The 47,954-nt window shown below is 74.4% G+C and carries 43 protein-coding genes and 1 pseudogene; 31 read left to right on the top strand and 13 right to left on the bottom strand.

The features are described 5' to 3' along the window. From SPI96_RS02165 to SPI96_RS02150, 4 genes and pseudogenes are all read right to left on the bottom strand, one after another. Positions 1–224, bottom strand: a pseudogene (locus SPI96_RS02165) (gamma-aminobutyrate permease); the annotation flags it as partial. Between the two features lie 86 nt (positions 225–310). Continuing rightward, entirely contained in the window at positions 311–1,480 is a 1,170-nt protein-coding gene (locus SPI96_RS02160) for a hypothetical protein (RefSeq protein WP_321080727.1), read from the bottom strand. Then, positions 1,477–2,025 carry an NYN domain-containing protein gene (locus SPI96_RS02155; protein ID WP_321080726.1) on the bottom strand — a complete coding sequence of 183 codons (549 nt, stop codon included), beginning with the start codon at positions 2,023–2,025 and terminating at the stop codon, positions 1,477–1,479. The genes SPI96_RS02160 and SPI96_RS02155 overlap by 4 nt, the downstream gene beginning before the upstream one ends. A gap of 402 nt (positions 2,026–2,427) precedes the next feature. Continuing rightward, positions 2,428–3,840 (bottom strand): aldehyde dehydrogenase family protein, encoded by a 1,413-nt coding sequence (locus SPI96_RS02150; RefSeq protein WP_414601893.1) that lies wholly within the window; start codon positions 3,838–3,840, stop codon positions 2,428–2,430. 441 nt (positions 3,841–4,281) lie between these two features. On the opposite strand from SPI96_RS02150, the gene SPI96_RS02145 reads away from it, so the two are divergent. Then, positions 4,282–5,082, top strand: a complete 801-nt coding sequence (locus SPI96_RS02145; RefSeq protein WP_321080724.1) for a hypothetical protein — start codon at positions 4,282–4,284, stop codon at positions 5,080–5,082. Then, the gene (locus tag SPI96_RS02140; RefSeq protein WP_321080723.1) at positions 5,082–6,896 is read left to right on the top strand and encodes a hypothetical protein; all 1,815 of its coding nucleotides are present in this window, start codon (positions 5,082–5,084) and stop codon (positions 6,894–6,896) included. Before SPI96_RS02145 ends, SPI96_RS02140 begins: the two co-directional genes overlap by 1 nt. 93 nt (positions 6,897–6,989) lie before the next feature. Here the strand turns inward: SPI96_RS02140 and pgm are convergent, their stop codons facing one another. The 3 genes from pgm to SPI96_RS02125 all read right to left on the bottom strand — a co-directional run bounded on the left by pgm (position 6,990) and on the right by SPI96_RS02125 (position 11,546). Further along, entirely contained in the window at positions 6,990–8,696 is a 1,707-nt protein-coding gene (pgm, locus tag SPI96_RS02135; RefSeq protein ID WP_321080722.1) for a phosphoglucomutase (alpha-D-glucose-1,6-bisphosphate-dependent), read from the bottom strand. 104 nt (positions 8,697–8,800) lie between these two features. Then, positions 8,801–11,047, bottom strand: coding sequence for a catalase/peroxidase HPI (katG, locus tag SPI96_RS02130; protein ID WP_414601891.1), 2,247 nt, complete (start codon positions 11,045–11,047; stop codon positions 8,801–8,803). 58 nt (positions 11,048–11,105) lie between these two features. After that, the gene (locus SPI96_RS02125) at positions 11,106–11,546 is read right to left on the bottom strand and encodes a Fur family transcriptional regulator (protein WP_321080721.1); all 441 of its coding nucleotides are present in this window, start codon (positions 11,544–11,546) and stop codon (positions 11,106–11,108) included. 231 nt (positions 11,547–11,777) lie between these two features. On the opposite strand from SPI96_RS02125, the gene SPI96_RS02120 reads away from it, so the two are divergent. From SPI96_RS02120 to SPI96_RS02110, 3 genes are all read left to right on the top strand, one after another. Further along, complete coding sequence (locus tag SPI96_RS02120; protein ID WP_321080720.1) at positions 11,778–12,884, top strand: acyl-CoA hydrolase; 1,107 nt, start codon at positions 11,778–11,780, stop codon at positions 12,882–12,884. Then, positions 12,878–15,058 (top strand): class I SAM-dependent methyltransferase, encoded by a 2,181-nt coding sequence (locus tag SPI96_RS02115; RefSeq protein WP_321080719.1) that lies wholly within the window; start codon positions 12,878–12,880, stop codon positions 15,056–15,058. Before SPI96_RS02120 ends, SPI96_RS02115 begins: the two co-directional genes overlap by 7 nt. An 81-nt stretch (positions 15,059–15,139) precedes the next feature. After that, on the top strand, positions 15,140–15,688 hold the full coding sequence (locus SPI96_RS02110; protein ID WP_321080718.1) for a DUF4190 domain-containing protein: 549 nt from the start codon (positions 15,140–15,142) through the stop codon (positions 15,686–15,688). 66 nt (positions 15,689–15,754) lie between these two features. Here SPI96_RS02110 and SPI96_RS02105 read toward each other — a convergent pair whose 3' ends face one another. Next, on the bottom strand, positions 15,755–17,206 hold the full coding sequence (locus SPI96_RS02105) for an amidase (RefSeq protein WP_321080717.1): 1,452 nt from the start codon (positions 17,204–17,206) through the stop codon (positions 15,755–15,757). A 110-nt stretch (positions 17,207–17,316) separates the two neighbouring features. Further along, on the bottom strand, positions 17,317–17,670 hold the full coding sequence (locus tag SPI96_RS02100; RefSeq protein WP_321080716.1) for a hypothetical protein: 354 nt from the start codon (positions 17,668–17,670) through the stop codon (positions 17,317–17,319). 144 nt (positions 17,671–17,814) lie between these two features. On the opposite strand from SPI96_RS02100, the gene SPI96_RS02095 reads away from it, so the two are divergent. After that, on the top strand, positions 17,815–18,144 hold the full coding sequence (locus SPI96_RS02095; protein WP_321080715.1) for a rhodanese-like domain-containing protein: 330 nt from the start codon (positions 17,815–17,817) through the stop codon (positions 18,142–18,144). After that, complete coding sequence (gene pheA / locus SPI96_RS02090; protein ID WP_321080714.1) at positions 18,141–19,205, top strand: prephenate dehydratase; 1,065 nt, start codon at positions 18,141–18,143, stop codon at positions 19,203–19,205. The genes SPI96_RS02095 and pheA overlap by 4 nt, the downstream gene beginning before the upstream one ends. 129 nt (positions 19,206–19,334) lie before the next feature. On the opposite strand, the gene SPI96_RS02085 is transcribed toward pheA, so the two are convergent. Continuing rightward, positions 19,335–20,567 (bottom strand): diacylglycerol kinase family protein, encoded by a 1,233-nt coding sequence (locus SPI96_RS02085; RefSeq protein ID WP_321080713.1) that lies wholly within the window; start codon positions 20,565–20,567, stop codon positions 19,335–19,337. Between the two features lie 103 nt (positions 20,568–20,670). Here SPI96_RS02085 and serS point away from each other — a divergent pair, with 103 nt between their 5' ends. Next, entirely contained in the window at positions 20,671–21,969 is a 1,299-nt protein-coding gene (gene serS, locus SPI96_RS02080) for a serine--tRNA ligase (protein WP_321080712.1), read from the top strand. Positions 21,970–22,058: 89 nt separating this feature from the next. On the opposite strand, the gene SPI96_RS02075 is transcribed toward serS, so the two are convergent. Beyond that, on the bottom strand, positions 22,059–22,871 hold the full coding sequence (locus SPI96_RS02075; RefSeq protein WP_321080711.1) for an alpha/beta hydrolase: 813 nt from the start codon (positions 22,869–22,871) through the stop codon (positions 22,059–22,061). A gap of 132 nt (positions 22,872–23,003) precedes the next feature. Here SPI96_RS02075 and SPI96_RS02070 point away from each other — a divergent pair, with 132 nt between their 5' ends. From SPI96_RS02070 to SPI96_RS02060, 3 genes are all read left to right on the top strand, one after another. Next, positions 23,004–25,517 carry a DUF2156 domain-containing protein gene (locus SPI96_RS02070; protein ID WP_321080710.1) on the top strand — a complete coding sequence of 838 codons (2,514 nt, stop codon included), beginning with the start codon at positions 23,004–23,006 and terminating at the stop codon, positions 25,515–25,517. Position 25,518: 1 nt separating this feature from the next. Beyond that, the gene (locus SPI96_RS02065; RefSeq protein WP_321080709.1) at positions 25,519–26,850 is read left to right on the top strand and encodes an alpha/beta hydrolase-fold protein; all 1,332 of its coding nucleotides are present in this window, start codon (positions 25,519–25,521) and stop codon (positions 26,848–26,850) included. Between the two features lie 151 nt (positions 26,851–27,001). Next, positions 27,002–27,793 (top strand): HAD family hydrolase, encoded by a 792-nt coding sequence (locus tag SPI96_RS02060; RefSeq protein ID WP_321080708.1) that lies wholly within the window; start codon positions 27,002–27,004, stop codon positions 27,791–27,793. Positions 27,794–27,978: 185 nt separating this feature from the next. On the opposite strand, the gene SPI96_RS02055 is transcribed toward SPI96_RS02060, so the two are convergent. Both SPI96_RS02055 and SPI96_RS02050 read right to left on the bottom strand, forming a co-directional pair. Further along, complete coding sequence (locus SPI96_RS02055; protein WP_321080707.1) at positions 27,979–28,617, bottom strand: hypothetical protein; 639 nt, start codon at positions 28,615–28,617, stop codon at positions 27,979–27,981. Positions 28,618–28,819: 202 nt separating this feature from the next. Beyond that, positions 28,820–29,407, bottom strand: a complete 588-nt coding sequence (locus tag SPI96_RS02050) for an inorganic diphosphatase (protein WP_321080706.1) — start codon at positions 29,405–29,407, stop codon at positions 28,820–28,822. A gap of 114 nt (positions 29,408–29,521) precedes the next feature. Between SPI96_RS02050 and dacB the strand changes: the two genes are divergently transcribed. The 20 genes from dacB (at position 29,522) to SPI96_RS01950 (ending at position 47,843) form a co-directional block, all read left to right on the top strand. After that, positions 29,522–31,018 (top strand): D-alanyl-D-alanine carboxypeptidase/D-alanyl-D-alanine-endopeptidase, encoded by a 1,497-nt coding sequence (dacB, locus tag SPI96_RS02045; protein ID WP_321080705.1) that lies wholly within the window; start codon positions 29,522–29,524, stop codon positions 31,016–31,018. A gap of 94 nt (positions 31,019–31,112) precedes the next feature. Beyond that, positions 31,113–32,228, top strand: coding sequence for a zinc-dependent metalloprotease (locus SPI96_RS02040; protein WP_321080704.1), 1,116 nt, complete (start codon positions 31,113–31,115; stop codon positions 32,226–32,228). Positions 32,229–32,334: 106 nt separating this feature from the next. Next, positions 32,335–33,465 carry a tRNA lysidine(34) synthetase TilS gene (gene tilS / locus SPI96_RS02035; RefSeq protein ID WP_321080703.1) on the top strand — a complete coding sequence of 377 codons (1,131 nt, stop codon included), beginning with the start codon at positions 32,335–32,337 and terminating at the stop codon, positions 33,463–33,465. A 55-nt stretch (positions 33,466–33,520) separates the two neighbouring features. Further along, on the top strand, positions 33,521–34,072 hold the full coding sequence (gene hpt, locus SPI96_RS02030; protein ID WP_321080702.1) for a hypoxanthine phosphoribosyltransferase: 552 nt from the start codon (positions 33,521–33,523) through the stop codon (positions 34,070–34,072). 41 nt (positions 34,073–34,113) lie between these two features. Next, the gene (gene ftsH / locus SPI96_RS02025) at positions 34,114–36,267 is read left to right on the top strand and encodes an ATP-dependent zinc metalloprotease FtsH (protein WP_321080701.1); all 2,154 of its coding nucleotides are present in this window, start codon (positions 34,114–34,116) and stop codon (positions 36,265–36,267) included. Further along, positions 36,260–36,901 (top strand): GTP cyclohydrolase I FolE, encoded by a 642-nt coding sequence (gene folE, locus SPI96_RS02020; RefSeq protein WP_414601890.1) that lies wholly within the window; start codon positions 36,260–36,262, stop codon positions 36,899–36,901. Before ftsH ends, folE begins: the two co-directional genes overlap by 8 nt. 50 nt (positions 36,902–36,951) lie before the next feature. Continuing rightward, the gene (gene folP / locus SPI96_RS02015) at positions 36,952–37,851 is read left to right on the top strand and encodes a dihydropteroate synthase (protein ID WP_414601889.1); all 900 of its coding nucleotides are present in this window, start codon (positions 36,952–36,954) and stop codon (positions 37,849–37,851) included. Next, a complete protein-coding gene (gene folB / locus SPI96_RS02010) occupies positions 37,848–38,237 on the top strand; it encodes a dihydroneopterin aldolase (RefSeq protein ID WP_321080700.1) in 390 nt (129 codons plus the stop codon). Before folP ends, folB begins: the two co-directional genes overlap by 4 nt. Beyond that, positions 38,234–38,842: a 2-amino-4-hydroxy-6-hydroxymethyldihydropteridine diphosphokinase gene (gene folK / locus SPI96_RS02005; protein WP_321080699.1), complete on the top strand. Its 609-nt coding sequence runs from the start codon at positions 38,234–38,236 to the stop codon at positions 38,840–38,842. The genes folB and folK overlap by 4 nt, the downstream gene beginning before the upstream one ends. Next, positions 38,839–39,375 carry a DUF3180 domain-containing protein gene (locus tag SPI96_RS02000; protein WP_321080698.1) on the top strand — a complete coding sequence of 179 codons (537 nt, stop codon included), beginning with the start codon at positions 38,839–38,841 and terminating at the stop codon, positions 39,373–39,375. The genes folK and SPI96_RS02000 overlap by 4 nt, the downstream gene beginning before the upstream one ends. Then, positions 39,362–39,865 (top strand): PH domain-containing protein, encoded by a 504-nt coding sequence (locus tag SPI96_RS01995; protein ID WP_321080697.1) that lies wholly within the window; start codon positions 39,362–39,364, stop codon positions 39,863–39,865. The genes SPI96_RS02000 and SPI96_RS01995 overlap by 14 nt, the downstream gene beginning before the upstream one ends. Further along, positions 39,862–41,595 (top strand): PH domain-containing protein, encoded by a 1,734-nt coding sequence (locus SPI96_RS01990; RefSeq protein ID WP_321080696.1) that lies wholly within the window; start codon positions 39,862–39,864, stop codon positions 41,593–41,595. Before SPI96_RS01995 ends, SPI96_RS01990 begins: the two co-directional genes overlap by 4 nt. Further along, positions 41,592–42,542, top strand: coding sequence for a Rossmann-like and DUF2520 domain-containing protein (locus SPI96_RS01985; RefSeq protein ID WP_321080695.1), 951 nt, complete (start codon positions 41,592–41,594; stop codon positions 42,540–42,542). The genes SPI96_RS01990 and SPI96_RS01985 overlap by 4 nt, the downstream gene beginning before the upstream one ends. Positions 42,543–42,660: 118 nt before the next feature. After that, a complete protein-coding gene (locus tag SPI96_RS01980; RefSeq protein ID WP_321080694.1) occupies positions 42,661–43,098 on the top strand; it encodes a DUF3806 domain-containing protein in 438 nt (145 codons plus the stop codon). A gap of 181 nt (positions 43,099–43,279) precedes the next feature. Continuing rightward, complete coding sequence (locus SPI96_RS01975; RefSeq protein ID WP_321080693.1) at positions 43,280–44,086, top strand: ATP synthase F0 subunit B; 807 nt, start codon at positions 43,280–43,282, stop codon at positions 44,084–44,086. After that, complete coding sequence (locus SPI96_RS01970; protein WP_321080692.1) at positions 44,083–44,544, top strand: phage holin family protein; 462 nt, start codon at positions 44,083–44,085, stop codon at positions 44,542–44,544. The genes SPI96_RS01975 and SPI96_RS01970 overlap by 4 nt, the downstream gene beginning before the upstream one ends. Continuing rightward, positions 44,541–45,251, top strand: coding sequence for a DUF3618 domain-containing protein (locus tag SPI96_RS01965; protein ID WP_321080691.1), 711 nt, complete (start codon positions 44,541–44,543; stop codon positions 45,249–45,251). The genes SPI96_RS01970 and SPI96_RS01965 overlap by 4 nt, the downstream gene beginning before the upstream one ends. A gap of 375 nt (positions 45,252–45,626) precedes the next feature. Next, positions 45,627–46,523 (top strand): pantoate--beta-alanine ligase, encoded by an 897-nt coding sequence (gene panC / locus SPI96_RS01960; RefSeq protein WP_414601892.1) that lies wholly within the window; start codon positions 45,627–45,629, stop codon positions 46,521–46,523. After that, entirely contained in the window at positions 46,520–47,236 is a 717-nt protein-coding gene (locus tag SPI96_RS01955) for a DNA-3-methyladenine glycosylase (RefSeq protein ID WP_321080689.1), read from the top strand. Before panC ends, SPI96_RS01955 begins: the two co-directional genes overlap by 4 nt. A 124-nt stretch (positions 47,237–47,360) precedes the next feature. After that, entirely contained in the window at positions 47,361–47,843 is a 483-nt protein-coding gene (locus tag SPI96_RS01950; RefSeq protein ID WP_321080688.1) for an SRPBCC family protein, read from the top strand. Positions 47,844–47,954: the final 111 nt, after the last annotated feature.

The following is a 47,954-nucleotide window of genomic DNA, read 5'->3' as shown; positions in this document are numbered from 1 at the left end:
AGCAGGGCGCCTCCGGGGCCGGCGGTGGCGATCGTGTTGCCGGAGGCCACGAACAGGCCGGTGCCGATGGCCCCGCCCATGGCGATCATCGTCAGGTGCCGCGGGGCGAGGGTGCGGCGCAGGCCGGAGTGCGTGGAGCCGACGTCGTCGGGGCCCGCACTGGGCCCGGTGGAGGACGACGGCGGCGGGGCCGCCGAGGAGGCGGACGGAGCGGTGGTGCCCACGGAGGACCTTTCACGGGGAGGGAGGGGACGCGAGGCGGCTCCCGGAACCCGTCCGGCACCGCCGGGGGGACAGTCTAGGCCCCAGGTCAGCGGGCGATGCGGCCAGTCACCAGGCCCACGACGCCCTCCAGCGGGCCCCTCTGCCAGGGGCGGGCCCGGACCAGCCGACGCCACAGCAGCGGCAGCAGCACGGCGGCCACGATCAGCACCACCAGGTTGAACCAGGTGTCATCCGTGCCGGCGGCGTTCACCCACGGGCCCGGGCCGGGCTGCAGGGCCCCGCCGAACACGGTCCACCCACCCACAGCCCACCCCAGATACGCCTGATGCGCCACATACACGGACAACGTCATGGACCCGGCCACAGCCAGCGGGTCCGTGAGCCACGGCAGGTGGGCCGGCACGACGGCGGCGCACAGCCCGAGCGCCAGCACCACCAGGCCCCCGGTGACGGCGACGTCCGCCAGGGAGGCGGTGTACGGCGTCGGGAACTCCCCGATGTGCCAGCGCGACCATGCCAGTCCCGCCCCGGCGACCAGCAGGCCGGCCCCCGCCCAGGCCACCGCCGTGACTCGGGCGACGCCCTCGAAGCGCACCACGGAGGCCACAAGCACCGAGCCCAGCAGCGCCCACGCCAGCAGCAGGGGCAGCCGGTATGGGCCGGCCGTGAGGTAGGAGGCCGTCCACATCAGCACCTCCGGATCGGTGATCTCCAGGGCCGCCCCCACATTGCCCAGCTGGGCGCGGATCGGGGCCGTGGCCTCCTGCAGCGGGGCCAGCCCGGCGCTCAGGTGCGCGGCCACCGTCACCGTGCCCAGCGCCGTCAGCCACACCCCCAGCGCCACCCCCACGAGGGCGAGCACGGCACGGCCCACCCGCGGCAGCGCCCCGAACACGCCCATCGCGAGCGTGACCAGCGCCAGATGCCGCAGGATGTCCACCACCTGCGCACCGAACAGGTCCGCCAGGAACGCCGCCGCCCACAGCGCCAGAGCCCGCACGGCCGCGAGCACCAGGGTGCGCCCGGCCCCGTAGCGGCGACGTTCCAGCGCCGAACCGACACCCACGAGGGCCGCGAACAGGGCCGCCGTCAGGAACTCCGAGAGGTTCAGCACCCCGGCCGGGCCGCCCGAGGGCGCCGTGTGGGCGATCATCATGGAGACCAGGGCCAGGCCCCGGGCCACGTCCACCCACACGAGACGGTGACGCGCGGGCAGCCCGCCCCGCGTCTCCGCCTCCACCGGGGCCGGACTCACAGGAAGTCCAGCGGGTTGAACTCGTCGATGTCGATCACCCGCAGGCGAGGCAGCGGAGAGTCGAACGCGGCGACCTCGTGCTCGAGGTCCCACACCTCGATCCCCGGGATCGTCCGCAGCCCGTGGGCCACGAACTCGTCGAAGCCCACCACCGCGGTACGCCGGCCCTCCGTGGCGGTCAACGCCGTCATCTGGGGGACGAAGTCGGCATCGTGGCTGGCCAGGACGACGTCCGCGTCCCGCCCCAGCAGCGCCTCGGCCGTGCGCTGGATGCCGAGGTCCACAACCTTGCCCTCGCCGCGCAGCAGGATGGGCCGATAGCCGAGCGTGGTGAGCGCCTGCACGAAGTTGAAGGGGATGTCCCCGTCCACCGCGAGGAAGAACAGGGGCTTGACCGACTGGCCCCAGCGCTCGCGGATGTGGGAGAGCAGGCGGTTCCAGCGGGGGCGCTCCTCCGGCTGAGGGCGCCGCTGGAGCACGGAGTTGCCCAGGGTTGCGTCGATGTTCTCGCCGTCCACGAGTAGGTAAGTCTGGCGCTCGCTCATGCCCCGAGCCTATCGCCCCCACCCCGGGCGCTCCCGTTCGAGAAACGGGAGGTGTTCCGGGTGCTCCCGTGGACGAAACGGGAGGTGGCGGGGTCACTTCTGTTCGAGAAACGGGAGGTGGCCTCACCGCCCATCCCGGTCCGTCCCTATGAGTGTGACTGAGGTCGAGCGGCTGCGGGAGGCAGGCGTGGACGGGGTCATGACCGACCGCACCGACGTCGTCGCGGAGGGCTGACCGCGGGCGGGAGCCCGCCGCCGTGCTGAGGCGTCGGCGCTCCCGTCTCTCACGCGGGAACAGCTCCAGAACCTCCCGTTTCCCACACCGGAGCGCGCCCGGCGCCTCCCGTTTCTCGAACGGGAGTGCCCTGGGGACCTCCCGTTTCCCGAACGGGAGCGGGTGGGTCAGAGCATCCTCGGGATCGTCTTGCGCTTGAGCCAGCCGTGCGGCGGGTACACCGCCTTGAGCGTGTCCACCTGGTCGGACTTCGTCAGGGCCGGGCGCAGGTGCGAGAACGTGTCGAACCCCGCCTGCCCGTGGTACGCCCCGATCCCCGAGGGCCCCACCCCGCCGAACGGCAGGGTCACCATGCCCGCGTGGATCAGCGTGACGTCCGTGCTCACCGCACCGGCCTGCACCTGATCCTCGAACGCCCGGTGGTACCGCAGGCTGTCCGTGAACAGGTACGCCGCCAGCGGATGCGGGCGGTCCGCGATGAAGTCCAGCGCCTCCTGGAACGTGTCCACGCGCAGGATCGGCAGCACCGGCCCGAACAGCTCCTCGCGCATCAGCGCCCCCTCCGGGCGCACACCGTCCACCACGGTCGGCTCCAGGTACCGCCCCGCCACGTCCGCCCGACCCCCGACGACGACCCGCGCCCCCGCGCGCACATCCTCTTCGAGCATGTCCACCAGCCGGCGGGTGTGCTCGGCCGAGACCAGGCGGCCGTAGTCCGCCGACGCGGACGGATCCTCACCGTAGAACTCGCGGATCGCCGTCGGGAGGTGCTCGAGCAGCTGCCGGTGAGCGACCTCGCCGACCGCCAGCACATAGTCCGGGGCCACACAGGTCTGCCCCGCATTCGTGAACTTGCCGAACGCGATGCGCCGTGCCATCGCCGTGGCGTTGCGCGAGGGCGTCACCACTGTGGGGGACTTGCCGCCGAGCTCGAGGGTCACGGGGGAGAGGGTCTTCGCAGCCGCCTCGTAGACGATCCGCCCCACCCGCTCCCCGCCCGTGTAGAGGATGTGATCCCACGGATGGGCGAGCAGCGCCTGCACGCAGTCCCGGCCGCCGGACACCACGGAGATCAGCGCCGGGTCCAGGTACTGCGGCAGCAGCTCCTGCAGGGCCCGGGCCGTGGCCGGGGCCTTCTCCGAGGGGCTGACCACCACGGTGTTGCCCGCGGCCAGCGCCGGCACGAGCGGACCCAGCAGCAGCTGCACCGGGTAGTTCCACGCCCCGATCACCAGGACCATCCCCTTGGGGCGGGCCCGCACGTGCGCGGATGCCGGCTGCAGTGCGAGCGGCACCTTCGCCGGGCGCGGGTCCATCCAGTCCGTCAGGTGCAGCACCGCGTGGTCGATCTCCGCGCGCACCGTGCCGATCTCCGTGAGCCGCGCCTCCGTGGGCGACTTGTGCAGGTCCTTCGCCAGTGCGTCCAGGAGCCGCTGCTCGTTCTCCTCCAGCATCCGCTTGAGGCCCTTGAGTTGGCGGATGCGCACCTTCCGCGGGTGCGCGGCCCGGGAGCGGGCGGCGGCCCGCAGACGCTCGACGGCGGCGTCCGGCTCCTCGGGCCGGGCACCGGCGGAGGGCATCACCGGCAGCAGGGAGGTGTGCGGGGCGGTGTGCAGGGTGTCGCCGGCGTCGCCGGTCTCGGAGTCCCGACCGTCCGCCGGGGCGAGTGCGGCGGCCTCGTCCGGGTCGGCGGCGTGCAGCCCGTCGGCCTGGGCCGGCACACCGGTGGGAGCAGCCCCTCCCACACCGAGCGCCCGGCGCGGGCGGGCACGCGCGGGGCGGCCGGCGTCGTGATCGGGGGATGGCTGGTCGATGGTCATGCCCTCACCGTAGTGCGCGCCCCTTCCAGGGGCCCGGGTTCCCCGACGAGGGCCCGTCTTCTCTTCACGGAGAGAACTCACAGGTTTCCGTCAGGTTTAATGGTATGCCGACACCCTGCACAGGGTGTCGGCGGCCGACCCTGCGGCCGCAGCCCTTCCCGACGAGGCCACACTCGTGCTTTCCCGCTGAAAGAGACCACTGTGACTGACCAGAACCCCCAGAACCCCGCCGACCCCGCCGCGGGGTCCACTGCGGCGGCCCCGGCCGCCCCCGCCGTGGAGACCCCGGCCGCCCAGCCTGCCGCCGACGGCGCCCCCGCCGCCGCCGAGACCCGGCGCAACGGTGCCCTGGACGCCCTGATCGCCTACCCGGCCGCCTTCCTCACCGTGCTCAAGAACCGCCCGCTCGACGCGCTGCGCCTGGGCCACGCCCAGGGCAACGGCTGGTGGCTCCAGCTGCTCCTGCGCAACGTGCTCGCGGCCCTGTTCCTCGTCGTCCTGATCGGCCGCACCAACGGCACCTTCGTCAGCTCCGCCGACCGGCTGTTCGGGTTCCGCTCCTCCCGGTACTGGTACCTGCCCTTCGAGTATGGCCTCCAGCTCTTCCTCCTGGCCCTGGTCCTGTTCTTCCTCATCGACCTGGTGCGCGTGAGCACGCTCCACCTGAGCTTCCTCGTGTCGAAGTCCGGCGTCCCGTTCTCGGCGAGCGGGCAGATCGTCGCCACCGCCTACTCCGGCCTGGCCTGCATCACCCTGGTCGGCATCCTCGCCCTGCTCCTGCCCGGCCGCGGCCTGATCGGGCCCATCGTCCTGGTCGGCCTGTTCCTCGTGGCCGTGTTCTCCCTCGCCGCCGAGCTGCTCATGTACATCGGCGTGAACCGTCGCCACCGCTTCACCGGCTCCCCCCTGATCCCGTTCGTGGCCGGCTTCGCCGGATGGATCCTCGGGGTCTGCCTGGTCACCTACGTGTTCATGTCCGTGCTCGAGGGGATGGTCAACTGATGCGCGCCCGCAGGATCCTGCTGGGGACCGCGCTCGCCTCCCTCCTGCTCTCCACCGGCTGCGCCTCCGTGCAGACCCAGCTCACCGTCGAGGAGAACGGCTCGGGCGTCCGGGAGATGGGCGTCGTCGTCACCTCGGACAGCCTCGCCGAGCAGGGCGTGAAGCCCGCCGACGTCGAGGCCTCCGTCAAGAAGCACCTGCCCGAGGAGCTCTCCTACACGGGGATGACCACCCAGACCGAGGACGGGACCGAGTCCGTCGTCCTGCGCTTCCGCCTCGAGTACGACAGCCTCGAGGACTACGAGACCAAGGTCGAGTCCCTCCTGCAGGACTCCGGGGTGGACCGGGACGCGACCATCGTCCAGACCCGGAGCGACTCGGACCTCGTCCAGGGCGTCCAGGTGCGGGAGAACTTCACCTCCGACGAGCTGCTGGGCTGGGTGACCGACGGCCTCGAGTCCGACGGCGTCATCGACGAGAGCGACATCCAGCGGGACACCCCCCAGGCGGAGGACACCGTCACCGTCGGGGGCAAGGAATACGAAGCCGGACATGGCGCGCTGAACGTCCAGGACGTGAAGGACTACGGCTTCGGCCGCGCCGTCCTGCGCCTCTCGCCCGCCGGCGAGGACCGCTACACCGCCGACCTCGAGCTCAGCGGGCAGAGGGAGTCGAACAAGGTCACCCGCGAGCGCGTGGAGAAGTACTTCGCCGATCGCCTCCCCGAGGGCGCCTCCCTGGAGCCCGCCTCCCAGGGCTCCGGCCGCGGCTACCGGGTGGCCCTCGGCGAGGGCACCCTGCCCGAGCTCGCCGAGCGCCTGCAGAAGGTCACCGGCGACGACGTGCACCTCGAGCGCACCAGCCGACCGGCCCAGGGCGACCCGCTGGCCGTCGAGGAGGTCCTCTCCTACCGCATGCCGGCCACCGAGCTGCTCAGCCCGCGTGCCGGCGACTACGCCGTGCAGGTGAGCCTCGGCGGCGGCGAGGGCTACTCCGACCCGTCCTCCACGGGCCCGGAGGGTGAGCTCACGAGCACCCGACGTCTGGACCTGGCCCGCTCCCAGCAGCTGGTCACCTTCCACGGGCTCGACGACGTCGAGGTCGCCGCGACGTACGGGGTGGCCGCCGAGGCCGCCGACGACGCCGTGCGCGAGCGCCTGCGCGAGGCCCTGCGGCCCGCCCAGGGCGAGCTGTCCGAGGAGGAGAAGGACGGGGAGCTGCAGTTCACCGCCCGCTTCCGGGGCGCCCCGGAGCAGGTCACGCAGCAGATCCAGGACTACACCGGCCTCCCCGCGCGCATCGACGTCGAGGAGATCGAGGGCGGCCTGCGCCCCCGGTCGCAGGTGCAGGTGAACGTGTCCGCGCTGGACACCAAGCTGCGGGAGGGCGAGTCGACCCAGCACGGGCAGACCGTCCAGCGTCCCGCCGGCGCATCGATCGAGGAGGACGACGTCCTCTTCGGCCGGCTCGAGGGCGACCAGGTGGTCTCCACCAACAGCTCCGGTGTGGTCTTCACCGTGCGGACCGTCAGCCTCGGCTGGTGGATCGCCCTCGGTGCGGCCGCGCTGGTCGTCCTGGCGCTGGTGGCGTGCGCGTTCATCTTCCGCCGGAGGATCGCCGCGGGCCTCAGCGGTGCCTGGGGGCACCGCGGCCAGGTGATCGAGCGGGCCCGCACCACGGCCGGCTCCGTCGCCTCGGCGGGTGCCGCCGCCAGCGCCGCGGCCGGTGCCAGCTGGGCCGCCGCCCGCTCCGGTGTCGAGGGTGTGGAGGACGGCCCCGTGGACGGCGAGTTCCACGAGTCGCAGATCCGCTGACCCCTCAGCACCGCCCCGGCCCCTGGGCCGACCCCATGCGACGGCCCCTCACCGGTGCTCCGGTGAGGGGCCGTCGTCGTGCTGTGGGACCGGTCAGCCGATCACCGTGTCTACCAGGGCCTGGGCCTCGGCCTGCACCTGCCGCAGATGCTCGGGGCCGCGGAAGGACTCCGCGTAGATCTTGTACACGTCCTCCGTGCCGGAGGGGCGGGCCGCGAACCACGCGTTCTGCGTGACCACCTTGAGCCCGCCGATCGGCGCCGCGTTGCCGGGAGCGTTGGTGAGCACGTCCAGGATCGTCTCCCCAGCCAGCTCGGTGGCGGCGACGTCGTCCGGGGAGAGCTCCTTCAGGCGCGCCTTCTGCTCGGCGGTGGCGGGGGCGTCGATGCGCGCGTAGGCGGGGTCGCCGTGCAGCGCCACGAGGTCCCGGTAGCGCTGCGAGGGGGACTGCCCGGTGACGGCCTGGATCTCCGCGGCCAGCAGGCACAGCAGCAGCCCGTCCTTGTCCGTGGTCCAGGGGCGCCCGTCCAGGGTCACGAAGGACGCGCCCGCGGACTCCTCCCCGCCGAACACGCCCGAGCCGGTCAGCAGGCCCGGCACGAACCACTTGAAGCCCACCGGCACCTCCAGTACCTCCCGGCCGAGGTCCGCAGCCACCCGGTCGATCATGGAGGAGCTCACGAGGGTCTTGCCCACGCCTGCCCGGGCGGGCCAGCGGTCCCGGTGACGGTACAGGTAGTCGATGGCCACCGCGAGGAAGTGGTTGGGGTTCATCAGCCCGCCGTCCGGGGTGACGATCCCGTGGCGGTCCGCGTCGGCGTCGTTGCCGGTGGCGATGTCGAACGGCGCCTGCCCGTGCTCGTCCGGGGCCATGCGCGTGATCAGCGAGGCCATCGCGTGCGGGCTCGAGCAGTCCATGCGGATCTTCCCGTCCCAGTCGAGGGTCATGAACCCGAACTGCGGGTCCACCTCGGGGTTCACCACGGTCAGGTCGAGGCCGTGGCGCTGGGCGATCTCACCCCAGTACGCCACGGACGCACCACCCATGGGGTCCGCGCCGATCCGCACCCCGGCCTCGCGGATCGCCTCCAGGTCCACCACACGCGGCAGGTCGGAGACGTACCGGTCCAGGAAGTCGAAGGTGCCCAGGCGGGGGTGGGCGGCGACGTCGTCCGCGGCCACCCGGCGCACACCCTCCAGGCCAGCAGCGAGCAGCGCGTTGGCGCGGTCGGCGATCCAGGAGGTCGCGTCCGTGTCTGCGGGGCCGCCGTGGGGCGGGTTGTACTTGAAGCCGCCGTCGGCGGGCGGGTTGTGGGAGGGGGTGATCACGAGGCCGTCGGCCAGGCCGGTGTTGTCCCCGTCTGCCGCGAAGCCCGACGGCGTCAGGTCGCGTCCGGCGTTCAGGTGCAGGATCGCGTGGGAGACGGCGGGGGTGGGGGTGTAGCCGTCGCGGGAGTCCACGAGTGTGGGGACGTCGTTGCCCAGCAGCACCTGCACGGCGGTGTCCTGGGCGGGGCCGGAGAGGGCGTGGGTGTCCTTGCCGACGAGGATGGGCCCGGTGATGCCGTGCGCCGCCCGGTATTCGACGACCGCCTGCGTGATGGCGGCGATGTGGTCGTCGTTGAAGGAGGTGGCGAACGCGGAGCCGCGGTGGCCGGAGGTGCCGAAGGCGACCTTCTGCGCGGGGTCTGACGGGTCCGGGTGACCCTCGTGGTAGGCGGCGAGCAGCGCCTCGACGTCGATCAGGTCCTCGGGCAGGGCGGGGGTGCCGGCACGGTCGGCCGCGGAAGAGGTGCTCATACGCGCCACTGTAGGCCCGCAGCCCCCGCGAACCAGAGAGTACGGCTGCTTCGAGGGGGAAGAAACAGCCGTACTCTCTGGTTCGCGGGGATGGGAAGGGAAGCTCAGAGGCCCCGGCCGGCGCGCTCGACGTCGTAGCGGTCGGCGTCCATGACCTTCACCCAGGCCGCCACGAAGTCCTTGACGAACTTCTCCTTGGCATCGTCGCCGGCATAGACCTCGGCCACGGTGCGCAGCTCGGAGTTCGCGCCGAACACGAGGTCGTTGCGGGTGCCGGTGAGCTCACGCCCGTCGGCGGTGACGCCCCGGTACCGGCCTTCGGCCACCTTCTCCCACCGGGTGTCGATGTCCGTGACGGCCTGGAGGAAGTCCGTGGAGAGCACCCCCACGTTCTCCGTCCACACGCCGTCCGTGGAGCCGCCGTGCACTGCCCCGAGCACGCGCAGGCCGGCCACGAGCACGGTCATCTCCGGGGCGGACAGGCCCAGCAGGTTGGCGCGGTCCACGAGGGCGAACTCCGCGGGGAAGCGCTTGTCCGTACGCGGGTCCCAGTTGCGGAAGCCGTCCCCCGTGGGCTCGAGGTAGCCGAAGGAGTGCACGTCGGTCTGCTCCTGGGTGGCGTCGCCGCGGCCCGGGGTGAAGGGCACCTGCACGGGCACACCGCCGTCGGCTGCGGCCTTCTCCACGGCCCAGTTGCCGGCGAGCACCAGGGTGTCGGCGAAGGACACGCCGGTCTCCTCGGCGATCTGCTCGAGGGTGTCGATCACCGGGCCGGTGACGGCCGGCTCGTTGACCTCCCAGGAGCGCTGCGGCTCGAGGCGGATGCGGCCGCCGTTGGCGCCGCCTCGGAAGTCGGAGTGGCGGAACGTGGAGGCCGCCGCCCAGGCGGTCTTCACGACGTCGGTCACGGACAGGCCGGCCGCGGCCACCTTGTCCTTCACAGCCTGGGCCTCGGCGGGGCCGGGCACGGAGGCCGGTGCCGGGATCGGGTCCATCCAGAGGAGCTCCTCGGTGGGGACCTCGGGGCCGTAGTGGCGGGAGATCGGGCCCATGTCGCGGTGGGTCAGCTTGAACCAGGCACGGGAGTAGGCGTCCTGGAACGCGGCGAAGTCGTCCTTGAAGCGCTTGGAGATCTCCCCGAACTCGGGGTCGAAGCGCAGGGCGAGGTCCGAGGTGAGCATGCGGGGCTCGCGGCGCCCGCTGAAGTCGGCCTCGGGCACCATGTCCGAGCCGCCGCCGTTCACGGGGCGCCACTGCTTGGCGCCGGCGGGGGACTCCATGAGCTCCCACTCGTACGCGTAGAGGATGTGGAAGAACTCGTTGTCCCAGCGGGTGGGGTGGTAGGTCCAGGTGACCTCGAGGCCGGAGGTGATGGCGTCGATGCCCTTGCCGGACTTGTAGCCGGACTTCCAGCCCAGGCCCATCTGCTCGATGTCCGCACCCTCGGGCTCGGGGCCGATGTTGCCCTCCACGGGGCCGGCGCCGTGGGTCTTGCCGAAGGTGTGGCCGCCGCCGATCAGCGCGACGGTCTCCTCGTGGTCCATGCCCATGCGGTGGAAGGTCTCCTTGATGTCCACCGCGGACTTCAGCGGGTCCGGCTCGCCCTCGGGGCCCTCGGGGTTCACGTAGATCAGGCCCATCTCGACGGCGGCCAGCGGGTTGTCGAGGTCGCGCTCGCCCTTGTAGCGCTGGTCGCCGCCGTTGGTCCACTCGGTCTCGGGGCCCCAGTAGACGTCGTCCTCGGGCTCGTAGGCGTCGATGCGGCCGCCGGAGAACGCGAAGGTGGGCATGCCCATGATCTCGTGGGCGACGTTGCCGGCCAGGACGATCAGGTCGGCCCAGGACAGCGACTGGCCGTACTTCTTCTTGACCGGCCACAGCAGGCGGCGGGCCTTGTCCAGGGAGGCGTTGTCCGGCCAGGAGTTCAGTGGGGCGAAGCGCTGCTGGCCGGTGCCGGCGCCGCCGCGGCCGTCGGCGGAGCGGTAGGTGCCGGCCGCGTGCCAGGCCATGCGGATCATGAACGGGCCGTAGTTGCCGAAGTCGGCCGGCCACCAGTCCTTCGAGGTGGTGAGTACTTCGGCGATGGACTGCTTGACCTCGTCGAGGTCGAGGGCGGAGAACGCTGCCGGGTAGTCGAAGTCCGGGTCGTGGGGGTTGATGACCGGCTGCTCCTTGGCCAGGATCTTCAGGTTCAGGCGGTCCGGCCACCACTGCTGGTTGGCGTCGCCCGAGGTGGGGTGGGGCAGGCGGTCGTGGGCCACGGGGCAGCGGCTCTGGCCGGCGTCGTCGCTCATCTCACCGACGGTGGTGCTCTCCTGGCCGTGGGGGAGGTTCTTGTTCTCGGGGCTCATCACGGTGTCCTTTCGGGACGGGGTGCGGGGGTCTGTGGTGCGGGGGTCGGAGTCGGGGTCAGGGTGGCCCAGCGCGGCAGGCGGGGCAGCGGCCCCAGTAGTAGACCTCGGCCTCGTCGACGGTGAAGCCGTGGTCTTCGGGGATGTCCAGGCAGGGGGCGTGGCCGGCCTGGCAGGGCACGTCCACGAGGGTGCCGCAGCTGCGGCAGACCAGGTGGTGGTGGTTGTCGTGCAGGGCGATCTCGTATCGGGTGGTGGAGCCGGCCGGCTGCAGGGACCGGACCAGGCCGGCGCCGGTGAGGGCCCGCAGGCAGTCGTAGACGGCCTGGTGGGAGACGGTGGGCAGCTCGGTGCGGGCCGCCGCGAGCACTGTGCCGGCGTCCGCGTGGGGGTGGGCGCGCAGGGCGCTGAGCACGGCCAGTCGGGGGGCGGTGACGCGCAGGCCGGCACCGCGCATCAGTGCGCGGTCGTCCAGGACCTCCCGTGTGCGAGTGCTCATGCCCACATCGCACCAGCCGTGTTTGGAACTTGTCAAGAAAAGGCGGCTCCGGGGACCCCGGCAGGAGAACGGCCCGCCCCTCCCCGCCCGTGCCCGCCCGCGCCTGGCCTGTTCCGCCGGAACCGGCCGCTGGCTAGGGTGTCGCTGTCCTGTGGCGGCCCGTGCGTCGTCCGTGGCCCGCCGCCTCCACCGCCGGTGCGTGCCGCCCACCCCGACCCGAAGAGGTGCCCGATGCCCCGCCCCGCCGACCAGCCCGTGCAGCCCGTCCGCCTGGGCCCGGGCAGGCCGGAGCCCACCGCGGCCGAGCGGGCGCTCGTGGCCGCCGCAGCCACCCCCGGGGACCTCACCGCCGTGGCCGCCCTCCTGGACGACGCCGGCACCGGCCTGGACCTGCCCCTCACCGGGGGCGGACGTACCCGGGAGCAGTGGGAGCTGCTGGCCACCGTGGCGGCCGTGGACCTCTCCGCGGCGCGCACCGTCGAACCGCACCTGGACGCGCTGTCCATCCTGGACCAGGCCGGGGTGCCCGCCCCTGCGGGCCTGCTGGGGGTCTACGCCTCGGAGTCCGGGGGCCGCACCCCCGCGCTCCGCCCCGGCGAGGGGTCAGAGCTCGTCCTGGACGGGGAGAAGCCCTGGTGCTCGCTGGCGGACCTGTGCGCCCACGCGGTGGTCACGGGCCGGCAGGACGACGGCACCCGCCAGGCCGTGCTCGTGGACCTGCGCCACCCGGGGGTGACGGTCTCGGACGCCGCCTGGCCCGCACTCGGCCTGGCCCCGGTGACCACGGTGGGACTGAGGTTCGAGGCGGTGCCCGGCGTCGCCGTCGGCGGGCCGGAGTGGTACCTGCGCCGGCCCGGTTTCGCGTGGGGCGGGATCGGTGTGGCCGCCGTGTGGTTCGGGGGTGCGGTGCATGTGGCGCGCACGCTGCGCACCTCCCTGGAGCGCCGTGCGGACGCCGCATCGCAGGGGCGCGGCCCGGGGCCGGACCAGGCCGCTCAGGCCGCACTCGGCCGGGTGGATCGGCTCCTGCACATGATGGCCGGGCTGCTGGCCCGTGCCGCCGAGGACGTCGACGCCGGCCGCCTGGACCACGATCTCGGCCTCGTGGAGGCGGACCGGGTCCGCGGCACCGTGGAGCGGGCGTGCACCGAGGTGCTGGACGTCGTCGGGCGGGCGACCGGCCCGGGCCCACTGGCCCAGGACGCCGCGCACGCCCGCGCGGTGGCGGACCTGCAGGTGTACCTGCGCCAGCACCACGGCGACCGCGACGACGCCCGCCTCGGCGCCGCCCTGCTGGAGGCCGACCCGGCTGTGCGCGCGGGGCTGCAGCCGTGGTGACCCCCGGCGCCGACCCCGGCGTGGAGCCCGCCCCCTCCTTCACCCACCTCGACGACGGCACCGATGAGACCGTGTGGCAGGCCGCCGGCGTCGGGTCCCTGCCCGCCCTGGCCGAACGCGCCTGGACGCCGCAGGACCTGCTGGTGGTCGCCGTCGCCCACCCGGACGACGAGTCCCTGGCCGCGCCCGTGCTCATCCGCTCCGCGCTGCGGGGCGGGGCCGCCGTCGTGGTGGTGGCGGCCACCGCGGGGGAGGCCTCCCACCCGGACTCGCCCACCCACACCCCGGCCGACCTCGTGCGGCTGCGCCGGGCCGAGATGGACCACGCGATGGCCGCCCTCGGCGCCGGACTGCCCGGCACCCTCACCTGGCGGGGGCTCGGCCTGCCCGACGGCGGCCTGGGCGAGCGGCCCGAGCAGGTGCGCGCCGGACTGGCCGAGGTCCTGTCGGATCTGGCCCCCGGGGTGGGTGGCGCCGTCGTGCTCGCCTCCCACGACCCGGACGACGGCCACGGCGACCACGACGCGGTGGGCTCCGCCGCGGCCGACCTGGCCGGGGAGCACGACCTCGAGCTGTTCGCGTTCCCCCTGTGGTTCTGGCACTGGGGGACCCCCGCCGAGCTGCCCGCCCGCCGGTACCGGCGCCTGCCCCTGGGCCCCGGGGACGACGCCGCCCGCCGGGCCGCGCTCGCGGCCCACGTCTCCCAGGTGGCGCCGCTGTCCCCCGCCCCCGGGGACGAGGCGATCCTGCCGGAGCGGATGGTCGAGCACTTCCGGCGCGGGTTCGAGGTGCTGCGCCGCACCGGCCCGGACGATGCCGACGCCTCCCGCGCCGCCGCCGTCTTCGACCGGCTCTACCAGGCCCACGAGGACCCGTGGCGCTACCGGACCAGCCCCTACGAGGCCCGCAAGCGGGCGCTCACCCTGGCGGTGCTGCCCCGGGATCGCTACGGGACCGTGGTCGAGGCCGGCGCCTCGATCGGCGAGCTCACCGCGCGGCTGGCCGAGCGGGCCGAGCGGGTGGTGGGGCTCGAGGCCTCGCCGGTGGCCGTGGAGCGCGCCGCCGGCCGCCTGGCCGAGACGCCCCACGCCGAGGTGCATCGGGCCGTGCTGCCGCGGCAGTGGCCCGCCGGGCTGCAGGACGTGGACCTCGTGGTGGCCTCGGAGATCGGCTACTTCCTGCAGCCCGAGGAGCTCGACGGCCTCGTCGACGCCGCCACGGCCTCCCTGCGCCCCGGTGGCGAGCTGCTGCTGTGCCACTGGCGCCAGCCGATCTCCGGCTGGCCCCTGGACGGCGACGACGTCCACGACCGGGTGCGTGCCGACCCTCGCTGGCGGGTGCTCTCCGAGCACGTCGAGGCGGATGTGCGCCTGACGGTGCTGGCCCGGGCCGCGGCCGCCACCCACGCCGTGGCGATCGTGCCCGCCCGGGACGAGGCCGGCCCCCTGCCCGGCTGCCTGGCCGGGCTCTCCGCCGCCCTCGACCGGTGGGAGGCGCATCACGCCCAGGGCACCGCCGCCGCGGCCGTGGCGGTCCCCGCCAACGACCTCCCCACCCTCGACCGCGCCCGCACCGCCCACCGTGCGGACCCGCGGATCCACGTGCTCGCGCTCGAGTCCGGCCCCGGCGGGGTCGGCCGGGCCCGGGCCGCGGCCGCCCGGCACGCCCGCGAGCTGTTCCCCGCCGTGCCCGCCGAGGCCCTGTGGCTGGCCTCCACCGACGCGGACAGCCGGGTGGAGCCCGACTGGCTCGTGGGCCAGGCCGTGCTCGCGAGCACGGTCCGCCCGGACGGGCAGGCGCTGGTCCTGGGCACGGTGGACCTGCCGGGGGACGCCGACCCGGACCTGGCAGCCCGCTGGCGGGCCGCGTACCGGCACGCGGAGGACCACCCCCATGTGCACGGGGCGAACCTCGGGCTGCCGTGGGCGCTGTACGAGCGGGCCGGCGGCTTCGCGGAGGTCGCCGAGCACGAGGACGTGGGGCTCGCCGCCGCCGTCCGGGCGCTCGCCGAGGAGGACGGCTCCGCCGCCGTCGCCCCCGGTGTCCGCCTGCTGGCCACCGACCGGGTGCGGGTGACCACCTCCTCCCGGCTCGTCGGCCGCACCCCCGGCGGCTTCGCCGGCTACCTGCGGGAGCTGGCCGGCGGGGGAGGGGAGGGCCTGCGCTCCGCCTGACGGGGCGGGGCCGACGCCTAGACTCGGGACAGCAGCGTCATCGCACCGAGCGAGCTCCGCCCGCCCAGGAGAGGAACACCCATGTCCCACGCCCCCGAATCGGACTCCCAGGACCCCCGCACCCCCTCCGCGGGCAGCTGGCCGGGCCGTCCCACCCCCGGGGAGCCCGAGGCCTCCGCGACGTCCTGGTACTCCGACACCGCGCCCGCCTACGACGACCCCGCCCAGCGGCCGTCCTACGAGGCCCCCGCCGGGCAGGTCTCCGGGCACGGCTCGGCGGCGGGTCTCGGGCACGACCCCTACGGACAGGACCCCTACGCCCCCTACCCGGCCGCGGGGTACGGTGCCGCCGCGCCCGCCGAGGAGTCCGGCACGGGCCTGTCCATCGCCTCCATGGTGCTCGGCATCCTGTCCGTGATCGGCGGCTTCTCGCTGGTCGTGCTGCCGATCGTGGGTGTGGTCCTGGGCCACATGGGTCTCAAGAGGGAGCCCCGCGGTCGCGGCTTCGCGATCGCGGGCCTCGTGACGAACTACGTCGCCCTGCTGCTCCTCGTGCTGGCTATCGGGCTCATCGTCCTCCTGGCGCTGATCGGCATGGCGTCGAGCGAGCCCTACGGCACCTACTCCTGACCGGTCCCGGCCCCTCCGACGGCGCCCTCCCCCTGTGCGGGGAGCGGCGCCGTCGTCGTGCCGGGGTCAGGCGGCCAGCAGCAGCTCGAGGTCCGTGGCCAGCCCGAGCAGCGGCCCCTCCGTGCCCGGGCGCCCCACGAGCTGCACGGACCAGCTCAGCCCCGCCTCGTCGCGCAGCAGGGGCACCGTGACCGCCGGCAGCCCCATCACGTTCACCATGGACGTGTACGGGGTGAACGCGCACTGCGCCGCGTAGTTGACCTCCGGCTCCATCGCCAGGAAGTGCCCCACCGGCGGGGGCGGGGTCGCCAGCACGGGGGTGAGCACCACGTCCTGCTCGGCGAACTGGGCGCGCACCGCGCGCGCCCACCCCTCCAGACGCTCGACGGCGGCGGCCCGCTCCTGCGGGCCCGTCGCCCGGGCCGAGGCGAGGAAGGACGTCGCCACAGACCCCAGATGCCGCTCGGCACCCTCCGGCAGGGGCCGATCCAGCAGGCCCGAGGTCCACACCGTGCGGAAGTCCCGGTGGTAGTCCTCCCCATACCAGGGCGAGAACGAGTCCACCGCATGCCCGGCGGCCTCGAGCAGCGCGCCCGCCCGGGTCAGCGCCGCCAGTGCGGGCCGGGCCAAGGCGATCTCGACCGCCGGACTGAACGGGGACGCCGTCGTGAGCCCGATCCGCAGGGAGGTGGGCCGTTCCCCGGCCTCGCGGCGGGCGCGCACCCGCCGTACGTCCTCCACCAGGCGGCCCGGCAGCCCCTCCGGGGAGGTCATGGTCTCCAGCAGGAGGGCCGCGTCCTCGGCCGTGTGCGCGATCGGCCCGGAGACCACCAGGGTGCGCACCGAGTCCACCGAGCGGTCCGTGGGGACCGTGCCCCGGCCCGGCTTCAGCGAGAGCAGCCCGCACGCCGCCGCGGGGATCCGCAGGGAGCCGCCGCCGTCGGAGCCGGGGGAGAAGGGCAGCACGCCCGCCGCCACCGCCGCAGCGCCACCGCCGGTGGAGCCTCCCGCGGTGCGGGTCGGGTCCAGGGGGGTGCGGGCCGGGGCCGAGACCCGGTTCTCGGAGTACGAGTCCAGGCCGAACTCCGGGACCGTGGTCTTGCCCAGCACCACCGTTCCGGCATGGCGCAGGCGCGCCACCAGCGGGTCGTCCTGCGCTGCCGGGCCCGCCGCGGAGAACGCGGCCGAGCCGTACCGGGTGGGCATCCCCGCCACGTCCACGAGGTCCTTCCACGCCACCGGCATCCCATGCAGGGAGGCCGGCTCCGCACCGGTGGCCCGGGCGTCGTCCAGGGCGGCGGCCTGGGCCAGTGCCGCGTCCGGGTCCAGGTGGACGAACGCGCCGAGGTCCTGCTTGGCGTGGGCGGCGTCCAGGGCGGCCTGCGTGACCTCCCGGGCGGAGAGCTCCCCGGAGGCCAACGCGCCGTGGAGGGACACGGCGGAGCGGTCCAGCAGCCGGTCCGGTCCGGGCATGGGGGAGGAGGTGGAGGCGGCGGTGCCGTCGAGGTGCTCAGCCATGCGGATCAGGGTAGAGGGTGTGCGCGGGTCGCAGGGAGAACACGGCTGAGGACCGCTTCGGAAGTGGGACGGTCCCCAGTCAGTGGATGGTGGGGTCAAGCGGTCGAGACCTACTCGTTCGTCGCGCGAGGAGTGGTCCGCGAGGACCACATGACGTAGCCGACGGCGTACAGGACGGCTCCGAGAACGATGACGGCGGAGGCCCAGGGGCTGGGCCACGCCAGTAGGAGGCCGAGTCCGAGGAAGAACAGGACGGTCTTGACCACGAACGCTGCGCCGAGACGGGCCGAGCGTTGGATGCCCCATGCGAACAGGGCGAGGGCGACGACCCCTGCGACGGCGACGTACCACCACGGATTCTCACCGAGGGCGTCTCGGCGGAGGGAATCGACCGCCAGGATGCCGCCGGCGGAGGCAAGGAGCTCCGGGACGGGAATGATGCCAGTTCGGTTGTGAGAGAACATGGGAGTCCTTTCATGTGTCTTGAGTCCGAGCGGGTCCTGGGTGAGGGATGACGTCGCGGGGTTCTCCTTGGAGTTTGTCTGCCGCTGAGCCGGGAGCACAACAAGAGGTATGGGGTGTCAGGGCGGCCGACTACCCTGGGCCCCATGAGCCTCTTCGAGACCGTCTCCGTCGACCAGGTCCCCGCCGACGCCCACATCCTGGATGTGCGCGAGGACGACGAGTTCGTCCTCGGCCGTGCCGCCGGCGCCCAGCACATCCCCCTGGGCCAGGTGCCCGAGCGCTACGAGGACGAGCTGGACCCGGACACCGACTACTACGTGATCTGCCGCACCGGCGGCCGCTCCGCGCGCGCCGCCGAGTTCCTCGTCGCCCGCGGCTACTCCGCGATCAACGTGGCCGGCGGCTCCGGGGCCTGGCTCGAGGCCGGCAAGCCCATGGAGGCCGACGGCGGCGCCGAGCCCACCGTCAAGTGACCGCCCCGCAACAGCCCGCCACCGAGCCCGGGACCAAGCCCGAGAGCGGGACCGGGACCGGCCCCGCGGCGCACCCCGGCCGGCCCCGGTACGCCTTCCTCGGCCCGGCCGGCACGTTCACCGAGGCCGCGCTGCGCAGGATCACCGGCCCCGAGCCTGTCGAGGCCGTGCCCGTCGGGTCGGTGCTGGCCGCGCTCGCGGCGGTCCGCGGCGGGCAGGCGGAGTTCGCTGTGGTCCCCATGGAGAACTCGGTGGAGGGCGGCGTGAGCGCCACCCTGGATGAGATCTCCGTGGACGAGGGCCTGCAGATCCTCGCCGAGGCGCTCGTGCCCATCAGCTTCGTGCTCGTGGGGCGGCCCGGCGTCGGGCTCGACCAGGTGCGCCGGGTCACCACACACACCCACGCGTGGGCGCAGGTGCGCGGCTGGATGGAGGCCCACCTGCCGCAGGCGGAGTTCACCCCCGCCGGCTCCACCGCCGCGGGCGCCCGCGCCCTGATCGCCGGCAGCGACCGCCCCGACACCCCGCGGGAGCAGGCCTCCGGCACGGCGACGGCGGCCGGCGTCGTTCCCGCGTTCGACGCCGCCGTGTGCGCCCCGCTCGTGGCCGAGCAGACCGGGCTGCCGGTGCTGGCCGAGCGCATCGAGGACGTGACCGGGGCGGTGACGCGGTTCGTGCTGGTCGGCCCGGCCGGGCCGCTGCCGGTGCCCACCGGTGTGGACCGGACCACCCTGACCGTGCCGCTGCCGGAGGACCACCCCGGCGCCCTGCGGGAGATCCTCGACCAGTTCGCCACCCGGGGGATCAACCTGTCCCGGATCGAGTCCCGGCCCACGGGGGAGGGCATGGGTCGGTACTTCTTCTCGATCGACCTCGAGGGGCATCTGGCCGAGGAGCGGGTGGGGGCGGCGCTGGCCGCATTGCACCGGAGCTTCCCGGGGGTGCGGTTCCTGGGGTCGTATCCGCGGGCGGAGCGGCAGCCGGTGGCGGTGCCGGAGCACACCACGGACGAGGCCTACCGGGCCGGTCGGGAGTGGGTCCGCGCGCTGCGCTCGCGCTGAGCTCCCGTTTCGTGCACCGGAGTGCGTGGGGGATCTCCCGTTTCGTGCACCGGAGCGCTCGGGGCATCTCCTGTTTCGTCAACGGAAGTGGTCTGGAAGGCTCCCGTTTCGTCAACGGGGGTGCTGGGGTCAGCGGAGGGAGGCGCCGTCCTCGTCGCGGATCATCATGGTCAGCGAGTTCGGGCGCACCTGGGCCTCCAGGGCGGTGATGCGGCCGGTGGCGTCGCCGTCGAGCTGGGAGAGCATCGGATCGACCAGGCGCACCTGCACCCGGCGAGCCTGACGGGTCTGCAGGGAGTCCAGGTCCCGGCGGTGCCGGGTCAGGGTCTTCACCGCGATGCGCGCCCAGTCCATCGTGTTCCTCGGGGAGAGGATCAGCACGTCCAGCAGGCCGTCGTCCAGCTTCGCCTCCGGCAGCAGCTCCATCCCTGCGGTGAGCATGCCGCAGTTGGCCACCAGCAGCGAACGCATCGAGTGCGTCTCGAACGGGCCGCCGTCGAAGGACACCTCGATCCGGTGCCGCCGGCCGCCCAGGTGGCGCAGGCCCGCCTCGGAGTAGGCCAGCCAGCCGGCCTTGTCCTTGAGCTCGTCCTTGGTGTCCCCCATGATCTCCGCGTCGTAGCCGGTGCCGCCCATCACGGTGAACGTCTGGCGGGTGCGCTGGCCGTCCTCACCGGTGAGCTGCACCTCCACGGTGTCGATCTGCCGCCGGTGGCCCGTCAGGGCGATCCACGCACACTCCTCGACGTCATGGATGGGCAGATCCAGGTTGCGGGCCAGCAGGTTGCCGGTGCCCAGCGGGACCACACCCAGGGCCACATCCGTGCCGGTCAGCTGCTCGGCCACGGTGCGCACCGTGCCGTCCCCGCCGGCGGCGACGACGGTCCTCACCCCCGCCTCGACGGCCTGCCGGGCCATCGCCGAGCCGGGGTCCTCCGCAGTGGTCTCCAACACGAGCACGGGCCCGAGGCCCTCCTCGATGGCCAGCGCCTGGAACATCAGGCGCAGCTGCCGCGTGCCGGACTTGGTGGGGTTGACCACCAGGGCCACCTGGGGGCCCTGCCCGGGTACCGCACCCGGGGCTGCGGCACCGGGCCGCGCCTGCTCCGGGGCCTCGGCCTGCGCCTGGACCCGCTCCTGGAGGGCACGCAGGGTCTGCCCGGCCTGAGCCTCCATCGTCTCGAGCCGCTGCTGGGTCTGGGCATGCAGCCGGCGCAGCTCCTGCAACTGCTCCTCCCGCTCCTGCGCATGCCGGCGGAGCGTCCGCTCCACGAACCGGCCCAGCAGCACCGAGGCCACCCCCAGGACCAGCAGGACCGCGAGGGCGATCACCAACGGGGAGTTCCACCACGGCTCAGACATGCGGCAAGTCTAGGGGTGGGCGCCCGGCACCGGGCAGGGACGGGGAGCCGGCCGCCGTCGTCGTCCTGACCCCGGGGAGCGGGGCGGGCGATAGGCTGGCGGGGTGATCGACGTCAAGGACCTCATCGAGCAGCCCGAGAAGTACCGCGCCTCCCAGCAGGCCCGCGGAGCCGACGTGTCCCTGGTGGACCGCATCGTGGAGGCGGACGCGTCCCGCCGCGCATCGATCGCCCGCTTCGAGGAGCTGCGCGCGGAGCAGAAGGCCTTCGGCAAGCGCGTGGCCCAGGCCTCGGGTGAGCAGAAGCAGGCCCTGCTGGCCGAGGTGAAGGAGCTCGCCGCGCAGGTCAAGGCCGCCGAAGCGGCGGCGAACGAGGCCGAGGAGGCCCTCCTGCGCGAGCAGCGCGCCTTCCCCAACCTGATCATCGAGGGCATCCCCGCCGGCGGCGAGGACGACTTCGTGGTGGTCCGCCAGGTCGGCACCCCGCGCGACTTCGCCGCGGAGGGCTTCGAGCCCCGCGACCACCTGGAGCTGGGCGAGCTGATCGGCGGGATCGACATGGAGCGCGGCGCGAAGGTCTCCGGCGCCCGGTTCTCCTTCCTCAAGGGCGTGGGCGCCCGCCTCGAGCTGGCGATCATGCAGATGGGCCTGGACCTGGCCCTGGAGAACGGGTTCGTCCCGGTCATCCCGCCCACGCTCGTGCGCCCGGAGACCATGCAGGGCACCGGGTTCGACGTCCAGCACGACGACGAGATCTACCGCCTCGAGCGCGACGACCTCTACCTCGTGGGCACCTCCGAGGTGGCCCTGGCCGGCTACCACGCGGACGAGATCCTCGACGTGGACGTCCCCGTGCGCTACGCCGGCTGGTCCACGTGCTACCGCCGCGAGGCCGGCTCCGCGGGCAAGGACACCCGCGGGATCATCCGGGTGCACCAGTTCAACAAGCTGGAGATGTTCGTCTACTGCTCCCAGGAGCAGGCGGAGGCCGAGCACGCCCGCCTGCTGGAGTGGGAGGAGACCATGCTCCAGGCCATCGAGGTGCCCTACCGGGTGATCGACATCGCCGCCGGCGACCTCGGCCTGTCCGCGGCGCGGAAGTTCGACTGCGAGGCGTGGGTCCCCACGCAGGGCACCTACCGCGAGCTGACCTCCACCTCGAACTGCACCACGTTCCAGTCCCGCCGCCTGAACATCCGCGAGCGCGTGGCGAAGGAGGACGGGTCCGGCTCGAACGCCAAGAAGGGCGGCACCCGCATGGTCGCCACCCTCAACGGCACCCTGGCCACCACGCGCTGGATCGTCGCGATCCTGGAGAACCACCAGAACGCGGACGGCTCCATCACGGTGCCGGCGGCCCTGCGCCCGTACCTGGGTGGTCTGGAACGCTTCGAGCTGGCCTGACCGTTTCGAACAGACCTGACCGTTTCGAGCCGGCCTGACCACTTCGAAGAGACCTGAGCCGCCGACACCGGCCCGGCCAGCTCAGCTGCTCAGCTGAGGAAGGCGAGCGCCTCCGGGCCGCTCACCAGCAGCGCCCCGGCGTGGTCGCCCTCCTGGGAGTCCACGAGGTAGGCGCCCAGGGCCGAGGCCAGGCGCCGACTGTGCCGGTGGGCCACGGTGCGGTCCCGGCGTCCGTGCCACAGCCGCACGGGCACTCCCTGGTCGACGGCGGCGCGCGCCCGGGGCACCAGCGCGCCCCAGTCCTCGTTGATCACCAGTTCGTCGCGGATCGGCCCGGCCGGGCCGTGCCGGAACCCCTCCCGCCAGGAGTCGGCGAGCACGGCGGCGGCCGAGGGCGCCAGCGGTGTGCGTTCGGGGACCTCCAGGCGGGTGCGGGCCCGCCGCATCCGGTACTGGGCGAGCGCCGCCGTCGGCCCCCAGTCCCGGGCCCGGGCGGCCAGGGACACCACCGGCATGTATACGTGGGGCATGAGCCGGTTGGCCCAGGGCACGCGGGGCAGCAGGCCGGCGGGGGCCAGCAGGCCCACGGAGCGCACCCGCTCGGGTGCGTGGGCGAGCACGGCGACGGCGTAGGGGCCGCCCCCGGACCATGCGAGCACCCCCACCCGCTCCACGCCGAGCCCGTCCAGCAGCTGCGTGAACGTGGCGGGCCAGTCCTGCAGGCGGCGACCGGGCACGTGCGGGCTGCGCCCCATGCCGGGCCGGTCGGGCACGATCAGCCGCACCCCGGCGGTGCGGGCGGCCGCATCCAGGGCGCCGCCCTCCAAGCGGGAGCCGGGGGTGCCGTGGAAGTGGACGACGGGCACCCCGGCGGGGTCGCCGTACTCGGCGTGGTGGAGCATGCCCGCATGCTACGTCCGGCGGAGGGACGCGGGGAGGAATCAGACCAGGGTGGGACGCCGGCGCCCAGGCGGGAGTCCTACCCTGGGGTGTCCTCGGCGCAGGTGCGCCGTCCGCACCGCCCAGGAGAGGTCATGGGATCGACCGCCGCACCCCCACCCCGCCCCGAGGGAGCCCCCGTCGAGCACGCCGCCGCCGGCCCGCTGCACCGCGTGGGGCGGTGGTTCCGGGGTGCGCCGGCCACGGCGGTGCTGCTGGCCGTCGTCGCCCTCGGCCCGCTGCTGCCCGGGGTGGCCCCCGTGCGGCTGGGCAGCCTGCCGGGCACCTGGCCCACCCTGCTGACCTCCCTGCCCGCCAGCCCCGCCCCCTGGGCCTGGGCGGCGGCGGTGGCTTCACTCGCGCTGATCGGCCCACCGGTGGAGCGGGTCAGCGGGTCCGGGCGGTTCGTGCTGCGCATGGTGCTCGGCCACCTCGCCGCAGTGCTCTGCGTGCTCGCGATCACCGTGCTGGTGCGTGTGGCGGACCCGGCCTGGGGGCAGGTGCTCTCCCGTGACCCCGTGCACGGGCCCTGGGCGGGCCTGGCGGTGGCCGGGCTGCTGGCCATGCCCGCCTGGCCGGCCCTGTGGCGGAGGCGGCTGCTGACGTTCCTGGTGCCCGTCACCGCGGCCGCCGCCCTGTTCTCCGGGGCGCCCCTGGAGGCCACCGTGTGTGTGGCCGTCGCGATCGGCGGGCTGCTCTCACGCCGGGCCGCCCGGCGTGCCGGTGCGGCCCCGGCCCCGGTGGGCAGCCGCAGCGAGCGGCGGGTGCTGGTGGCCACGGCGGTGGCCGCCGTCGTGGTGGGCACGGTGCTCGCTCTGGGCTCACCCCACCTGGTGGGGCCTCTTGCGGCCACCCGCTGGATGTTCGCGCACACCGGGGTCACCGCCGACCAGGTGGCCCGGGCGTGTGAGGACGCTTCCCGGGTGCGCGAGTGCGCCCGGGGCACCTACGTGCTCACCGCCACCGGCCCCGGAGCGGTGCTGCTGGCCGCCATGCCGCTGGTGCTGCAGCTCGTGCTCGCGGACGGGCTGCGGCGGGGCCGGCGCGCCGCCCTGGTGGGCACCGTGGCACTGCAGGGGGTGCTCGCCGCCCTCGCCGTGGCGCATGTGGGCTCCGTGGCGTGGACGCTGACCCTCAGCCCGGTGGGCAGGTCCACCGATGCCGCCCTCCTGGCCCGCCTGGTGGCGCCCGTGCTCGTGCCGGTGGGGGTGATCGTGCTCGTGCTGGCCCACCGCCGCCTGTTCCGGGCCCGGGCCCCGCAGGGCGCCTTCCGCCTCCTGGCCGTGGCCGTGCCGGCGGCCGCTGCGGTGTCCGTGCTGGCCACCGTGGGCATCGGCCTGGCCGTGGCCGGCCAGTTCCGTCCCGCTGCGGATGCCGGCGCCCTCGCCGTGGACGGGCTCATCGCCCTGCTGCCCACCACCGCGCTCACCGTGTTCACCCCGCTGGCCTTGCCCGACGGGCCCGTGGCCCGTCTGCTCGTGGAGTGGCCGCCTCTGCTGCCCTGGCTCGTGGCCGCCGTGCTGCTGTGGCGCGGCCTGCGCCCGGTGGGTGCGGACACTGCGGACGACGACGGCCGGGCCGACGTCGTGCGCGAGCTCGCCCCCGCCTCCGCGACCATGGCCTGGATGGGCACCTGGGCGGGCAACCGGCTGTGGCGCTCGCCCACCCATCCGGGGGCGGTGTCCTACCGGGTGCACCAGGATGTGGCCCTGACCGTGGGCGACCCACTGTGCGCCGAGGCCGACCTGCCCGTGGTGCTGCGCCAGTTCGCCGAGCACTGTGTGGCCCACTGCCTCGTGCCCGCGCTCTACTCCGTGCACCCGCCGGCCGCGGTCGCCGCCGACGCCCAGGGCTGGACGAGTGTGCAGGTCGCCGAGGAGGCGGTGATCGCCCTGGGCGCCGTCACGTTCTCCGGCAAGCGATTCCAGGACCTGCGCACCGCGCAGAACCGGGCCGCGAAGGAGGGCGTGAGCGCCCGCTGGACCACCTGGGCCGAGGCCGGCCCGCACCTGCGCGAGCAGATCCGTGGGATCTCCGAGGCGTGGGTTGCGGAGAAGGAGCTGCCGGAGATGGGCTTCACCCTCGGCGGTCTCGCCGAGCTGGACTCCCCGGCCGTGCGCCTGCTCGTGGCCGAGGACGGCACCGGCCGCGTGCACGGGGTGACCTCCTGGCTGCCAGTGTTCGACGGCGGCACCCAGGTGGGCCTGACCCTGGACTTCATGCGCCGTGCCGACGGCGGCTTCCGGCCGGTCATGGAGTTCCTCCTGGCCCGCGCCGTGCTCGACGCCCAGGAGGAGGGGCTGCACCTGGTGTCCCTGTCCGGGGCGCCGCTGGCCCGCGCCAGGGAGCGCTCCGAACAGGACCCGGCCGGCGTGGTCGACCGCCTCCTGGACGCCCTCGGCGCCCGGCTGGAGCCCGTGTACGGCTTCCGCTCCCTGCACGCGTTCAAGGAGAAGTTCGGCCCCGACCACGTGCCGCTGCGCCTGTGCCTGCCGGACCCGGCCGACCTGCCCCGTGTGGGCGCCGCCCTGACCCGGGCCTACCTGCCGGAGATGGGGCTGGGTGACCTCGTGCGCGCCGGCCAGGAGCTGTGCAGGAAGGGCGACTGACATGGACCGCCTCCCCGCCTGGATCCTCGATACGCCCCTGCTGGAACCGTGGATGACACCCCTCTGCGTGGCCGCAGCGGTGCTCGTGGCCGCCGGCCTGTGGTGGTGGCGCACCCGCCGCCTGCCCCGGGCCGCCCAGGCGGGCCTGCTGCTCGTGCCGGCCGTGCTGGCCGTGGCGGGCTGGTGGTGGGTGAACCGGGTGTGGGCGCCCTTCGCCGACGGCGTGGCACCGGCGGTGTTCGCCTGGGCGGGCCTGGCACTGCTGGTGCTCGGCCAGGTCCTCGCCGGGCCCTGGCGCCCCCATCCCGGACGCTGGGGGCTGGCCGGAATCGGCGCGGCCGCCGTCACCGCGCTCACGGTGACCCTCGGGGTGAACGCCCACTACTGCACCTACGAGTCCCTGGCCGTGATGACCGGCGCCCACGTGCACTGGACCGACTGGGACACCGCCCGCGGCGAGGAGGCGCGCACGGTGGTGCCGGCGTCGTCGTGGACGCCCCCACCCGGGCTGCCCGAGCACGGGACCGTCTCCACCGTGCCCCTGCCCGCCTCGGACCCCTCGTTCTCCCCGCGCGACGCCGTCGTCTACCTGCCCCCGGCCTACCACGCGGACCCGCGCCCGGCCCTGCCGGTGCTCGTGCTCATGGCCGGCGTGCCCGGCACCCCCACGGACTGGGTGGGCCCCGGCCGCGCCGCCGAGACCCTCGACGCCTACGCCGCCGCCCACGGGGGACTGGCCCCGATCCTGGTGAGCGTGGACCCCCTGGGCGGGTCCCTGGTGAACCCGCTGTGCTCCGACGGACCCCACGGGGACGTGGCCGCCTACGTGGCCCGGGACGTGCCCGCCTGGGTGGAGCAGACCCTGCAGGTGGACCCGGACCGCCACCACTGGACGATCGGCGGGATCTCCAACGGCGCCACCTGCGCCCTGCAGACCGTGGCCCGCACTCCCGACGCCTACGGGAGCGTGCTCGTGCTCTCCGGCGAGCTGCACCCGGACTTGGGTGGCGAGGAGCGGACCATCTCCGAGGGCTTCGGCGGGGACCGTGCCGCGTACGAGGCCAACGACCCCCTCAGCCTGTTCGCCCAGGCCGAGCACGGCCGCGGGCCCGGGGCGCGCGGGGCCTACCGCTCCGTGCAGGGGATCGTGAGCGTCGGCCAGGGCGACCGCTACGTGGGCATGCCCGTGCCCCGCGAGCTGGCCGGCAGCGCCCGTCGGGCCGGACTCGACCTGCAGCTGCGCACCTACCCGGGCGGGCACTCCTGGCACGTGTGGTCCCGCGCGTTCGAGGACCAGCTGCCCTGGGCGGCGCAGCGGATGGGGCTGCGGTGAGCGAGGCGGGGCGCCGGAGGCGGGCCCGGGAGGTGGGCGGCCAGGAGGGGCCGGGGCACCGGGAGGGAGCCCGGCCCCGGACCCGTGCGTTCACCCACTCGTTCACCCGCGCGTCGTCTCGGTGTCCGGCCCGTGTGGTTGGGTGGAGGGCATGACGAAGAAGCTCGTGTGCCTGGATGTGGACGGAACGATCGTGGACCATGACGGCCACCTCCACGAGCCGGTACGGCAGGCCGTGCGGGCCGTCGTCGAGGCCGGGCACCATGTGGTGATCGCCACGGGGCGCTCGCGGGGGGCCACCCTGCCGGTGGCGCGCTCGCTGGGGATCAGCACCGGGTTCATGGTCTGCTCCAACGGCGGGGTCACCCTGCGCCTGGACCCGTCCCTGGAGAAGGGGTACGAGGTCACGGACCTGCGGACCTTCGAGCCGCGCTCGGTGCTGGCCCAGCTGCGGGACCGGCTGCCCGGGGCCAAGTACGCGCTCGAGCTGCCGGACGGCTCGTTCGTGTCCACCGAGCGGTTCCAGGACATGTCCTTCGGGGTGGCCGCCGAGGGTGTGACGTTCGAACAGCTCATGGGCACCACCGCTGTGCGCCTGGTGGTGTTCTCCACGGATGCCTCCGCCGAGGAGTTCGGCCGGGCGGTGGAGGGCATCGGCCTGTCCGGGGTGACCTACTCGGTGGGGTGGACGGCCTGGCTGGACGTCGCCGCCGCCGGCATCACCAAGGCCTCGGGGCTGGAGGCGCTGCGCACCGTGCTGCACGTGGACGTGGCCGACACCGTGGCGGTGGGAGACGGCCGCAACGACATCGAGATGCTCCAGTGGGCCGGGCGCGGCGTGGCCATGGGCCAGGCGGCCGACGAGGTCAGGGCCGCCGCGGACGAGGTGACCGGGCACGTGGACGACCACGGCCTCGCGGACGTCCTCCACTCCCTCCTCTGAGCTCCCGTTCGAGAAACGGGAGGTCCCCCGGGCACTTTCGTTCGAGAAACGGGAGCCTCTCGGAGCGCTCCGGTGTGTGCAACGGGAGGTTCCCAGGGTGCTCCCGTGTGTGAAACGGGAGCCAGGGGGCCCTCGTCGTCCCGGTCCCGGCCAGCCCCATCAAGTCAGCCGGCCCCGCCCACAGGTCAGCCCGCGGCCAGCCCCAGCAGACGAGCCGCCGCCGGCCGGCACGCGTGCTCCTCGTTCCAGAACGAGCGCTGCACCGCCTGCGAGACCGCCTGCACGCTGATCCCCAGCGCCTGCGCGGCCGGCCTCTGCTGACCCCGCACCCCGGGGACCAGCAGATCCAGCACCGCCCACTCGGCGTCCGTGCGCGTCCACACGAGCTGACCCACCAGCTTCAGCACCGCCTCCGCCTCCGCTGCGGCCTCCGCATCGCGCCCCCGCACAGCTAGGGGAATCCGCGCGGTGGACAGGGCCGCCGCCTCCACGGCCCGACGCGCCGCCGCCAGACCCGGCCCGGCGGCGTCGTGCACGCACCCGCCGGCCGGCGCACCCGGGGTGCCGTCCGCGTGGTTCACCATCCCGACGCCGACCCCCACGTTCCAGCGCCGCTCGCGCAGGGCGCGCAGGGCGACGTCCACGGCCACGGCCGGGTCCTCCACGGCACCGATCACCTCGTCGCCGAGCGAGCGCTGGAACGGCAGGGGGGCCGCGGCGAGGCCCGGAACGGCCGCCTCAGCCGTGCGCAGACGGCGCAGGAGGGCGTCCACGCGGTCGCCGGCGTCGGCGGTGTCCCGCTGGTTGATGGTGAGCACGAACATGGGGGCTCATTCTGCCAGGCGTGCCGGCGCGCACCCCCCGCACGCACGACGACGGCCGCACACCCGTGTAGGTGAGCGGCCGTCGTCGTGGGCTCAGCGGGGAGCCCCCCCCGTTTCTCGAACGAAAGTGCCCGGGGAACCTCCCGTTTCTCGAACGAAAGCGCCCGGGGAACCTCCTGTTTCTCGAACGGGAGCGCTGGGGTCAGCGGCCCTGGGGGACGTCGGTCTCGTCGCCCTGCTCGGTGGCCGGGGAGGCCTCCTCGGTCTGGACCTCACGGCCCTGGGGCTCGTCGGAGGGGGAGTGCTCGCCCTCGGCCTCGAAGCGCTCGATGGAGGCCTGCAGCTCCTTCTCGGCGGCCTCACGGCCCTCCCAGCCCTCGGCCTTGACCCACTTGCCCGGCTCGAGGTCCTTGTAGCGGGTGAAGAAGTGCTCGATCTCCTGCTTGAGGAACTCGTTGATGTCCTCCAGCTCGGTGATGTGGTCGAAGCGCTTGTCCGCGGCCACGCAGAGCAGCTTGGCGTCGCCGCCGCCGTCGTCGGTCATGTGGAACACGCCGATCGGGCGGGCCTCCACCACCACACCCGGGATCAGGTCCACGTCCGGGATCCACACGAGGGCGTCCAGCGGGTCGCCGTCCTCGCCGAGGGTGTTCTCGAAGTAGCCGTAGTGCGTGGGGTACTGCATGGAGGTGAACAGCACGCGGTCCAGGCGCAGGCGGCCGGTCTCGTGGTCGAACTCGTACTTCACGCGGGAGCCCGCGGGGATCTCGATGGTGACGTCGTGCGCCATGGCATCTCCTTGGTGGGGTCGGTGGGAGCGGGCGGCCCAGCCGCCCGGCGGTCGGGGCCAGCCTACCCACCGCGCGCCCGGCAGGCCCGGTCTGAGCCGTGGTAGAACCGGGGGATGACCCCCCGCCCCCGGGCCTCGCGCCTGACCGTCGTCACGGCCGTCCTCCTGGCCCTCGCCGTGGCTGTCCTCCTGGCGATGCTCGCCCGCGACTTCCTGGTGCCCGCCCTCGTGGCAGAGCGCCGGAGCCCCGCCCCGGCGGAGACCTCGTCCTCCACCCCCGTCACGACGACGGCGTCCCCCACCCCCGGCGGCCCGTCCGCCTCGTCCTCCCCGGCCTCGCCGAGCTCCTCGCCCACGCCGTCCGGGTCGGCCACGGCGGCCCCCGCTGAGGGGCCTGCGGCGGCACAGCTGCGGGCCGCCATCGTGCAGGCCCTGGCCGGGGCCCCGGGCACCGCCCATGTGAGTGTGCGGGACGCGGCCACGGGCCGCCCGCTGGTGGACGTGGCGGCGGACACCCCGGTGCCGCCGGCGTCCGCGCTGAAGGTGCTCACGGCGGCGGCCGTGCTGGAGACCCTCGGCCCGGAGCGCACGCTCGTGACCCGCACCGTGGTGCTGCCGGGGGTGGACGGCTCCGGGGCGGAGGTGGTGCTCGTGGGTGGGGGCGACTCCCTGCTGGGTGTTGGGGCCTCGGACCCCTCGGCGGTCTCCGGCCGGGCGGGTCTGGGCACCCTGGCGGCGCAGACGGTGGAGCACCTGGCCGCCGCGGGGGTCGAGGGGCCGGTGCGGGTGAGCGTGGACACCCGCCTGCTGCCGGGCACGGGCCGCAACCCGGCCTGGCCGGAGGACCTCTACACCGCCGGGTACATCGCCCCGGTGCATGCGCTGGCCACCTATGGGGCGCGCCCGGTGCGCGGCATCGCGGACGACCGCGTGGAGGACCCTGCCGCGTTCGCCGCTGCCGCCTTCCGTTCCGCTCTCGCCGACCGGGCCGAGGCCGCAGGGCTGACCGTGGCGGACGGGCCCGTGCTCACGACGGCGGCCCCCCGCCTGGTGGTGGGGGCCACCGCCTCCGCGGCGGAGGTCGAGTCCGCCCCGGTGGCCGAGCAGGTGCAGTTCCTGCTGGCGCACTCGGACAACCAGGTGGCCGAGACCCTCGCACGTGTGGCGGCGGTGGAGTCCGGGCGGGAGGCGGGCCCGGCCGGCGTCGCGGACCTGCTGGGGGCCACCGCCGAGACGCTCGGGGCGGACCGTGAGGATCTGGTGGCCGCGGACGCCTCCGGTCTGGCCCCGGCGGACCGGATGAGCGCCGCTGCCCTCACCCAGGTGCTGGCCGCGGCGGCCGAGCAGCCCCGTACGGCCGGGCTCGCCGCGTCCCTGCCGGCACCGGGCACGGACTCGACCCTCCGGGAGCGGCTCGTGGGCACTCCCGCGCAGGGGCGGGTGCGGGCGAAGACCGGCACGCTGATGGGCACGGTGTCCCTGACGGGCACGGTGCGCCCGGCCTCCGGCGGGGAACTGGTGTTCAGCGTGGTGCTCGACGGGATCGACGGGGAGGTGGCGGCGGCGCGGCGGTCCGCAGACCAGGTCGCCGCAGCCCTGGCCGGGCTGTGAACCGGCCCGAGGCGGAGCGGTTGCGGCCCGGCCAGGCCTGGCCCGGGGTGGCCGAGGCCCGGCGTGCTCCGGCCCCGTGTGGTCTGATGGGCCCATGAGCTCCCCGGACGCCGCCCTCCGTCAACCCGTGGACTGGGCGTTCGCCGCCCGCACCGCGGGGGCGCTCGCCCCGGCCGGCCCGCGCCTGTCCGCGCGGGAGGCCCACCGGGAGGCCGAAGGGCTGCGGTCCGCTGCGGAGGCCGCCGTGGCCCCTGTACACCGGCTGACCGGACTCGAGGCGGCACGGGACCTGCATGACTCGACCGTGCTGGTGGTGGACCGCCCCACGTGGTCGGCGGCCGCCGTCGAGGGCTTCGAGGCCCTGCTCGCCCCGACCTTCGCACACCTGCAGCACACCCGCCCCCGGGAGTACGAGGCGGCGTCCTCACCCGTCACGGCCCGGGCCGCGGCCCTGGAGTCGGGCGGGATCCTCGCATGGCTCTCCGGGCGGGTGCTCGGCCAGTACGACCCCTTCGGCGGGCCGGAGCCCTCCGGCGGGCGCCTGCTGCTCGTGGCCCCGAACGTGGCGCAGGTGCGCCGCGAGATCCACGTGGACCCGGCCGACTTCCGCCTCTGGGTGTGCCTGCACGAGCAGACCCACCGGGTGCAGTTCGCCGCCGCCCCCTGGCTGCGCGAGCACCTGCGCGCCGAGATCACCGCCCTCACCACGGGGCTGTTCGACACCGCCGACTCCCTGCCCGACCGCCTGCGTGCCGCCCTGGTCGGGCTCACCGCCCGCCGCCGGGGGAGCGACGACGCCGGCCGCGCCCCGTCCGCGCCCTCGCCCGGACTGCTGGGGGCCCTGCAGGACGAGCAGGGCCGGGAACGCCTGTCCCGGCTGACCGCCGTGATGTCCCTGCTGGAGGGGCACGCGAACGTGGTGATGGACGGGGTGGACGCCTCCGTGGTGTCCTCCGTGAAGACCATCCGCCGCCGGTTCGACGCCCGCGGGCGCCACCGCCCCCCACTGGACCGCCTGATCCGCCGTCTGCTGGGCATGGACGCCAAGATGGCCCAGTACCGGGACGGGCAGCGGTTCGTGGCGGCCGCCGTCGAGGAACTCGGCATGGACGGGTTCAACACGGTGTGGCAGAGCCCCGAGCTGCTGCCCACCGAGCAGGAGCTGCACCACCCGGCCCGCTGGACCGCCCGTGTCCGCGCCGAGGCCTGAGCCCGTGCCCGCAGCGCCTCCCGGGCCCCCAACGTCTCCGGGGCCGGCATCACCCTCCGACCCGGCCGCCGTCCTGCCCGGCCTGCACGGCCCCTGGCCGCCGGCCGTGCGCTGGCCCGAACCCCTGCATCGGGCCGTCACCGCCCTCGGCACCACCCTGTCCGCCCCGGAGTCCTCGGCCACAGCAGCACCCGCCACCCCCGCACCCGCTACCCCCCGCGCCCTTGTCGCGCTCTCCGGGGGCGCCGACTCCCTCGCGCTCGCCACCGCCTGCGCCGTGCTGACCCGCACCCGAGCCGGCGAACAGCTCGGCCCCGTGGGGGCCGTCGTCGTGGACCACGGCCTCCAGCCCGGCAGCGACGCCGTCGCCCAGGCCGCCGCCCGGACCGCCCGACGCCTAGGCCTGGCCCCCGTACACCTGACCCGGGTGCACGTCAGCCCCACCGGCGACGGCCCCGAGGCCGCCGCCCGGACCGCCCGCCGCGAGGCGCTCGCCCGCGCCGCCCTCACCCACACCCCCCAACCGCTCGTGCTCACCGCCCACACCGCCGACGACCAGGCCGAACAGGTCCTGCTCGGCCTCGCCCGCGGCTCCGGCACCCGATCGCTCGCCGGCATCCCCGCCCACGGCACACTGCCGCACCGGGTCGACCTCGCCCGCCCCCTGCTGGGGCTCACCCGCCAGGACACCGAGGCCATCTGCCGCTGGGCCGGGCTGGCCTGGTTCACCGACCCCCACAACGCGGACCCGGCCCTGCTGCGCTCACGCCTGCGCACCCGCGTGCTCCCCGCCCTCGAGGACCCCGACGCCGGCCTCGGCCCCGGCCTGCGCGCCGGACTCGTGCGAACCGCCGCGCTCGCGGCCGAGGACGCCGAGGCCCTCGACGGCTGGGCCCGCCAGGAGGCCGACCGCCTGGGTGTGCCGGCCGGCCCGGGGGAGAGGGCCCTGGACCTGACGGCCCTGGCGGCCCTGCCGGCGGCCGTGCGGCGGCGCGTGCTGGCCCTGACGGTGCGCGCCGCCGGCGGGGCGGCCCCCACCCGGGAACGGCTGCTCGCTGTGGACGCCCTCGTGACCGGGGCGCACATCGGCGGCTCGGCCGGGCCCGTGCAGCTGCCCGGTCCCCTGGAGGCCTGGCGCACCCGGGTGCCGGGGGAGAGGGCAGAGGGGGCCGACGTCGTGAGCGCGGCGGTCCCGTGTGCCAGACTGGTCGTGCTCTTCCGGCGCCCCGCACCCTGATCCGGTGCGGCGCGCGCAGGCCCACGCACTCTCACCTCTCAGGAGCGGCCCCAGCATGGACGCACAGGATGTCCAGAACGATCTCACCCACGTCCTCATGTCCCGTGAGGAGGTGCAGGAGACCATCCGCGACCTCGCCGGGCAGATCGATCGTGACTACGCCGGCAAGGACCTGCTGATCGTGGCGGTGCTCAAGGGCGCCGTGATGGTCGTGGCAGACCTCACCCGTGCCCTGCACACCCATGTGGAGATGGACTTCATGGCCGTCTCCTCCTACGGCTCCGGCACGAAGTCCTCGGGCGTGGTGCGCATCCTCAAGGACCTCGACGCCGACCTCACCGACCGCCACGTGCTGATCGTGGAGGACATCATCGACTCCGGCCTCACCCTCTCCTGGCTCAAGGCCAACCTGGAGACCCGCGGCCCGGCGTCGGTGGAGATCTGCACCCTCCTGCGCAAGCCGGACGCCATGAAGGTGGAGATCGACGTCAAGTACGTCGGCAAGGACATCCCCAACGAGTTCGTGGTGGGCTACGGTCTGGACTTCGCGGAGAAGTACCGGAACCTGGACTTCGTGGGCACCCTCGCCCCGCACGTGTACTCCTGACCGTCCCCCACCCCCGCGGCAGACCAGGAGAGACCCGGACCGTGAAGAAGCTGTTCAACAAGCCCTATCTGTGGATCCTGCTCGCGGTCCTGGTCCTCGGGCTGACCATCCCGCTCTCCACCGCGCAGGGCGGACGCTCCCCGGTGGACACCCATGTGGGCATGTCCCTGCTCCAGGAGGGTAGGGCGTCCGAGGCGGTGGTGGTGGACGGCGACCAGCGCGTGGACCTCACCCTGCGCGAGCCGTACTCGCAGGACGGGCGCGACCTGGGCGACCAGGTGTACTTCCACTACTCGGCGGCCCGGGCCCAGGATGTGGTGCGCACCGTGCAGGACTCCTCCCTGGACGGCTACACGGACCAGCCCGTGCGGGACAACTGGCTGCTATCCCTGCTGGGGTTCATGGTGCCGTTCCTGCTGGTCACCCTCCTGTTCTGGTTCCTGCTCTCCCGCATGCAGGGCGGCGGCGGCAAGGTGATGCAGTTCGGCAAGTCCCGGGCCAAGCTCATCCAGAAGGACAACCCGGACGTGCTCTTCAAGGACGTCGCGGGCGCGGACGAGGCCGTGGAGGAGCTCCAGGAGATCAAGGAGTTCCTCACGGTGCCGGACCGCTTCCACGCGGTGGGCGCGAAGATCCCCAAGGGTGTGCTGCTGTACGGTCCCCCCGGCACCGGCAAGACCCTCCTGGCCAAGGCGGTGGCCGGTGAGGCCGGTGTGCCGTTCTACTCGATCTCCGGCTCGGACTTCGTGGAGATGTTCGTGGGCGTGGGCGCCTCCCGTGTGCGCGACCTCTTCGAGCAGGCCAAGAACAACGCCCCGGCGATCATCTTCGTGGACGAGATCGACGCCGTCGGCCGGCACCGCGGTGCGGGCATCGGCGGCGGCAACGACGAGCGCGAGCAGACCCTGAACCAGATGCTCGTGGAGATGGACGGCTTCGACGCCTCCACGAACGTCATCATGATCGCCGCGACCAACCGCCCGGACGTGCTGGACCCTGCGCTGCTGCGCCCGGGCCGCTTCGACCGGCAGATCCCCGTGGAGGCCCCGGACCTGGACGGCCGCGCCAAGATCCTCGAGGTGCACGCGCAGGGCAAGCCGATCGCCCTGGACGTGGACCTGCGCTCCCTGGCCAAGCGGACCCCCGGGTACACGGGTGCGGACCTGGCGAACGTGATCAACGAGGCCGCGCTGCTGACGGCCCGGTCCAACAACAACGTGATCGACAACGCCGCGCTGGACGAGGCGGTGGACCGTGTGATGGCCGGCCCCCAGAAGCGGACCCGCCTGATGAACGAGCACGAGCGCAAGGTGACCGCCTACCACGAGGGCGGGCACGCGCTCGTGGCCGCGGGCCTGCGCAACTCTGCGCCGGTCACCAAGATCACGATCCTCCCGCGCGGCCGGGCGCTGGGGTACACGATGGTCGTGCCGGACAACGACAAGTACTCCGTGACCCGCAACGAACTGCTGGACCAGCTCGCCTACGCCATGGGCGGGCGTGTGGCGGAGGAGGTCGTGTTCAAGGACCCGTCCTCCGGGGCCGCGAACGACATCCAGAAGGCCACCGAGACCGCCCGGAAGATGGTCACCGAGTACGGCATGAGCGCCAAGGTCGGCGCCGTGAAGCTCGGCGGCGGCAGCTCCGAGCCGTTCCTGGGCGGGCCCGGCGGCGGCTCCTCCCGTGAGTACTCCGAGGAGCTGGCCTACCTCGTGGACGCGGAGGTCCGCTCCCTGCTGGACCAGGCGCACGCGGAGGCCCACTGGCTGCTCACCGAGAACCGGGACATCCTCGACCGCCTGGCCTACGAGCTCCTCGAGAAGGAGACGCTCACCCAGGAGCAGATCGCCGAGATCTTCGAGGGGCTGCGCAAGCGCCCCGAGCGGCCCGTGTGGCTGGCCTCGGACGATCGTCTCCCGCAGGACATCCCGCCTGTGCTCTCCCCGGCCGAGCGCCGCAGCCGCCATGAGGCGGAGGCGCCCGAGGCCGTGGGTGTGGAGGGCACCACGGTGCCCGAGCACCCGGCGGGGGCCCCACCCACCGCGATCGGCGGCGCCGGCGGCACGGACGGCACCGGTGCGCTGCCGGGCCGGCCCGGTGCCGGTGAGGGCACCGGGCTGCCTGGTCAGGGCGGCCCGACGCCGGGCCCCACCTACCGCACGGGCGCCCGCCCGGACGGGGACGGCCATGAGTGAGGCGCGCAGCGGCTCCCTGCCTCAGGCCGCCGGGGCGGGGACGGGGCTGCTCACCGGGGCCGACGTCGGGGGTGTGGACCGGCCCAGGATCGAGGCCGCGGTGCGGGAGATCCTGCTGGCCATCGGCGAGGACCCGGACCGGGACGGCCTGCTGGACACCCCGCAGCGGGTGGCCAAGGCGTGTGCGGAGATCTTCTCCGGCCTGCACCAGAGCCCCGAGGACGTGCTGGGCGTGACGTTCGACATCGACCACGAGGAGCTCGTGCTCGTCAAGGACATCCCGTTCTACTCCACATGTGAGCACCACCTGGTGCCCTTCCACGGCACCGCGCACATCGGGTACATCCCCTCCGCCGAGGGGAAGGTGACCGGGCTGTCCAAGCTCGCCCGGCTCGTGGAGCTGTACGCGCGCCGCCCGCAGGTGCAGGAGCGCCTGACCACGCAGGTGGTGGAGGCTCTCATGGAGCACCTGACCCCGCAGGGGGCGATCGTGGTGGTGGAGGCGGAGCACCTGTGCATGTCGATGCGCGGGGTGCGCAAGCCTGGCGCCAAGACCGTCACCTCCGCGGTGCGCGGCCAGCTGCGTGATCCCTCCACCCGCGCGGAGGCCATGAGCCTGATCCTGGGCCGCTGACCGCCGCCGCTGGCACCGCGGCCCCACCCATCCCGAGCAGAGAGGACCCCGTGCTCCCGCAGCCCCTGCACACAGCCCCGGACCGAACCTTGGTCATGGGCATCCTCAACGTCACCCCGGACTCGTTCTCGGACGGGGGCCGGCACGCGGACCTGGAGGCCGCGCTGGCGCATGCGCGGGCCATGCTCGCGGACGGGGCGGACGTGATCGACGTCGGCGGGGAGTCCACCCGGCCCGGTGCCGAGCCGGTGAGCCCTGCCCTGGAGCAGGCGCGGGTGCTGCCCGTGGTGGAGGCGCTGCTGGCTGAGGGTGCCGTGGTCTCGGTGGACACGATGCACACGGCCACGGCCCGGGCGGCGCTGGAGCTGGGACCGGTGCTGGTGAACGACGTCGCCGGGCTGGCCCATGAGCCGGACATGCCCGCGCTCATCGCGCAGACGGGGGCGCCGTACGTGCTGATGCACAACCGCGGCACCCCGCGCACCATGGATGCGCTGGCCTCCTACGGGGACACCGTGGCGGAGGTGGTGCGCGAGCTGCAGGCCACGGCCGAGCGCTTCCTCGAGGCCGGGGTGCGCCCGGAGCAGCTGATCCTGGATCCGGGCCTGGGCTTCGCGAAGGCCGGGGAGCAGAACTGGGAGCTGCTGCGGGGGGTGGAACGAATCCAGGCGCTCGGCTACCCGGTGCTTGTGGCAGCCTCCCGCAAGCGGTTCCTGGGCCAGCTGCTGGAGGGCCCGGACGGGGTGGGCCCGGCCCCGGAGGCCCGCGACGGCGCCACCGCCGCGATCTCGGCGATCGCCGCCTCCCTGGGGGTGTGGGGTGTGCGGGTGCATGATGTTCGTGCCTCCGTGGAGGCCGTGCGGGTGGGGGCTGCCTGGCGTGGCATCCGGCCGGTGGGGTCGCCCGCGGACCTGGTGGGCGGACCGGCCCCGGAGGTGTCCGGGTCATGAGTGTCTTCGGGGACGCCCCTGACGTCATCCGCCTGACGGGCCTGGCCGCCCGTGGCCGCCACGGCGTGTTCGAGCACGAGCGCCGGGAGGGGCAGACGTTCGTCACGGACGTGGCCCTGAGGCTCGACGCCGGCCCCGCCGCCGCCACGGACGACCTCACGCTCACGGTGGACTACGCGGAGGTCGCCGAGACCGTGGTGCGCCATGTGACCGGGGACCCCCACGACCTCATCGAGACCCTCGCGGCGCGCATCGCCGAGGCGGTGCTGGCCGAGCAGCCCCGCGCCGCGGCTGTGAAGGTCACCGTGCACAAGCCGCAGGCCCCCATCCCGCACGACTTCGCGGACGTGTCCGTCACGGTGGCCCGTGCGAGGGCGGGCGCATGAGCGCCCCCACCCCTGAGCTCGCGGCCCGGCCGGAGGCCCCCGTGGCCGCCGTGCTCGCCCTCGGGGCGAACCTCGGGGATGTCTCCGAGACCCTCGACGCCGCCGTCGCCGCGCTCACGGTGACCCCGGGGGTGCTCGAGGTGCGCCCCTCCCCGCGGGCGATCACCGCCCCGGTGGGCGGCCCACCCGGCCAACGCGAGTACCTCAACCAGGTGCTACGGGTGCGCACCACGCTCTCGGCCTGGGAGCTACTGGAGCTGGCGCAGCGGCTGGAACAGGACCACCACCGGCGCCGCACCGTGCGCTGGGGCCCACGCACCCTGGACGTGGACCTGATCGTCTACGGGGACCTGACCAGCGACCACCCGGACCTCACCCTGCCGCATCCGCGTGCGGCCGAGCGCGCCTTCGTGCTCCTGCCCTGGCTCTGGCTGGAGCCGGAGGCCGAACTCGGCGGCGTCCCGGTGGCGGAGCTGGCACGCTGCGCCGAGGACGCCCCCGGAGTGCGCCGGGAGCCCCCGCGCCGGGCCCACCTGGACGGGCCGGGCCGGGACGTGGCCGGACCGGACGTCGTCCGCCCGGGCCGCGCCGGAGGTGCGGTGTGATCTCCCTGCTCTCGCCCCGGCCGCTGGTGGTGCTGCTCGTGGCGGCCGCCGCCGGGGTCGCTGCCGCCCTCACAGCCCCCGCTCTCGGCGCAGGCACGCCCGTGGTGGGCCTGAGCGGACTGGTGACGGTGGCCGCCGTCGCCGTGCTGAGCCTGGCGTTGGGCTGGCGGGTGCGGCAGGACCGCGCCCGGCCCCCGGCCCGCCGCATGGACCCGCTGGCGGCGGCGCGCACGCTCGTGCTCGGGCAGGCTGCAGGTTTCGCCGGGGCGGCCCTGGCCGGGTGGCATGCCGGTGCCGCCGTGCCGGTGGCCCTGCGCGCCGGGCTGGAGGCCCCCACCGTCCGGGAGGCGCTGGTCATGGCCGCCGGAAGCCTCGTGCTGCTCGCGGTGGGCGCCCTCGTGGAGCGATGGTGCAGGATCCCCCCGGAGGAGGAGGGCCCGCCCGGCCCGGGCGGGCAGAATGGTGGGGTTGATGCGGCGGGAACACGCCGTCGTCCTGAAGCTGAAGGAGGATATGCCCATGGCCGGCATTGATCTGCAAGGGGTGACGTTCACCCCCGTCTCACCGCGGCTGGTGTCCGCGCGCCGGGTGGGGGAGCTCCTCAGCGGCCTCGTCGCCCTGGCGGTGCTCTCCGTGCCACTGGTGCTCAAGCTCACCGGCGTGTGGTCCGGGCTGTGGGACTGGGTGGCCTGGGGGCTGCCGGTGCTGTCCCTGCTGTACTCCGTGGTGTTGTTCGCGCTGATCCCGCGCCGGGTGCGCGCCATGGGCTGGGCTGAGCGCGAGGACGACCTCCTCTGGCGCAGGGGCCTGCTCTTCCGCTCCGTGACGGCCGTCCCCTACGGGCGCCTGCAGTACGTGGACGTCGAGGACGGCCCCCTGCAGCGCCGCTACGGTCTGCAGACCCTCACCCTCAAGACCGCCGGCGGGGACGACGTCGAGATGCCCGGGCTGCCCCGCGAGACCGCCGACCACCTGCGCGAGGCTTTCATGGCGCGCGGCCAGGCTCGGCTGGCGGGCCTGTGAGCGGGGCCTCGCCGACCCGGCCCGAGGGCACCGCCGTCCCCACGGACGAGGACGGCTGGTTCCGTGCCCATCCGCTCTCGCCTCTGGTGAAGGGGTGGGTCATCGCCGCGGCGGTGCTCGTGGTGGTGGGCCGGAACGCCGTGGAGGACCTCCTGTCAGGGGAGTTCACCCGCTCGGAGGGAGCCGGCGGGGCTGGCGAGGGCAGCGTGCTGATCGCCGTCGGCATCCTGACGGCCTTCACCGTGCTCCTGTGCCTGGTGTTCTTCTTCTCCTGGTGGTTCACCCGCTTCCGGCTGGGCCCGGAGCAGATCGACGTGCGCCACGGCTGGCTGCTGCGCAGCCGCCGCCAGATGAAGTACGACCGCATCCAGGCCGTGGACCTGCAGCACCCGCTGCTGGCCCGGATCCTGGGGCTGGCCGCTGTGAAGGTTGAGGCCGCCGACGGTGACTCCTCCGCCCTGGAGCTGTCCTTCCTGAAGAAGGACCTCGCTCAGCAGGTGCGCCGGGAGATCCTCGACCGCGCCTCCGGGGTGCTCCCCGGGACCCCGGCGGGTGCCGAGGGCGTCCCCGCAGAGGGGGAGGGGCCGGCGTCGTCAGTGTCCCCGGAGCCGGGCCAGGCGGTCTCGCGGGCCGAGGACGAAGGCGAGCTGATGCTGCAGGTCCCCACCGGTCGGGTCCTGGCCTCGGTGCTGCTGTCCGGGCCGCTGGTCGGTGTGGTGCTCTACACGCTGGTCTGGCTGTTCGTGCTGCCCCCGGCGGCGGCGTGGGTCGGGGAGGACCCCGCCGACGTGAGCGCGATGGGGCTGGCCACCCTGCTGCCGGTGCTGCTCGCCGTGGTCACCACGGTGTGGTCCAGGCTGAACTCCGGCTGGGGCTTCCAGGTGCGCCGCACCCGGGACGGGCTGCGCCTGCGGCACGGGCTCACCGAGACCACCCACCAGACGGTCCCCCCGGGTCGGGTGCAGGGTGTGACCGTCACCCAGGGGCTGCTCTGGCGGCCGCTCGGCTGGTACCGGGTGCGGTTCTCCGTGGCCGGCTACGGCGAGAACGAGGTCTCGTCCCGGGGCGTGGCCCTGCCGGTGGGGCCCTGGGAGGACGTGCTGCGCGTGCTCACCGTGCTGGCCCCGGAGCCCGGCCTGGAGGGCGACCCCCGCGCCGCCGCGGGCCTGACCCCGCAGCGGCTGATGGAGCTCGGCGTCCGCGGTGACGGCACCGAGGGCGGGTTCGAGCACATCCCGCGCCGCGCCCGCTGGTGGTGGAACGCGCTGACCTGGCGGCGGGCCGGGTTCACCGCCACCTCCCGCCTGCTGCTGGTGCGCTCGGGCTGGTGGACCCGCGCCCTGCAGGTGCTGCCCCATGAACGGCTCCAGACCGCCACCCTGACCCAGGGCCCCGTGCAGCGGCGTCTGCGCGTGGCCACCGTGCGGGTCTCCACCGCCGGGGACTCCGGCCGGATCGTGGACCTCGACGAGGGCACCGCCCGGGAACTCTTCCTCCAGCAGGCTCGGCATGCGGCCGTGTCCCGCCGCTACACAGACCGCAACCAGTGGATGCGGGAGGAGGAGCTCGCCCGCTTCGATCAGCGCACCCGGGAGGTCGCCGAGAGCGAGGTGGGCCGCCGTGAACTCGACGAGGCCGGCGTCGCACCGGGGGCTGCCTCGTCGGAGACCTCCGACGGCGTCTCCGCGCCCGACGCCGCCCCCACCGCTCACCACCAGGAGCAACGATGACCGACGGACCCGACCCCTCCGTGGCCCCGGGCCCCTCGACAAGCCCGGGCGAGGCGGCGCAGCGGCCCGGACGCCTCGGCGTCGGAGTGATCGGTGCCGGGAAGGTGGGCGCCGTGCTCGGTGCTGCCCTGCGGAACGCGGGCCACACGATCACCGGCGTGCACGCGGTGTCCGAGGCGTCGCGGACGCGGGCCGAGGCGCTGCTGCCGGACGTGCCCGTGCTGGAGATCCCGGAGATCCTGCGCCGGTCCGAGATGGTGCTGTTCGCTGTGCCGGACGACGTGCTGGGCGAGCTCGTGGACGGACTCGTGCAGGCCGGCCACGTGCAGACCGGGCACCTGCTGGTGCACACCTCCGGCCGGCACGGGGTGCGGGTGATGGACCCGGTGCGCGCGCACGGGGCGATCCCCCTGGCGATCCACCCGGCCATGACCTTCACGGGGCTGAGCCTGGACCTGGCGCGGCTGCAGGACTGCGTGTTCGGCGTGACCGCGGACCCGGTGGTGCTGCCGGTGGCGCAGGCGCTCGTGGTGGAGATGGGTGGGGAGCCGGTGGTGATCAAGGAGGCCGACCGTGCCGCCTACCACCTGGCGCTCTCCCACGGGTCCAACCACCTGGTGACCGTCACGGCGCAGGCCAAGCAGCTGCTCGCGGAGATCGGCGTGCCGGACACGGGCCGGGTGCTGCGGCCCCTGATGTGGGCCTCCCTGGAGAACGCGCTCTCCGACGGCGACGCCGCCCTCACCGGGCCCGTCGCACGGGGGGACGTGGAGACCGTCCGCGGGCACCGGGAGACCCTGCGCGAGCTCGTGGCCGGCGGCATGCCGCGGGACGTCCTCGACGTGTGGGAGGTGCTGGCGCGGGCGACGGCGGACCGGGCCGAGCGCCGCGGGGCGCTGCGGCCGGACGTGGCCGACAGGATCCTCGCGGTCCTCGCCGACGACTGACCGGACGGATCCGCTGCAGAAACGACCCTTCTGGCACCCCGCGAGGCCCGCAGAAGGGTCGTTCTCGCAGCGGATCCTCCGTGGCACCGGTCCTCGCGCGCTGTGGTGGAATCGACCCATGAGCGAAGTGATGCAGGTGACGCCCCTGGGGGGCCCGGAACAGCAGTGGATCAGCGACCGCCGCGCCTACGCAGCCCAGGAGGGGGTGGACCACCTGGACCTGGACGCCGTCTCGGCCTACCAGGACGCCCTCATGGCGCGGGCGGACGGGCCGGAGCCGGTGGACCCGGAGGAGCTGGGGGTGCTCCTCGAAGTGGTGGCCGTGCTCCTCGGTGAGCACCTGGGCGCCCGGCACGGCATGCAGTGGGTGGTGGTCCGGGACGACGACGGCGCGGACCTCGGCCTGCGGGACCCCCTCTCGGACGCTGTGGTCTTCCCCCAGGCGGTGGTCGCGGAGCGCTGGAACGCGGCGGAGCCGGGGTGGATCCCCCCGTACGTGGACTGGCTGGGCGCCCAACTGCCCGAGCTGCGCGCCCAGGTGCGGGCACAGGGCTGAACCCGGGCCGCCGTCGTCGGGGTCTGGGCCCGCCGGCGGTGCGGATGCGCCGTGAGCCCGGCCGGACGTCGTCGCAGGTCGGGGGCGGCGGGGGCTTCACCGGCGGGACGGTGGGTGTCTAGCGTGGGCCCGAGCGTCGGCGTGCGAGTGCGCCGGCACCGTCGACACCGAAAGGCTCACCATGGCGCAGAACACGTCTGGCAACGCCCCCACCCCGCAGAAGCAGGACTCCGCGGCCAAGCAGAAGGCCGAGGCCACCGCGCAGGAGGCCAAGGACCAGGCCCAGGGCATCGCCCAGGACGCCAGGGCCCAGGCCAAGGACCTCGCCCAGTCCGCCCAGCACGAGGCCGGTCAGCTCAAGGAGGAGGCCCTGCAGCAGGCCCGTTCCCTCGCGGAGACCGTCCAGGGCCGCCTGGGCGAGCAGGCCGGCACCCAGCAGGAGCGTGCCGCGGCCCAGGCCCGGTCCTTCGCGGACGACCTGCACCGTCTCGCCTCCGGTGAGCAGCCGCAGAACGACGCCGTCCGTCAGGTCGTCGCGTCCGTCGCCGACCGCGCCGAGGCCCTCACGCAGCGCCTCGAGACCGCGCAGCCGGCCGACCTGCTGGACGACGTCCGCCGGTTCGCCGCACGTCGCCCGGGAACCTTCCTGGCCATCGCCCTGGGTGCGGGCCTGATCGCCGGGCGCATGACCCGCGGTCTGCGCGACGCCGCCCAGGACGACACCGCGCACCTCACCTCCCGGGGTGGCCATGTCCGGCAGGGCTCGCCCGCACCCCGCCGCGCCATGGCGCCGGAGGCCGTGCACTCGGACATCACCCCCCACCACCTGGACTCGCAGGTGCCCGCGCACACCGCCGACGTCGCCGCCCCCCGCCGCGCCGCCGACGCGCCCGTGCAGGCTGACGCGGTGCCGACGATCGACCCGCTGACCGGCGAGCCCGTGCGCGACGTGCCCTTCGACCAGACCCAGCCGGAGGGCCGCGCATGAGCACCCCCTACGAGGCCACCGGCGCCTCCGCCGCGGGCTCCCACACGCCGGCCCCCACTCAGGCCGAGGTGCGCGCCGAGCACGAGTCGCTCGGGCACATGTTCACCTCCCTGACGGAGAAGCTGTCCTTGCTGGTGCGCCAGGAGGTGGCCCTCGCGAAGGCGGAGGCCACGGACTCGGCGAAGAAGGCGGGCAAGGGCGCCGGCATGCTGGCCGGTGCGGGCGTCGCGGCGTTCCTGCTGCTGACGTTCCTGTCCCTGGCGCTCATGTACACGCTGACGGCCGTGATGCCGCTGGGCTGTGCCGCGCTCACCGTGGCCGTGCTGTGGGGCGTCGTCGCCGCCGTGCTCGCCCTGCTGGGCAAGAAGCACCTCGAGAAGATCAAGGGTCTGCCGCAGACCCAGCAGACGCTTCAGGAGATCCCCGAGACCCTGAACCCCGCGAAGGAGACCCGATGACCACGAGCAAGAACCCTGACGAGATCCGCGCCGAGATCGAGCGCACCCGCTACGCGCTGGGCCAGGACGTCGACGCGCTGGCGGAGAAGGTCAGCCCCACGAAGGCCGTGAGCCGCCAGACCAACCGCATCAAGGACGGCCTGATCAGCGTGAAGGAGAGCATCATGGGCTCCTCGGACGAGCACCAGACCGGCCCCTCGGTGGGCGAGCGTGCCCGCGGTGCCGCCGCCGACGCCCAGCATGTGGCCGGGGACTACGCGGACCAGGCCCGTGCCTACGCCCAGCAGGCCGGGGACAGGGCCTCGGAGTGGGCCGAGGATGCGCAGCACGCCGTGCAGCAGGCGCCGGCCCAGGTGCGCCGCCGGACCCGGGGCAACCCGCTGGCCGCGGGCGTGATCGCCTTCGGTGCGGGCCTGCTGCTGAGTTCCCTGCTGCCGTCCACCGAGCTGGAGCAGAACGCGGCGGAGCGGGTGAAGGACAAGGCCGCCCCGCTGGTGGACGCCGCCAGGGAGAAGGCCACCGAGGCCGCGCAGCAGCTGCGTGAGCAGATCGAGCCGGAGGCCCGTGAGGCCGCCACGGCCCTGAAGGAGTCGGTTGCGGAGTCCGCGGAGAGCCTCAAGGCCGAGGGCGCGGAGCGGGTGGAGGACGTCAAGGGCCGCTCCCAGGACGCCGCCGCCCAGGTGAAGGGCGCCGCGCAGGACGCCTGATCTGAGCGCACCGCCCCTCACCCCGCGCTCGGAAACCCCACGCGCTCCGGGGGCGAAAGGGGCTGGAATTCCACCCGGATTCCGGCCCCTTTCGCCCCCGGAGCGTGAGTGTTTCGCCCCCGGAACCCGGGGACTCGCGGGCCTAGACTCGAGCCCGTGACTCCCCTCGACCGCGCCCCCGACCAGCGCCCCGTTCCGGACACCACCTCCACCACGACGCCGGCCACCCCCGCCTCATCGCCGGCGGGCACCTCGGCCGCTCCCACCACGACGCCGGCCCCCGCCTCGCTCGGGGACCTCGCCTCGCCCGCCTCCCCCGACGCTCCCGACCGCCATCCTCGTCTGGCCCGCACGGTGGAGGAGACCCGCGCGGCCCTGCGTGCGCTGGTGGCCGAGGCTGCCACCGGCACCGGCACCGGCACCGGCACCGCACCCGCCGCGGATGCCCCCGTCACGGTGGGCTTCGTCCCCACCATGGGTGCCCTCCACGACGGCCACGCCTCGCTGGTCCGCCGCGCCCGCGCCGAGAACGACGTGGTGGTGGCCAGCATCTTCGTGAACCCGCTCCAGTTCGGGGACCCGGCCGACCTCGAGCACTACCCCCGCACCCTGGAGGCGGACCTGGACCTGCTGGGTGCGGCCGGCGCGGACCTCGCGTTCGCCCCGGAGGTGCAGGAGATGTACCCGGGCTACCCGGACGCGCCGATCGTCACCGTCTCCGCGGGCCGCATGGGCGAGGTGCTCGAGGGCGCCTCCCGGCCGGGCCACTTCGACGGCGTCGCCACCGTGGTCGCCAAGCTCTGGAACATCGTGGGCCCGGCCGCGCCGGTGCTTCGCAGCTACTTCGGGCAGAAGGACGCCCAGCAGGTGGCGGTGCTGCGCCGGGTGGCCCGGGACCTCGACGTCGCCGTGGATGTGCGCTCCGTGCCGATCGTCCGCTCGCCCGAGGGGCTGGCGCTCTCGAGCCGCAACACCCGCCTGGACGCAGAGGGCCTCGAGCGTGCCCTGGTGCTCAGCCGGGCCCTGCGCCTGCTCGCGGACGCCTCCGCCGCCGGCCGGCCCGTGGATGTGGAGGCCGCCCGGGCCATGGTCCGCGACGAGCCGGGCGTGGAGCTGGACCACCTCGTGGTGGTGGATCCCGAGACCCTGCAGGAGCTCGGCCCGGACACGCTGGGCGGTCCGCTGCGCCGGGAGGCGCTGGCCCTGGTGGCCGCGCATGTGCCCCCGGTCCGCCTGATCGACAACATGGTGCTGCCGGCGGCGGCCGGATGACCCCACAGCAGCTGGCCCGCCTTTTCGAGGGGCCCGCCCCCGCCCTGGCGGAGGGGCTGCTGGGGTGCCGGCTGACCGTGGCGGCGCCCGACGGCGTCGTGACGGTCCGCCTCACCGAGACCGAGGCCTACGGGGACCAGGGCGTGGACCCGGGCGCGCACTCGTTCCGGGGGCGGACCGAGCGCAACGCGGCGCTGTTCGGGCCGGTGCGCCGCACCTACGTGTACCTCAACTATGGGATCCACCGCTGCCTGAACCTCGTGGGGCACCCCGCGGGGGAGGCCGGGGGTGTGCTGCTGCGGGCGGGCGAGGTGCTGGCCGGGCGGGAGCTGGCGGTGGCCCGCCGCGGCCGGGACACCGGGGTGCGCCTGCTCTCAGGGCCGGGCAACCTGGGGCAGGGGCTCGGCATCACCCTGCAGATGGGCCATGCGCCGGTGGAGATCGTGGCGCAGACCCCCGCCCCCGGGTCGGGCCTGTGCCCGTCGGAGGGGGCTCCGGCCCGGTTCCTCCTCGCTCCGCCCGCCCCGCACGACGCCGACCCCGCCCTTCACGACGCCGGCCCCGCCCGGAGCGCACCGGGCGCCGAGGTGGCGCGCGGCCCGCGCGTCGGGGTGTCGGGGGAGGGTGGATCGGTGCGGTTCCCGTGGCGGTTCCACCTGGTGGGCGAGCCCAGCGTGTCCGCCTACCGCCGTGGCCGCGACGTCCCGGACTGAGGCCGGGCACCGGCCCCGGGTCACGGCGTCGCCCCCGCGCCACGGCCTCTCGCACCCACCCCGGGCCATGCCGCCGCGCCGGAGCCCTTGCCCGAAGGGGCCCCCACCTGCCTACGGTGCCCCCATGACCGAGATGAACAAGACCCCCCAGGGCGAGACCAAGATCTCCGTGACCCGCACCATCGACGCGTCGGCGAAGGACATCTTCGACTTCCTGACCCTGCCGGCCAACCACGCGCAGATCGACGGCTCGGGCTTCATCCGCTCCGACGACCGCACCCAGCGCATCCAGAAGGTCGGCGACGTGTTCACCATGAACATGCAGGGCGACCACATGGGCGGGGAGTACCAGACCGACAACCACGTGGTCGCCTACGACCCGAACAAGCGTGTGGGCTGGAAGACCGCCCCCGCCGGCACCCAGCCCCCCGGCTGGCAGTGGGTCTACGTGCTCGAGGACAACGGTTCGGACAGCACCGATGTCACCCTCATCTACGACTGGACCGACGTCACCGACCCGGACCTGCTCGCCAAGAACCTCTTCCCGCTGCTCACCGAGGAGCAGCTCGAGGAGTCGCTGAACAAGCTCGCCGCCGCGGTCGCCTGACCTCGCCGAGCCCACGACGACCGGGGCGCCCCCACCCCGGGGGGGCCCCCCCCCGCGGCCCCCCCGGGGGGGGGCGAGGGGGGCCCCCCCCCCCCCCCGGTGGCCCCCCCC

It is taken from the genome of Micrococcus sp. (assembly GCF_034179925.1).
Classification (GTDB): Bacteria; Actinomycetota; Actinomycetes; order Actinomycetales; family Micrococcaceae; genus Micrococcus.
Note: the sequence above shows the minus strand (reverse complement) of the source record. Positions and strands in the feature narration are given on the sequence as shown.

Coding starts and splice junctions, on each gene's coding strand:
- SPI96_RS02155 (WP_321080726.1), bottom strand. CDS start 2,025: ATGAGCGAGCGCCAGACTTACCTACTCGTGGACGGCGAGAACATCGAC.
- SPI96_RS02150 (WP_414601893.1), bottom strand. CDS start 3,840: ATGCCCTCCGCCGGTGCCCGGCCCGAGGAGCCGGACGCCGCCGTCGAG.
- SPI96_RS02140 (WP_321080723.1), top strand. CDS start 5,082: ATGCGCGCCCGCAGGATCCTGCTGGGGACCGCGCTCGCCTCCCTCCTG.
- pgm (WP_321080722.1), bottom strand. CDS start 8,696: ATGAGCACCTCTTCCGCGGCCGACCGTGCCGGCACCCCCGCCCTGCCC.
- katG (WP_414601891.1), bottom strand. CDS start 11,047: ATGAGCCCCGAGAACAAGAACCTCCCCCACGGCCAGGAGAGCACCACC.
- SPI96_RS02125 (WP_321080721.1), bottom strand. CDS start 11,546: ATGAGCACTCGCACACGGGAGGTCCTGGACGACCGCGCACTGATGCGC.
- SPI96_RS02120 (WP_321080720.1), top strand. CDS start 11,778: ATGCCCCGCCCCGCCGACCAGCCCGTGCAGCCCGTCCGCCTGGGCCCG.
- SPI96_RS02110 (WP_321080718.1), top strand. CDS start 15,140: ATGTCCCACGCCCCCGAATCGGACTCCCAGGACCCCCGCACCCCCTCC.
- SPI96_RS02105 (WP_321080717.1), bottom strand. CDS start 17,206: ATGGCTGAGCACCTCGACGGCACCGCCGCCTCCACCTCCTCCCCCATG.
- SPI96_RS02100 (WP_321080716.1), bottom strand. CDS start 17,670: ATGTTCTCTCACAACCGAACTGGCATCATTCCCGTCCCGGAGCTCCTT.
- SPI96_RS02095 (WP_321080715.1), top strand. CDS start 17,815: ATGAGCCTCTTCGAGACCGTCTCCGTCGACCAGGTCCCCGCCGACGCC.
- SPI96_RS02085 (WP_321080713.1), bottom strand. CDS start 20,567: ATGTCTGAGCCGTGGTGGAACTCCCCGTTGGTGATCGCCCTCGCGGTC.
- SPI96_RS02075 (WP_321080711.1), bottom strand. CDS start 22,871: ATGCTCCACCACGCCGAGTACGGCGACCCCGCCGGGGTGCCCGTCGTC.
- SPI96_RS02070 (WP_321080710.1), top strand. CDS start 23,004: ATGGGATCGACCGCCGCACCCCCACCCCGCCCCGAGGGAGCCCCCGTC.
- SPI96_RS02065 (WP_321080709.1), top strand. CDS start 25,519: ATGGACCGCCTCCCCGCCTGGATCCTCGATACGCCCCTGCTGGAACCG.
- SPI96_RS02060 (WP_321080708.1), top strand. CDS start 27,002: ATGACGAAGAAGCTCGTGTGCCTGGATGTGGACGGAACGATCGTGGAC.
- SPI96_RS02055 (WP_321080707.1), bottom strand. CDS start 28,617: ATGTTCGTGCTCACCATCAACCAGCGGGACACCGCCGACGCCGGCGAC.
- SPI96_RS02050 (WP_321080706.1), bottom strand. CDS start 29,407: ATGGCGCACGACGTCACCATCGAGATCCCCGCGGGCTCCCGCGTGAAG.
- dacB (WP_321080705.1), top strand. CDS start 29,522: ATGACCCCCCGCCCCCGGGCCTCGCGCCTGACCGTCGTCACGGCCGTC.
- SPI96_RS02040 (WP_321080704.1), top strand. CDS start 31,113: ATGAGCTCCCCGGACGCCGCCCTCCGTCAACCCGTGGACTGGGCGTTC.
- hpt (WP_321080702.1), top strand. CDS start 33,521: ATGGACGCACAGGATGTCCAGAACGATCTCACCCACGTCCTCATGTCC.
- folE (WP_414601890.1), top strand. CDS start 36,260: ATGAGTGAGGCGCGCAGCGGCTCCCTGCCTCAGGCCGCCGGGGCGGGG.
- folB (WP_321080700.1), top strand. CDS start 37,848: ATGAGTGTCTTCGGGGACGCCCCTGACGTCATCCGCCTGACGGGCCTG.
- folK (WP_321080699.1), top strand. CDS start 38,234: ATGAGCGCCCCCACCCCTGAGCTCGCGGCCCGGCCGGAGGCCCCCGTG.
- SPI96_RS01995 (WP_321080697.1), top strand. CDS start 39,362: ATGGCCGGCATTGATCTGCAAGGGGTGACGTTCACCCCCGTCTCACCG.
- SPI96_RS01985 (WP_321080695.1), top strand. CDS start 41,592: ATGACCGACGGACCCGACCCCTCCGTGGCCCCGGGCCCCTCGACAAGC.
- SPI96_RS01980 (WP_321080694.1), top strand. CDS start 42,661: ATGAGCGAAGTGATGCAGGTGACGCCCCTGGGGGGCCCGGAACAGCAG.
- SPI96_RS01975 (WP_321080693.1), top strand. CDS start 43,280: ATGGCGCAGAACACGTCTGGCAACGCCCCCACCCCGCAGAAGCAGGAC.
- SPI96_RS01970 (WP_321080692.1), top strand. CDS start 44,083: ATGAGCACCCCCTACGAGGCCACCGGCGCCTCCGCCGCGGGCTCCCAC.
- SPI96_RS01965 (WP_321080691.1), top strand. CDS start 44,541: ATGACCACGAGCAAGAACCCTGACGAGATCCGCGCCGAGATCGAGCGC.
- SPI96_RS01955 (WP_321080689.1), top strand. CDS start 46,520: ATGACCCCACAGCAGCTGGCCCGCCTTTTCGAGGGGCCCGCCCCCGCC.
- SPI96_RS01950 (WP_321080688.1), top strand. CDS start 47,361: ATGACCGAGATGAACAAGACCCCCCAGGGCGAGACCAAGATCTCCGTG.